Genomic DNA, 44,046 nt, shown 5'->3' with positions numbered 1-44,046 from the left:
AACCAGTTTTCATCAAAGTTCTTAGAATTACGATACGTCGTCATCGCATCAAACTCACCTGTATCAAATGTCTTATTAACCTCACGCAAGAAATTCTTATCGATGATATTATCCGCATCAAATACCATGAAAGCTTCATAGTAATCTTCGCCCTTGCGTTCAATCACATTGTGATAAAGAAAGTTTAGTGCATAACCCTTACCAACCTCTTCTTGATTGAAACGTTCAAATACGATGGCACCATGCTGACGAGCAACTTCAGCAGTTTCATCCGTACAGTTATCCGCCACAACATACATATCATACATTTCATCTGGATAGGTCTGATTGCGTAAACTATCTAACAATTCTCCAATGACACCTTTTTCATTTCTCGCAGAGATGAAAATTGCGTAACGATGATTCTTCTTTGCATCAGGTAACTTTGGAACCTTGCGCTTAAACATACTAACCGCAATATAAACAATCTGATATAGATATAACAAAATCATCAGCCCAAAGATAATATCTGTGATTAATGTAAACTGTTCAAGAAATTTCATTTGACCTCCGTCCACACAATAATCATTTTGACATACTTTCTATCATGTGTGTTAATATAATTTCTATGCATATTAAAATTCTACCCATGTTACCGGATTTCATCACTCTAGGATGTCTATATTATTTTGTCTTTTTACCAAGATGGAAACAGCTATCAAGAAAGAAATTCATTTGGTATACCGCACTATATCTGTATATTTGCGTCATGATGATGTTAACACTCATGCCCATCATCATCCATATACCAAATATATTCAATGGTTTCTCATCTGAGACAAACTTCTATCCGTTTATTGACTGGCAGTTACAACGTGGAGATTATTTAACTGAGTCATTATTAAATATATCATTGTTTATACCATTTGGCTTTTTAATTCGACAAAATACAAAATTCACACCATGGCAGGTCATTCTCATCGGACTTTTCTCAAGTATTAGTATTGAAGTCCTACAACCACTACTCTCGTTTGATCGCGTTAGCGACGTGAGTGATGTTATCACCAATACCATCGGTACTTGTCTTGGTGTATATCTCTATCAACTATATCTACGAAAAACAAGTTCTAAATAATAGCGAAGCGATTATCAATCACTCGCACATAAAAGGATGACTATTTCAGGCTGCCATCACAAGCAGTCGATAGTTATCCTCTTTTACTATTCAAAACCCATTACTGATTTTAGAGCGGTGTTTAACAATACCGCCGACCGATTCCACTTAAGCTAGTTTAAAGCAAGAGAAACACACCCCCTAATCATTTTGCATTATGGGCTTTCTTAATGCTATTCTTTAGCATCATTATCACAATTCTTTCCTCTTACAAAAGATTGCTACAACACGTTCTATTTCTAAAAGTTTATCGCACATAATATTTAACTTAGGCTGATTGTACTCTCTAACTACTAAATATTGATTTTCACGAATTCCTCCGGCAAGTTTTCCAGGATAAAGCTTATTGATTAACTCAATATCTGTTTTATTTACTACAGATGTAAGTTTCCTAATTGGATCTAATACCTTAATAGACATGTTAGGATATTGTTCTTTTACATAATTTTTCACATTTCTTATTCCTGTGTCTGCGGCATAGATTGAGAATATTTCAATTTTGCATCTATTTGAATTCAAAATTTCTGAAAGAGCAATAACATTTCCATTGCACACAAATACCATACTTGTATCAGATGTAGTACACTCTTTATCATTTATATATTTATCAATCGTTTCTTTTGTGCTTTTACCATTTTGAATATTATCAAAAAGTAATACGACTTTTTTAATTTCCTTTCCGCCAGTATAGTAATTATTTCCTATTTTTTCTATAGTCTGATCATATATATCAACAAGATTTCTTTCTATCGGATTATTAAAATATCGATTATTTATATGCTTCAGCGTACTTTGTGCACGTGAACGATCCTTTGGTACATATAAAACACCTGCTGTTTCTCCTATTGGACACCTTTTTTTCACAACAGAAAAGTCTTCAATCTCATGTTTTTTTATCAATGACAACCAATTTTTTATATCAGCTTTTGACGGCTTCAAGAACATCATATGATTGATAAGTCGATATCTCGCTACTGATTCAATAGGGATTCTAGGATGAATATTCTCAAAAGCATCTTTAAAGCATAACATTTGTTTTGAAATACTCTTGACATCAGATTCACTAATTATAGTTATATCAGCTTCACTCAGTGCCCCTTGTTTAATTTTTTTTATCTTTTCAATTACCAAATAAAAATAGTTTACCTGAGAACCAACATAAATTTTCTTTTCAGCATCATTTATCAACGCAAAGAAATTACCTTCAAAAATATTTACATCTTCACCGGATATATCCTCGATTATAAAATCATTCAGCTTTACATGTGATGAATCTGTAATTATGTTTTTCTCCTGAAGATAATCAATTTTCAGGTTACACTGATCAAGCTTATACATAAAAAGCTTTTCATCTAATTCAAGTTTTTTTAACAGTTCTTCAGAAAGTATCCCCGGAATTAAATATTCACCTTTATATTTTTTCTCATAAAGTGCATCTGAATCAAATATATAGCTTATTTGATCTCCGTAATCTTTGAAAAAAGCATCAAAACATTTTTGCTTGTCATCACAAAAATCTAACCAACAATCAATGATATTATTCAAATCTGATTTCTCACCTATTTTAAAATCTTTAAATTGAATAGCATTGATTTCATCCAATTTCACAACAGCCCCGAGATTAATATATTTCAAACCTGACCCTGATATTTTTAACAATCCATATTTAAATAATTTATCACTTATATAACTCTTACCATCCTTATGAGCCATGCCCTCATCAACGACATATGGATCATTCTCTCCAAATGGATTAGTAGGATAAATCTTACCTTGGCGGTCATGCAAAGCGGATTCAAATATAATATTATAGTTTCTATAATAATATATAATATCTAAAATCTGAGCTATACGATCTATATTGTTTTCAACAGAAAATTCCTTAGCCAAATCAACGAAACCATATTCATCGAACGAGTACTCTACAAAATAAGCTATTGCCTCACCGTTAGCGTTTGTTTCTGCGGTAACATTGCTTAACTTATAATTGCTTGTATCATATTTAGAACTAAAATATGAAGACTTATTATTTCTAATGAGCACCTTCTTCACTTTAGTATCATAAAGAACTAACAAACCATTTTTCTCGTAGTTTTTTTTCCAATCATCATCTCCCAGACGAATACATTTATGATATAAGTACTCAATAAATTTTAAGTTTTTTCCATCAATCATGTTTTCAATATCTTTTAATTCCTGTGGATATTGTGCTTTATCAAACACTTGAAGTGCAAGCATTAATGCTTGCACTGAACTAGCTTTTTCTATTTCAGCATACAAATTATCGCAATTAATTAACCTAAACAAGAATCTACCAATTGGGAAAACAAGATTGTTATTAACATCAGAAATTTTAAAAATGCAACGAATTTTCTCAAGGTTATCTAGTAAAAACACAAAATCATTTTGTGGAATTCCTTCCAAAACATCCTCTTTAGAATACAAAAGGTTCAATAAATAGATACACATCAATTCCCCATTATTATGTGTATTATTTTCTATAGTCCTGATATTCTCAAACGCATTTAAAATCGCTTTTTTAATATCATCTTCTGGCATTGTATTTTGATTCAAGGATTCAACTGCTCGGAAAAATAGCGTTGCTATTCTTTCTTCATTACCTGTCGCATTCTCTGTTTTTATTTCTTTTTCCAAAAAAAGGAAAATATCCTTAATCAGATCTTTTCTATTAGACAATGCCAAGTCTTTTAAATAGGTCTCAATTGCTAGTTTGATATTCATATTTCTAGTTTTGACAAAGATAGAATAATACTTTTGTCTTCTCCTTCCTTGATATCTTCTACAACAATAGTCTTCAAATATCTATCGATTATTTTGCGCTTAATAGAAGGATATAACGTATCCTCTTTAAGTGTATAAAACATAGTAGCCAAAAGGCATGAAAAATTAATGGTATTATATGGCACTAAATTAAATAATCCGCTTTCTAGGCATGCTTCTAAAATATCAGCATTCCCAAATATGAATCTATAGAATAACTGATATCCACTACCCCTTCCATAAATGCAACCAAAAATTTGTCGGGAAAACTGCGAAAAATAAATTTTTTTTGCACGCTCATCCGCATATCTTGAAAAGAAAAAGCTGATATCTCCCGCATTAAAACTTCCCTTTTTTCGAATTAAGAAATTCACTTTATCCCTTACATATTGATTTTCCGTCAAATAAGAATACTCCGAAATTCTCAATCCATACTGAAACTGATCACTTCTTAATAATTCCGCTTTTTGTTTTTCAGTCAACTTTCCTATTTCACCATAAATTTTGCTTTTATCTTTATTAATGCTTAACCCATGACGGCTAAATACACTTTCCAATTTTTCATTAATTTGAAGGCTATCTACCGAATCATCATGGAAAACAATGATATCATCCACATATCTATACAAAAATATATTATTTCTATCCGGTCCAAACTCAGATATTGCCTTATCTATTAATGTACCAAGAAAGATCTCAGCAATTAATCGTGCATATGCCGGTCCTTGAGGAACACCAATTCGCTTGTCGTTCATCTCTGACATTAATTGCTCATTATACTTTATAAGGGCCATAAAAAGGTTGTTTTCCTCTTCAGACAAATTATCCTTTAACAAATTATAAACACCTAAAAAGTCTATACTATCATAAAAGTGTTTTATATCTATTGTTAAAACATGCATGCATGAATATAAATCTACTTCAATATATTTTCTAATCTGCGATAAATAATTACTCCAAGAAGTATACCAATGATAAAACATTTCATCGCTGGATATATAGTTAGGATTATAACTATATGATTTTAATGACCGATTCATTCGATAAAATGCATTTAATGCAATATGTGAGGTCAAAACTCTATCATAGGCCGATAGCGAAACCATAGTTCTTTCCTTCTCTTCACTCTCAATACGTGCAAAGCGCATAAATCCTATTGGAATAATATCCAAATTCTTCCCACTTTTAATATTGTTAACAATATCATTTATCTTATTGGTATCGTACACTGTCATATGATTTAAATCATCCCAAATTGATACAACCGGTACTTCATCATTTGAGAACAAATATCGCTTTTCTTTTTCAACTGTGTACATACTATCGCTAAGAACTGACGTCTCATTCTGATTCCATTCCACGACGCTCAAATCCAGTTCAAGATCTCTTATTAAAAATTGTAGTCCTGTTTCCGTTGGATTAATCCAATCTTCCATATCTAAATCATACAGATTATAAAGATATGCAAAAGTCGCTGGAAAGTATTTTTTTCCATATTTTTCTATCTTATCATTTGTCTCTTCTTCTGAAAAAGTAGGACAATATTTAAAAATATCTTTAAGTAATCTATATCCATCCCCCAACTTGCCAAGAGTCCCGAGCATTACCAGCCAATCTTTAAGTAATGCTTCTCCATGCATAACCCTATCTAGTAAGGCTCTATATACCTCTGTTTTTGATAAACAATTGATTACCGCATCAGCATCACACTCAACTTCACCAATCGAATATGTTCTCACAAACTGAGATATACTGTTCTTAATATTCAAATCTAATTTTACAGAAATCTCTTCAAAATTATTCTGTTTTACAGAATAAAGAATATTTAACTGTTTTTCATAGAAAGAATCGTTAACTTTTTCAAGTCGATAATCTCCTTTAAATAAATATGAATTTCCACCTTTTTTATGCCTTGAAAGTGGAATCTTGACTTGCTTGCCAACTACGTTTCCCTTACTGCTAAACGTAGATGGAAATTCATCTAACCCAAATTCAGTATTATCATAATTCCAGCCTACACTTTTTTTTATTGACTGAATTAGATTATAAGCATCTTCTTTTTTCACATAGTTACTAAACAGAATCCAAGTATGAATACCCCTACGCCCTGAAAATTCATTAACATAAGATATACCATGTTCATCTAAGTACTCATTCAAGGGCTTAGTACAACTAGCGTATAGTTTACCAATATTTGGCTTATCTTTATCCTTACAATCAAAATCAAAGCATATCCATTTGAGATATGGACTTTTATACAATTGCTGATAGCTTCCAATGGCTTTACCCTCAACTAGCATGCACAAAATATCATTTTCCGTAATTTTTGTATACTTAGTTACATAGTTTCCATCCGCAAGTTGTATCGCCATTGCATTTCGATTTACAACAAATAACTCATATAGTTTTTTTGCTATTTTACGCTGTAATTCTTTCGATTTATTCATAAACGTCATCTCATCCTTTTATAATACAGCCACTAGACATTTCACCACTTTTTATAATACCTGAATTTTCAATTTAAATGCAATGTAGTTGAATAATAGATTTCATCCGGTATTTTATATTCTAATATTTTTTTATTTTATTCAGTTTATCGAATATCTAGATACATATTCTTGAGATATGTCGTTACTATTCCCCCCCTTAGAAAATATTTTCTAAGAATCCAAATAGCATTTTTATTGTACCCATAGTGCCACGGATGATGAGGCTTTTGAAAGTAGAATTGTAACTTAGCTAAAGATCCTGTCACTTCTCAATGTTTATAGAACTCATTTCCTATATATCTAGAAATATTAAAATACATAGTTAATCTTTAAATATATTTCTAATGACTTTATTTACTATAACTGTATTTCACCCCTAATCTACCAATCCATCTCTATTGTTGCCCCTAAGAGACCTTCATCGACATCATATCAACACTTGAAAATTAGTTTATTTCCGGCATGACGCTATTTAACCTGATTTTTTAGTATTTCGATAGCCACTTTGTTTCCTTCTAATAGATTTGCTTAGGCTAACAACCAACCTAGCATATCCACCACTATATTTTGATAGATAATAAATTGTAAATCTTAATCCCTCAATTTCTTCTGATGGTATTGTTGATTTAGGTTTTTTCCTCAAAAATTTGAATAAATCTAGTTTTCTAACATCTTATGCGTTTGGCATTTCGTACGCCTTAAAAGATATTTGTTATCAGTGCATTCTGGAAAGCAACCTTCCTTATCAGAATTATAAATGATTTCTCTAGGTATTGTAGTTTTGTATCTATGAATTACAATCACGATTTCTTAGAACAACTCGTTCAAAACAGAATATTTTCTAACAGAAAAAACACCCTGCAAATATATGCAAAGTGTTTCTTTGTTTGTTGTACTGTCCAATCCAGCAAATTAACGCTTGGAGAACTGTGGAGCGCGACGAGCACCCTTTAAACCGTACTTCTTTCTTTCCTTCTCACGGGAATCACGTGTTAGGAAACCAGCCTTCTTTAATACTGGTCTGTAATCAGCAGAAGCTTCTAGAAGAGCTCTAGCAATACCATGACGCATTGCACCAGCCTGGCCAGTATAACCGCCACCTGCTACGTTGATCTTGATATCGAACTGTTCCTTAGTTTCTGTGAGTACTAATGGTGAATTAACTACCATACGTAATGTTGCTTGTGGTAGGTATTCTTCTAAAGTACGACCATTAACTGTTACAACACCTGTACCCGGAGTCATAAAGACACGAGCAACGGACTGCTTACGGCGTCCTGTTCCAACATAAGTTACTTTTTTCTTAGTTGCCATCTTGTCTTATCCTCCTTACTTTACCTTCAGCTCAACAGGCTTCTGAGCTGCGTGTGGGTGTTCAGCACCAGTGTAAACAAATACATGCTTACGTTGTACATCACCCAATTTGTTATGTGGTAACATACCCTTGATGGCTTTTTCAACCCATTCAACAGTGTAGTTTTCACGCATAACCTTTGTACTTCTTGTACGAAGTCCTCCTGGATACATAGAATGACTATAGTAGAACTTCTTTGCATCCTGGTCACCACTGATCTTAATCTTGTCTGCATTGATTACGATTACATAATCTCCACAGTCAACGTGTGGTGTGTAGGCAGGCTTGTGCTTGCCTCTTAATAATGTTGCTACCTGAGTAGCTAGACGTCCTAATGTGCAGTCTGTTCCATCAACGATATACCACTGACGAACAACTTCACTTGGCTTTAACATAGTTGTTTGACGCATTTTTACTTTCCTCCATATGTAGTTTCCGGGGCTACATTGGCATGAAGTGCCATTTACCATTTTAGCCGTTGATACCCCACAAGTCAATTAGATTATTTCGATTCTTCGACTGAATTTGATACAATTCTTCCACTTTTTGTATAGACGAGAATTGGCGTGAAGTTTGCTTGCTTGTGTAAGCGTTCTTCAAGTTGTGGAAGAAGGATATTTGCTAGTGGGATGCCACGTTCTTCTTCAAGAATATGGATGCTAGCTTGCCCTTGGTTGATTTCATAATATCCCAACAATTCTTGACTATGCCTTGTAGTCATCGCATAGAATTGATGACTAGCATTCTCTTTGATTGCTTGCTCTAGAGCAGCTAGTTCTCGGTTTGTACAGGAGACATCATCCCCCTTTAAAAACTCACGAACCATACCTGTTTCATGTAGTGCTAATGTTTTAAAGTAATCAACATATTCCAATGTCAGTCCTTCAGCAGGGCTATTTTTGTGTGGGAAGCTTTTACGCTTCGCATCTAGAATCTCTTGGATATGTGATGGCTCGTACTTGTGCTTACCAACTTCAATTAACACAGAAGCCATCATACGAACCATGTAACGTAAGAATCCTTTCCCTACAAAGGCTAATGTAATCACACCATCCTCTTCCGTTAATGTAATGGAACTTACTGTTCTTACTTGATCTGGATATTCTTCTAGTGAACTGGAATTCAAGGATGTAAAATCATGTGTTCCAACAAGATAATGGATACCTTCTCTCATCTTTTCTACATCCAAATGAATTGGACATTGGAAAGCTGTATCCCTTGTAAATACATTGTATGGTCCATGATTGATACGATAGTTATACTGTTTGAATCGTACGTTATATCTTGCATGGAAACAAGCATCCTCTTCTTCTACCGACATGATATGAATATCATCTGGCAAGAAAGCATTGATTGCACCCATCCATTTACGTGTTGGCATCTCTCGTTTTGTATCAAACATGAATACCTGTGCTCTTGCGTTTACCCCTGCATCCGTTCTACCAGAACCAATCACATTGACCTTTTCCTGTGTAATTCGCTCAATCACTGCTTCTAGGATTTCCTGAATAGAATCCCCCTTACGCTGTGATTGCCATCCGGAGTAATTTCTTCCGACATAAGATACGACACATTTATAGCGCATCATAATAGAATCGCCAATCCAATCATCACGATTAGAGTTGTAAAGGCGCCGAGTAATAAGAAGTAATCACGCTTTGCCATCTTTAAGACTTTATAACGTGTACGCTTTTCTCCTGGTGCATAACCTCTAGCCTCCATAGCATTCGCAAGATCTTCTGCACGTTGTAAAGCAGATACAAATAGCGGGACAATCAGAGAAAGAATTGCCATGACTCTCTCCATCAGTTTCCCTTCCTTCATATCAACACCACGCGATTGTTGTGCTTTCATAATACGTTGTGTTTCTTCAATTAAGTCTGGAATAAAACGTAGCGCAATACTAATTAACATCGCAATCTCATGTGCAGGCACATGGAATCTCTTTAAAGGCATTAATAAATCTTCAATACCCAAAGTCATATCCAAAGGTTTGGTTGTGGCGGTTAGACAGGTTGTGATCATAATCATCAACATCAGTCGAATCGCGATATAGAGTGTTTGAAATACTGCATCACTATAGATAACAAAACTACCGAGTGCTACTAATGGTTTTCCTGTCTTCATCACAAATGCATTGATGATTAATAAGAAGAATAACATCATTAACATCGGCTTCATTGATTTCCAAATAAAGCCAAAACTCAACTTTGAAATCAGGATTGTACTAGCAGCTACAACAAAGATAACTCCATATCCAATCCAGCCTGCTGGAATAAACACCGCTATTAACATCACCAACATCGCTATGATTTTTGCGCGTGGATCCATCTTATGCACTGGTGAATCTAATGGCAGATAACGTCCAAGTGTAAAATTACCCATGTTTCTTCACCTGCCTTACTATTTCTTTTGCAAGCGAATGAATATCGTTGATTTCATCCGGAATTTCAAATCCACTCTTGCGTAAGCTATCTTTCATCTGAATGAATGCTGGCGGTAAGATATTCATACTGCGACAAAGTTCAGGGTTATCAAAAAACTTCTTCGTACTATCGTGGAAGCGAATCTTTCCATCTTCCACTACAACCACCTCATCACAATATTTATATACCTGTTCCATATCATGCGATACAATCAGCACCGTCTTGTTATATTTACGATTTAATGCATAGAACAACTCCATCATCTGTACTGTACCGATTGGATCAAGTCCTGCCGTTGGCTCATCCAAGACAATGACCTTTGGATCCATCGCTAAAATACCCGCAATCGCTGTTCTTCTCTTTTGTCCACCGGATAATTCTAATGGGCTCTTTTCATAGTTTTCTATCCCTAGCCCAACTAACTTAAGCGCATCTTTGGCCTTCTTAATGGCTACTTCTTCCGTACATCCAAAGTTCTTTGGACCAAACGCAACATCCTTGAGCACAGTTTCCTCAAATAACTGGTATTCAGGAAACTGGAAGACAAGACCTACATCCCCACGCAGAGATTTGAGTTTCTTTGGTGTCTCCTTTGCGCTAATCGTACGATCAAGAATATGAATTGTTCCTTCGGTTGGTAATAGTAACGCGTTTAAATGTTGAATCAATGTACTTTTACCAGACCCTGTCTGACCAATAATCGCTGTAATTTTATTTTCTGTAATATTGAGGTTGATATCCTGTAAAGCATCGTATTGGTAAGGTGTACCGGTGCTATAGACATGTTTTACATGCTCGAATGTAATTGGCATAATTCTTCCACCAGTCCTTCCTGTGTAATATGTGATGAAACATGCAGACCACATGCCTGCAATTCCTCACTCAACTTTAAGCTAAAAGGGATATCGAGCTTCATCTTCTTTAACTTCTCTGGGTCTTTAAAGACTTCTTTTGGTGTCCCTGTGATTGCCACATGACCACCATCCATCGCAATGACATAATCACTCTTAGCAACTTCATCAATGTCATGTGTGATGGAGAGAATCGTTAATTTACTTTCACCGTGTAGTTCAGTAATTACACGTTTAATTTCATCTTTCCCTTGTGGATCTAACATGGATGTTGCTTCATCAAAGATGAGAATCTTTGGTTTCATCGCAAGAACACCCGCAATCGCAACACGCTGTTTCTGACCACCACTTAATCGTGTAGGTTCTTGGTTCAGATACTTTGTCATGCCGACTAAAGCTGCGTTTTCTTCGATGATCTGGTCCATATCTTCTTGTGGAACACAATGGTTTTCAAGTCCAAAAGCGATATCATCTCTCACCGTGGAACCAATAAACTGGTTGTCTGGGTTCTGGAAAACAATACCGATATTAGAACGAATCTTGTTTAAGTTTTCTACATTTAATTCCATGCCATCCACCATGATAGAACCGGAAGCCTTTTCTAAAAGACCCGCAATCAACTTTGCGATTGTGGATTTCCCACTACCATTGTGTCCGATAATTGTTGTATAGGTTCCTTCCTCAATCGAGAAAGAAACTTCATCAATTGTCTTCGCACTTTCATCATATGCAAAACTGAGATTTTTTACTTCAATAATCCCCATGTGCTCTTATCTCCTGTACTTCTTACGCGGCTTTTGTATCCTTACAAAGCGTGCATATTATATCATTCTTTTTCACTTACACTCAAACTACAGACCTAAATCTCGTTGTTTTCTACGAATTTCTTACAATCGTATAAAAAGTTGAAGCTTTCACTCCAACTTTATACTTATGAAAACGTGTTAAAACTACTTTTGAATAGAGTAGTTTTGGTAACTGCCATTTAATACAGCCGCTTGATTTGCGACATTTAAGATATCGCTGATAATTGCACCATCCTCTACAAATAATTTCTTTGTGATACCCTCTTGAGAACACTCATAGCCTGCCGCTGTCATAATGTCTGCGAATGCTTCGAAGTTCTTTTCGCTATCGAATGATACGTAGTGATGAATCGTAACGAGTGTATCTGGTTCAAACATACCATTTAAAGAAGCTGCTTCTGTTAACAATTCTTCTACGAAGTCAGGATTGAGATATGGATATACACCACATACTTCCTGTACTTCAACAGAACGATCACTTGCGTCATAAGTAGGTTGTGCTACACCATCTCCATCTGAAAGAGTTATAAAACGCACTTCATTATCATCGTCTTCTTCTTTATTTTCTGTTTCTTTCTGATCCTTTAAAAGTTTTACTGCAACGACTGCACCAATTCCGACAGCCACCGCAAGAGCACCAAATAGTCTATTAAACATAGTTGTCTCCTCTCTGTCTCTCTATGCCATATTTTAGCACATCTCACTAAAATACCCTAACAGAAACCTCAGCGTTTTTGTTCTAAATAAGTCATGATACTAACCGCATTTGAGGCAGCACCTTTACGAATTTGATCTCCACAACACCAAAGACTAATACTATTTGCTCGACTTGTATCTTTACGGACACGACCCACGTAGACAACATCTTGATTAGATGTCTCAATCGGCGTAGGTACATGGTCTTCAATCAGTTGTACACCTGGGAAGTTTTTAATTGCTTGACGAATTGCATCTAATGAAACTTCTTGTTCTGTTTCCACTGTCAAAGAAATGGAATGAGAACGATACACCGGTACACGTACACAAGTGCAGTTTACCTGCATATCCTCCGCATGCATGATCTTACGACCCTCATTGTGCATCTTCGCTTCTTCTGTTGTATAACCATCCTCTAGGTATGATCCAATCTGGGCGATACAGTTATACGCAATCTGTGCTGGGAAGACATTTGGATGAACTTCTTCCCCTTTATCAAGTTCTATAATCTGCTGACGTAATTCACGCATCCCTTCAACACCTGCACCACTGACAGCTTGGAAAGTTGTCGCATTTACATGCTTGATTTTGGATAAGCGATGAATTGGTGCAATTGCCATCAACGCAATAATCGTAGAACAGTTTGGATTTGAAATAATGCCATGATGATGAAGCGCGTCATCCCCGTTAATCTCTGGAACCACTAATGGCACATCATCCTGTAAACGAAAAGCACTAGAATTATCAATCAGCACTGCATTTGCCTTTTGAATCAAAGGTAAATATTCCTTCGTTAATGCATTGGATACTGCGCCCAATACATAATCTAATCCTTCAAAAGAATTCTCATCTACAACCTGTACCGTGATTCCTTCGCCATGAAACGATAATACGCGTCCATCCGATCTTGGGCTGGAAAATAAACGCAATTCATCTACCGCAAGGTTTTGTTCTTCGATGCATTCTAGCATTTGTCTTCCAACTGCGCCTGTTGCACCTAAAATTCCAATTTTCATGCATGTTCCCTCTCTTCTTGAATAAAACGTTCATAGATACAGCGAATCGCATTGTGGAAGTCATGATTTGATACACCTACCACCACAGATAATTCATCTGCACTCTGATTGATTACTTTAATATTGATCTTATGATTACCAAATTCACTTAATAACTGCCCTGAAGCACCTGGCACTTGTTTCATACCTCTTCCAACGATGGCTACCATCGCTAAATCTTCTTCCAGCATCAGTTCATCCGGTTCTAATTCCTTCTTGATTTTCGCAAGAATCTCATACTTACATTGTTCGATTGCGCCCTTTTGTACAATGACCGTAAATGTATCAACCGTAATCGGTACACTCTCGATAGAAATATGGTACTCCTCAAAGATGAATAATAATCTTCGTAAAAAGCCAACCTCTGTAGAACTATGACTCTTTACAACGGTAAAGGAAGCGTAATCTCTTCGACCCGTAATGCCTGTAACCGTTGAAGTACCATTGGCTTTATCATACTCTTCACAATCATCTTGAATGAACGTTCCAGGATTCTCTGGATCATTTGTATTCAAGATATGAATTGGAATATTCTTTTCACGGACTGGGAAAATCGCATCATCATGAAGTACATTAGCACCCATATAGCTCATCCCACGTAGTTCACTATACGTAATTACTGGAATTTGTTGTGGGTTATCGATAATACGAGGATCAGCTACCAATATTCCAGACACATCAGTCCAGTTTTCATAAACTTCCGCATCAACGATATTTGCCAATATTGAACCAGTAATATCACTACCCCCACGACTCATCACTTTAATTTGTCCATTTGGCAAAGCCCCATAGAAACCAGGAATAACATACTTCTGATTCATATCCACTAGTTTATCTAGATTCTGTTTAATCTTCTCAAAGTCAAAATCTCCATTATACTTAAACGCAATTACATCTTTTGCATCTAAAAACTTTGCGCCTAAATATTCAGCCATGCATCTAGCAGTTAAATACTCCCCACGTGAAACAATGTAATCAACTGGCGCATGTGTATCCAACATCTCTTTGACACTTGCGAATTCTTTTTCTAAATCAATCTTTAACGCAAGTGAATCACAGATACGTTGATATTTCTCTTTTACAAGATTAAAAATTGTTTCGTAGGATACACCATAGTTAATATGTGCATGTAAAAGATAAAGTAAATCTGTCACTTTATAATCATCACGATTTTCTTTACCACACGCACTTACGACAATAAACTTACGATTTGTATTCGCATCCACAATGCGCTTCACTTTTTCAAATTGTTCTTTACTAGCTACTGAGGAGCCACCAAACTTACTTACAATCATGCATTACCTCCGCCACAAATACTGTACCATCTTCTAATTTTCCAATCAAAGAAGCCAGTTCTACAAATGATATCTTCTTTGTAATGCATGTATCTTCATCAATTCTTTCTTCAATCATATCTTGGATATCATCAAGATTGATTGAACGAACATAGAATGAGGATACACGACTCGTATTGTCAACATGAATACTCTCATCTCTTAAGACTGCTATATCTTGCTTATAGAGTAAATCAATCAAATCCTGTACAACCGCATGTGCTGTTGGATAAGAACCTGCGCCTTGACCAACATAAGTCATCTTTCCAAGTGTTCTTGAATCACTTTCGATTGCGTTGAAGTTTGCCGGTATTGTCGCAAAAAGGTTCTCTTTTGGAATAAAGGTTGGGATAACTGTAGCACTAACACTATCATTAGACTTTATACCAGTACCGATTAATTTGCACACATAACCATGCGTGCATGCATACGCAATATCTCTAGCACTAATATAACGAATCCCATAGATATCAATATCTTGAATGCTTGTAAGTACACCAAACCCCTTACAACTTGATAGTACGACTTTGTACGCTGTATCCATGCCATCAATATCATCTGATGGATCAAATTCCGCATATCCACAATCCTGTGCTTCCTTTAAGGCTACCGCAAACTCCGATCCCTCATCACTCATCTTACTTAAGATGTAGTTTGTGGTCCCATTAAAGATACCACGGAAGCTTTCAATATCATCGATACGTTTTGTCCGATCTAAATTACTCATCCATGGGATTCCACCACCACACGCAGCCTCATACTTTAAACTAACACCGCGTGTACGTGCGGTTTCTAATAGTTCTCCCAAATGATTCACCAACATCTTCTTATTGCTTGTCACAACATGCTTTCCATTGAATAACGCCGCTTGAACATAACTAAATGCCGGCTCATCACCACCGATACATTCCACTACTACATCAATATCAGGATCTTCCACAATGTCATGGATATCCACTGTCATACGTTCATCCGTAATATCCTTTTCATAGCGAACCAATATCTTAGAAATCTCCAGTTGCGAGACTTCTTTCGTATTCTTTTCATCAATAATCTTTCTAACACCAGAACCTACAGTTCCATGTCCCAATAATCCAATTTTCATATGAACCTCTGTTTCTAAAATAGATACACTTGTATTTAAAACACAAACAGTGTATCATTTTTCTATATTTGAAACAAGAAGGAAGCCCTATGAAATATATTAGTACACGAAATAAAGATAAAGTTGTATCATCCTCTGAAGCGATTATCCAAGGTCTCGCTGCTGATGGTGGTCTCTATACACCACAAACACTCAATCAAAAGGTAGATTTATCCTCTACACTAAAGATGAACTATCTAGAGTTAGCACAGTATATTCTATCTCTTTTTTTAAGTGACTTTAGCCAAGAACAGATCCAACAATGTGTTCAAAATGCCTATCAAAACTCATTTGAAAACAACGAAGTAGCACCACTATGCAAATATCACGATGGTTGGCTAATGGAACTATGGCACGGTCCAACCAGCGCCTTTAAAGATGTAGCTTTAACACTACTACCGCATCTATTAACAGCCGCATACAAAAACCAGAATGAAAATGACCTCATCTCCATTCTTACTGCCACAAGTGGCGATACCGGCAAAGCCGCAATCAATGGATTTGCGGATGTCAAAAACACTGCCATCACAGTACTCTATCCAGAAATCGGTGTATCTGATATCCAAAAGAGACAAATGCGAACATCACTAGGTAACAATGTCGAAGTCATCGCAGTCAAAGGAAACTTTGATGATTGCCAACAGATTGTAAAAGAAGCGATGAAAAATCCAGTTGTACTAAACGCGTGCAAGCACATGAAACTATCTTCTGCTAACTCCATTAATATCGGTCGTTTACTCCCACAAATCGTCTATTATTTCGACTCCTACACAAAACTTGTTAAGAGTGGTGATATTCAATTGGGTGACGCGGTAAACTTTATTGTCCCTAGTGGTAACTTTGGTAATATCCTTGCTGGATATCTGGCAAAAAAGTTAGGCTTACCAGTTAAAAAACTAGTATGCGCGTCCAATTCAAATAATGTACTAACAGAATTTATCCGTACAGGTTCCTACAACGCAAATAGAGCGTTTATTCCTACGATATCCCCATCGATGGATATCCTAGTATCCAGTAACCTAGAACGTTTATTATTCCTTCTTAGCGATCACAATGACGTATTGATCAATCAATATATGTCTTCGCTTAAAGAAGATGGGCATTATACAATCTCTGATGAATTACGTCATGCATTACAAGAAAGCTTTACAGCGTATGATTGTTCAGAGGAAGAATGCAAGAAAGTGATTTACGATACATTCCATAATGAACATATTCTCATCGATCCACATACAGCAGTCGCCGTACATGCATGTCATGCATATAAACAAGAATCAAATGATACTACACCATGTATTGTATTATCCACAGCGAGTGCATATAAATTTGCGAAAGATGTATATGCGGCCCTTACAGGAAAATCTTGCGACGATGAATTTGAAGCGATGTACGCTTTACATGACTACACATCCGTTGCAATTCCTAAAAATCTAGCCTGCTTAAAAGATATGCCGATACGGTTTACAAAAGTCATTGAAAAAGAAGATGCACTAGACACAATCGCAAAACGCTTGGAGGATTTACAACATGATCACAATTAAAACGCCTGCCACATCCGCAAATCTTGGCTCTGGCTTTGATTGCCTTGGCATTGCGCTAAAACTATATAACATTTTCCAAGTTGAAAGATATGATCATAACTTCCTAGAAAATATAGATGAAGAATACAACAATGATAACAATCTTTTTCTAAGGGCCTATCGCCTTGGCTGTGAGACGATTGGAAAATACAGCCCGATTCATGTTATCTTTGATTGCCATATTCCAATTAGTCGAGGACTAGGAAGTAGCGCTTCCTTTATCATTGGTGGACTTGTCGCTGCTAGTGTTTTACACAACAACATTCTCAGTGAAGCAGAAATCTATCGTTTAGCCTGCAGTATTGAAGGCCATCCCGATAATATTGCGCCATGCCTATATGGTGGACTTTGTGCAGGCATGAAAATCGATCAGAAACACTTCTTATCCCATAAACTTCCAATCCATAAAGATTGGAAATATACCGCTCTTGTGCCAAATGTCGAGGTAAGCACAGAAGAAGCACGTGCCGCATTACCAGAGCATTACCCACGCGCGAAAGTCGCTACAGCTATTAGTAATGCGATACTCACATCGCAAGCACTTCAGGAAGGAAATCTCTCTCTACTTTCAGCTTCAACGCACGATATCATTCATGAACCTTATCGCAAAAAATTAATTCCAAATTTTGAGATAGTCCAGCAAATTGTAAAGGAAGATACTGATGGAATCTTACTCATCAGCGGCTCAGGTTCAACCTGCTTAAGTATTGCAAAGAAAGAATTAAGTACAGCAGCACGTTTAAAGATTGCCTCACTTCCACATCATTGGCAGTGTCTACAGTTGGATGTTGCCTATCATGGTACAGAAATAGAAAGGTAAGCACATGCAAAACTCCGATTACCTAATCGTTCATAAAAAGATTTTGCCAGAATACTTCAACCAAGTCATTCAAGCAAGATCTCTACTTGAAAATCACGAAGTTGAAACGGTGACAGAAGCCGTTAAAAAAGTAGGTATTTCCAGAAACACCTACTATCGTTATAAAGACTATCTATTTGAGATTTCTGATAACGCCACTTCACGTACGATGACCATTTCTCTTCTTTTAAAAGATGAAAGTGGCGCATTAACAGCGGTACTACAAACATTGAGTAAAGCACAAGCAAGTGTTTTAACGATTTCTCAAGCAATTCCAGTTGGAGGATACGCAACGGTACTAATCAGTCTAGATATCTCCAAGATGGAAAATACGCCAGATAATTTATTAAAACAATTACTAAAACATTCTTGTGTACGTAAAGCACAGCTAGATGCAATCGCATAATAAAAGAGCCAAGCGGCTCTTTTTGTTTGTTTACTTTTGAACGCTTCCTTGCTTAGCAACTGCAGCCATCTTAGCTTCAATCGCAGCCTGGTCACCTAAGTATTCCTTAGAGATGAACTTTCCGTTGTCGTCAAATGTATAAACGAGTGGAACACCTGTAGGAATATTTACGCCGATGATTTCTTCATCTGTTAAGTTTTCAAAATACTTAACAAGAGCACGTAAACTGTTACCGTGAGCAGCGATGATGACACGCTTACCAGCCTTCATCTGTGGTAAGATTTCCTGCTCGTAGTAAGGAACTGCACGAGCGATTGTATCCTTTAAGGATTCAGCTAATGGAAGTTCATCCTTATTTTCATTACGGTAAGCTTCCTGTAATGCTGGGTTTCTATCATCTGTTGGATCCAAAGCAGGTGGCTGAACATCAAATGATCTTCTCCAGATCTTAACCTTCTCTTCACCATACTTCTCAGCTGTTTCAGCCTTATTTAAGCCCTGTAAAGCACCGTAGTGTCTTTCATTGAGCTTCCAAGTCTTTGTGACTGGTAACCATTCACGGTCCATTTCAGATAACACAAAGTTTAATGTGTGGATTGCACGCTTCAAATATGATGTATAGCAAAGATCAAAGTCGAATCCTGCTTCCTTTAAAGCACGTCCGCCAGCCTTAGCTTCTTCTACACCCTTCTCAGAAAGTTCAACGTCTGTCCAACCTGTGAAAAGGTTGAGCTTATTCCATTCACTTTCACCATGTCTAATTAAAACAAGTTTCATTTTAAGCCTCCTTCGCTTTTTAACAAATCAATCGTATCACATGACTTTATGATGTCAAACGAAAATATTCACATCTACTTACGCTTTTTGTGATACTAGTTAAAGAATTTATTATTTCCTGGAAATGTCAGGAAACGATATGCATTGCGATTTCTGTTACCGCATGAAATGCGGCAGAGATTTCTGCTAAACTCGCCGTACAACTTCCCTGCATCATTTCTTGATTTCCACCACCCTTAGCGTGAATGGCTGCGTTAAATTCAGAGCGAATCGATAGTAAGTCAATCATACGACTCATGATGACATAGCTATATCCCACTTCTGTCTTCGCAATCACCATTACCGTAGAAATACCTCTTTCAATACAACGATTACAGAATGCACGCATTCCTTCAGAATCCGCAAGGACAGAAGTATAGATAATCGCATCATGTGTAGGAATTTTATCTGCGTCCTTCATCATCATTTCTATTGAAATAGTACGATATGATTTCTGTACATCTAAATAGCGCTGTTGAAGATGACTTACAGCCGTCGATATCTCTAGTGGTTTAGCAGACAACAGTTTTGAAATCATACTGTTTTCTTGCTGGATACGACCAAGATAGGTAAACGCTCTTCTTCCACTCAACAAGAAGACTCTTGTTTTATTACGTAACTTTTCAAAGTTAATTACCTTACAGATTCCAATTTCACCCGTATTTTTTACATGCATACCACAACATGCACACATGTCATATCCAACAATGGAAATAATCCGTGTAGTACCTTCTATCGCAATCTTCGAACGATAATCATACTTTGTTGTTTCATGTGGAGAGCAGAAAATTTCTTGCACCGAAAGATTTGCCCAAATCGCTTGATTGACTCGTCTTTCCACTTCCTGAATATCCGCTTCTGTCAATTCTCCATTAAAATCAGCACAGATATATTCACCCATATGAAAACCAACATTTGAATATCCATATAACTGTTTAACAACACCAGAAAAGATATGTTCTCCAGTATGATTCTGCATTAAGTCAAAGCGATACTCCCAATCAATCTTACAGTGAACCTTCCCTCCTACCGGAAGAAAATCTTTTGTGATATGTACAATCCCTTCTTTTTCTCGTTGTACATCAATTACTTCAATACCTTGGATTGTACCTTTATCACAAGGTTGTCCACCACCTTCCGGATAAAAGATTGTATCTTTTAAAATAACTTTATAACCACCCTTGCATGCATGACAACCCAAAACAACTGTATCCAATTCATTTGCGTAAGGATGATGATAATAATATTCTTGAAATTCATCCATTTATTTCACCATCTCTTTATATAAAACATCTACAGTTTCCTGGTCCGCAATTCCATAGGAGAAAGCAGTCGCCGATCCCATTGCAACCGACTTTTCAAGTGCTGTTTGATCATCTTCTCCATTTAACTTACTGGTCAAAAACGCAGCCACCATAGAGTCTCCAGCACCTACAGAATTAATAACATTTCCATTTGGCGCATGGCAGTGATATACCTTGTGATTCACTAAGAGTGCACCCTGATTCCCTAATGAAACAAGTACATTTTGTGCACCCATTGAAACTAACTTGCATGCATATTCTTCTATTTGATTCTCTAAGACATTTGCGTCAAATATCTCTGATAATTCCTGTTGATTTGGTTTGATTAAATATGGATGATATGGAAGTACTGTCTTTAATACACTACCTCCAGCATCTACGATAATCCGTATCTTTCTTCCTTGTAGAAACTTCATTACATCCGCATAGAAATTCTCTTCAACACCAGATGCCATACTACCAGAAAGGATGAGTACATCACCATCTGTGAGATGTTCCAACTTTACATATAGCTTTTCAATATCTTCTTTTTCCACCGTTGGTCCACTAGCGTTAATTTCTGTTTCTGTTTCATGTTTCATCTTGATATTGATACGAGATTCTCCATGATCTAACTTAATGAACTCTGGAATAAGTCCATGACTACTCACACGGCGTTCAATCTCATCCCCAGTAAAACCAGCCACATATCCAAGTGGTGTACTAATTCTTCCTAGATGTTTCAAGGCGATGGATACATTAATTCCCTTTCCACCAACATCAATCTGCTCAAAGATAGAGCGATTTAGTTTTCCTTCCTCAAATGTTTCTAATTGCACTATATAATCCAGTGAAGGATTCATCGTTACTGTATAAATCATACAAACACCTCTTATCAGTATTATAAATGAAAAAAAGGTCCACATTGAAGTGAACCCGATCATTTGTTTAGATAATGAAGAACTTCAAGATGAATAATCCTGTAAGAATATACATCAAGAGTGAAATTTCCTTTGCCTTACCTGTAATCACATGAATGAATGTGTAAGAGATAAAGCCAAATGCAATACCTTCAGAAATTGAATATGCAAAGCCCATCATTGTAATGCATACAAAGCATGGGAATGCCTTTGTGATATCGTTCCATTCGATATTAACAACCTGCTGCATCATCAAGAAACCAACAACGATCAATGCAGGTGCTGTCGCAAAGGAAGGAATTGTTAAGAATAACGGAGATAAGAATAAAGCAGCTAAGAACAAGATACCTGTTGTAACACTTGTTAAACCTGTTCTACCACCTTCCGTAATACCAGAAGAAGATTCAACGAATGTTGTGATTGTGGATGTACCCAAGATAGCACCTACTGTTGTACCAACAGCGTCAGCTAATAGCACACCCTTAATTCTTGGTAGTTTTCCATCCTTGTCTAACATATTTGCCTTGGAAGCACATCCAATAACTGTTCCAAGTGTATCAAAGATATCTACGAATAAGAACGCAAATACAACTACCACAAAGTTCGCAAGGTGACTTGCCACAAACGCAAAGTCAAATTGGAAGAATGTAGGAGCGATAGAATTTGGCATTGAGAAGAACGCTGTTGGGATTAATGAATAGTAACCCAATTCTGGATTCGGTACATAGATACCTACTAATTGGCAGATAATGCCTAATACCCAAGTTAGTAAGATACCCCATAACATATATCCCTTAACACCCTTGATTAGCATTATCACAATCGAGATAACACCAATCATACACAAGATAACACCTACACCCTGTGATGAGAATGTTCCATTCGCAATACCACCTGTAAATGAATATAGACTAACGAGTGTAGCGCCATCAACGATGATATGTGCATTTTGTACACCAATAAATGCGATAAAGAAACCAATACCTACAGATACAGCAACCTTTAACTGTACTGGAATTGCGTTGAAGATTGCTTCACGAACACTTGTTAGTGACATAATGATAAAGATAATACCTTCCACAAGTACTGCTGTTAACGCAACCTGCCAAGGATAACCCATAACACCACACACTGTGTATGCGAAGTAAGCATTCAAACCTAAACCAGCAGATAATGCAAATGGTGTATTTGAGAATGCAGCCATGCAGAAACATGCAATTGCGGATGCGACTGCAGTCGCTGTCAAGATAGAACCTGCATCCATACCAGAAGCACTTAAGATGGATGGATTGAGCGCAAGGATATAAACCATTGTAATAAATGTTGTAACACCTGCGATCAATTCTGTTTTAACTGTTGTGCCGTTTTCCTTTAAATGAAATAACTTTTCTAACATAAATATCCCCCTTGTTTTTTCACACATCGCTGCCCTTAAAAATAAAAATCCTGCCAAGAATCATCTCAACAGGAAGTCACTAAAAAGAATAGAGACAACCGTAGTCCCGCTATTAAGGTAGCAGGGTAGAGACACTTCCGCCAATTCGAAAGCATATACGATATGTGGCACATAGGTATTATATGAAATAAACAAGACGATTACAAAGGGTATTTGTTAAAAAAACAATTTTTCCAACATTTTATACAAAATGTATATATTCGCTAGAATGAAAGCACTATCATCAAAAAACTTAAAAAAATAGGTATCCTTATCAATAAAATAATGGGATAATAACATGCGTTTGGAGGTTTTTCTATGAAGCACATGCGTCAGTTTTTAATTATCTTATTCTTTACATGTATTGGTGAAATCCTGCATGAATTTATACCATTACCAATCCCTTCTTCTATCTATGGTCTTGTTTTATTATTCATCGCACTCAACCATGGTATCTTTAAAATCAATGAAGTACATGATACAGCTGATTTCTTGATTGATATTATGCCTATTATGTTTATACCAGCAGCCGTTGGTTTAATCCAATCTACCACATCAATCAAACCAATTTTAATCCAATCCATCATTATCATGATGATTTCTACATTTGTTGTTATGGTTATCACTGGCAAAGTATCTATGTTATTACGCAAGGAGAATTCTGATCATGAATAATGTGATGTTAAATAGTGCAACGATGGGTGTTGTCATCTCATTGATGGGCTTCTTTGTTGGACTCTTATGCCGTGAAAAATTCAAGTTACCAATCTTTAATCCATTACTCATTGCGATTATTTTTACAATCGGTTTTGTCGAGATTTTCCATGTTGATTACGATTCCTACTACTCTTCCGCAAAATATCTCAGTTGGTTATTAACACCTGCGACAGTCGCGTTAGCTGTACCTCTTTACAAGGAAGTTGAAAGACTAAAATCCAATTGGAAAATGATTACAATCTCTATCGCATGCGGCTGTGCTAGTAGTGTCACAACCGTGTTGATCCTTGCCTTATTATTTCGTTTCAACCACGAACAATACGTTACCTTCTTACCAAAATCAATCACTACTGCAATCGGTATGGGTATTGCAGAAGAACTAGGTGGTATCGTACCAGTAACAGTTGCAGTTATCATCGTAACAGGTATCTTTGGTGCAATCATCGCAGATATTGTCTTCAAGGTTTTCCATATCACCGACCCAATTGCTCAAGGCTTAGCCCTTGGCGCTAGTGCTCACGCAATCGGCACATCCAAAGCAATCGAACTCGGTGACTTACAAGGGGCTATGGCAGGTCTTGCAATCTGTACATCTGGTATTATCACTGTTGTATTAGCAACCGTCTTTGCACACATCATGTAAACCTCAAAAAGAAGCGCAATGCTTCTTTTTTTTGCATAAAAAAAACGACTACCTACATTGATAGTCGTTTGTGTCATTAGTCTTCTACGTATGGTAATAAAGCCATTTGACGAGCACGCTTGATAGCGATTGCTAACATTCTCTGGTACTTCGCACGAGTTCCTGTAACGCGACGTGGAGTAATCTTTCCATTTGCGCTAACGAATTTCTTCAAGAGCTCTACATCCTTATAATCGATATAAGTGATGTTGTTTTTTGTAAAGTAGCAGACCTTTCTGCGGCCCATTCTTTGTTTTCTGAATGCCATTGTCTGTTCTCCTTTATTTAGAATGGCAGGTCATCGCTGGAAATATCCATTCCGATTCCTGCGCCGAAGTCATCACTCACAAAATCATCATTTGTAGATGGTTTTGGTTGTGAATACGGCTGTTGATAACTGTTGTCTTGATAACCACTGTTTTGTGCTCTGCTCTGTGATTGACTCTTAGATTCAAGTAAGTTTACAGTATCACAAACGATTTCTGTAACATAAACCTTCTGTCCATCACGATCATAGTTACGTGTTTGGATTCTTCCTTCAACACCCACTAACGCACCCTTACGTGCATATGAGCCTAAGAAATCGGCAGCCTGTCGCCAAGCGACACAACTGATGAAGTCTGCAGACTGTTGATTGTTTCCATCCTGTCCACGAGCCATACGACGATCACATGCGACTGTAAATGTCGCAACGGATAAGCCACTAGCTGTCTTACGAACTTCCACATCTCGTGTTAGTCTACCAACCAAAACAACGCGGTTAATCATTACTTAGCTCCCTTAGCCGGAGCTTCGTCACGGGTAATCATGAAACGAACAACATTTGCGTTGATTCCCATCAAACGATCGAATTCCTTAACGCAGGCATTATCTGCTTCAAATGCTGTTACTACATAGTAACCCTTCTTCATGTCATCAATGTGATATGCGAATTCACGCATGCCCCATTCATCTGTCTTCGCAATCTTACCACCGTTGTCAGTGATGATCTTGCTGAGAGTCTCGATTAATTCAGCTCTCTTCTCTGTTTCAACAGATTCATTGATGATGTACATGACTTCATACTTCTTCATTCCGTACACCTCCTTCTGGTCTAACGGCCATTTCTGGCAAGGAGCGGGAGTAACCCACTCGCCACAATATAGTACCAGTTCCCCTAACAAAAGTAAAGAAAAATCACCTCTATCTTTCTGATAAAAAAGTGATTCTACTCGCTATTTATGCGGATACTGGCATTCTCTCATCGCCTGCTTCACTGTGTAGGTCCATGGTTACACCATTTACCTTATACTTCTTTAACACAAACATTGTGACAGTAGCCGCAACACCTTCAATTGGTGCTAACTTTTCGCCGACGAAATCAGCGACCTCGCGCATTGTCTTTCCATTAACATTTACCAAGAACTCAGAATTACCACTCATGAGGAATAGACTGCTCACTTCTGGAAAGTGTGCAATTCTTTCCGCAATCTTATCGTAGCCACTACCACGTTCTGGTTTTGCGCTAACGCCAATCATCGCATCCACATGGTCGATATTTGCCTTGTCCCAATTCACCATTGTATGGTAACCACAGATAATCTTATTCTCTTCTAGTTCTTTCTTTGCGTTGTTAACAGATTCTTCTGTTTCACCAAGAATATCTGCTAAGTCTGTAATACTTGCACGTGGATTTTGTACAAGTAAGTCAATTAACTTTAGATTGTCCATCTTATTTTTCTCCTTTGTGATCCTTTATAAACTGTGCAATACGTCTCATCGCTTCTTGCAAGTGTTCAATACTATACGCATAACTAATTCTCGCAAAACCCTGTCCACTTTCCCCAAACGCAGTACCTGGAATAATTGCGACATGTTGTTCATTCAATAACTTCTCACAGAACTCATCACTCGTCATACCAAGACTAGAAATATTCGGGAAGACATAGAACGCACCCTTTGGTTCAAATGTTTCTAATCCCATTTCATTGAGCTTACGTACACAATACTGACGACGCATATCATATTGTTTACGCATCTCTTCAACATCCCTATCACAATCACGTAGGGCTGTAATTGCCGCGTATTGACTCACGGTAGGTGCTGCCATAACACAGTTTTGATGCACCTTTAACATCACATTGATTAGTTCTCTTGGCGCTAGTACATATCCCAAACGCCAACCTGTCATAGAGAAGGTCTTAGAGAAACCATTCAGTACAATTGTTCTTTCCTTCATTCCTGGAATCGATGCGAAAGAAGTAAACTTTTCATCACCATAAATGAGTTCAGAATAGATTTCATCAGAGATGACAAGAATATTAGTATCACGTAATACTTCTGCGATTTCTTCCATCTCTTTATAAGATAAAATCGCTCCTGTTGGATTATTTGGGTAAGATAATAAAATTGCCTTTGTCTTATCAGTAATGGCAGCCTTGATATCTGCTGCTTGAATTCTAAAACCATTTTCAACCTTAGCCTTTACATACTTTACTTTCGCACCCGCAAAAGTAGCTGTTGGTTGATACGTAACGTATCCAGGATCCGGCAAGATGATTTCATCTCCATCTTCCACAATGGTACGGAATACGAGGTCAATTCCTTCACTTGCGCCTACTGTCGCAATCATCTGATCAATATCGTAATCCAGATTATATTTACGAAGTAGATATTCACGAATCGCAAGACGTAACTCCTTTAATCCTGCATTCGTCGTATATTGTGTCTTACCTAGTTCAATTGTATGAATCGCCGCATCACGTATATCCCATGGTGTCTTGAAATCAGGCTCACCAACACTAAGTGATATACAATCCGGTATTTCCGCAACCAAATCGAAGAATTTACGAATTCCCGATGGTTTCATTTTTACTGCTCTTTGTGCTACTAACTTTGTATAATCCATAGTCTGTACCTCGTACGTCCCCTCTATTATACTCGAACTGTAAAAAAATGCTCCCTATGCAGGAACATTTTTTACCGTAATTTTCATAACATCTAAAACCTAGAGTTTATCTGAATGTCTATTCAAAAAATCTTGGATGAAAAAATCTACTTTCTCTCTTTCAGCGATGACGCTGACATTTATTTGCTTATCTATCTTCTTCTCATAAAATCCACAAAAGATAGGATTCTTGATTTTTATCGTTATCTTCGCACAACCAAACGGAAGTTTACTTCCTTTAATTTCTTGGATATTTTCCATTGCAAATCGAAATTGTAATACACTATGTCCTCTTCTTCCGTAAGTATAGTATTTTAAATAGTTGTTTTTATCAATTTCTAATTTCGCTGCATTCAGATAGAAATAACAAACTAATAAACAAAGAAGTAGTGGTATACAAACAAGCGCAATAACAATAATCATCCTGCCTGATTCATCCGTTCCTTCATGAATCAAATTTTTTAATATCCACGTCACAATCGAAGAGAACGATATAATCGTCACAAAGGCTATCCAATTTAGTATCGTCTTATGTGGATATGTCAAAATCAGTTTTGGTTCATCTTGTACAATATCTGTTTTCATAATTTACTCTGATTTTAATTCAAAGAGAATATCACGAAGTTCAGCTGCTCTTTCAAAGTTTAGACTTGCGGCTGCCTCACGCATTTCAACTTCCATATCTGCGATGAGTTTTGCCTTATCTTTCTGAGAGAGTTTTGCTTTCTTCTGCATGTATTTCGCAGCCATTTCTTTGGTCTCTTTACCACGAATAGCTTCTTCAACATTCTTCTTAACCGTTGTAGGTATGATGCCATGTTCTGCATTGTACGCTTCCTGAATCTTACGACGACGTTCTGTTTCATTGATTGCGTAACGCATGGAATCTGTCATGACATCTGCGTACATGTATACTTCACCATTCGCATTACGGGCAGCACGTCCAATTGTCTGAATTAAAGAACGATGACTACGTAAGAAGCCTTCCTTGTCCGCATCTAAGATACATACCAAGGATACTTCAGGAATATCCAAACCTTCACGCAACAAGTTAATGCCGACAATCGCATCAACCTTTCCTAAACGTAAATCACGAATGACTTCCGTACGCTCCAAGGTCTTTGTCTCATGGTGTAAATGTGCAATCTTATACCCACGTTCTTTCAGATACGCAGTAAGATCTTCTGCCATGCGTACAGTTAATGTTGTAATTAACACACGTTCATTGCGTTTAAGTCTTGCATCAAGCGCTTCACAGATATCATCAATCTGTCCCTTGGTTGGCTTGACTGTAATCTTTGGATCCAGTAATCCGGTCGGACGAATAATCTGTTCCGTTACATGATGATCCACAGCTTCTAATTCAAAGTCACCAGGTGTTGCGGAACAATATACAACCTGATTCATCATCGACTGGAATTCATCAAATTTCATTGGACGATTTTCTAGTGCAGATGGTAAACGGAAACCATATTCCACTAAGACTTCCTTACGTTGACGATCACCGTTATACATACCTCTTACCTGCGGTAAGGATACATGTGATTCATCCACAAACAACAAGAAATCCTTAGGGAAGTAATCAAAAAGATTCCATGGACGCTGACCTACTTTTCTACCATCGATATGCATTGAATAGTTTTCAATTCCAGAACAGTATCCATTTTCTCTTAATGCCTCTAAATCAAAGCGTGTACGCTGTTCTAAGCGCTCTGCTTCGAGTGGTTTTCCTTTCTTACGGAAATACTCTAAACGATCTTCAAGTTCTGCTTCAATCGCATCACACGCTCTTAACATCGTCTCCTTTGAGCGCGCATAACCACTCGCCGGGAAGATGTTATAAAACTGGTATGCATTCATGGTCTTTCCTGTTAAAGGGTCAATCTCTGTAATACGTTCTATCTCATCTCCAAACATCTCAATACGAATATTGAATTCATTTGTATAAGATGGTGTTAAATCAATAATGTCTCCACGTACACGTATCGTACCTCTTGTTTGATCAACGTCGTTACGTGAGTACTGTAGTTCAATCAAACGGCGCATCAAATCATTACGGTCAATACTTTCTCCTACACGTATCGTATAGAACATGTTCTTATACTCAATAGGATCGCTAGCCGCATAGATACATGCAACAGATGCGACAACGATTGTATCTCTTCTTTCCAGAAGAGAGTTCAAAGTAGACTCACGGAACATATCTAGTTCTTCATTGATTGCAGCTGTCTTTTCAATATACATATCACTCTTAGGCATATATGCCTCAGGTTGATAATAATCGAAGTTTGATACAAAGAACTCTACACGATTGTGTGGGAACAGTTCTTTAAACTCAGAATATAACTGACCAGCTAATGTCTTATTGTGTGAAAACACCAACGTTGGTCGATTCATCTGTGCAATGATATTCGCCATGGTAAATGTCTTACCAGTACCAGTAGCACCCTCTAGAACCTGTTCCTTCTTACCTGCATGCAAGCCTTCCACAAGCTCCGCTATCGCCTTCGGTTGATCTCCCGTAGGCTTAAATGGTGATACAAGTTCAAACTTACGATCATCCATTTAAAACTTCCTGTGCTTTCTGTAGTTGAACATCATGTGTCTTTGTTGTATTCCAATCTAGTACCACCGCACTATAGAGCGTACTAAACGTTTCTTTATCTAATACACCACCTGCTGTAATACCTTTGTCTGTCTCAAACTGACGTAATGCCTCTTCTGTTTGAGAAGAGAAATAGCCGTCGGTACGACCAACGTTATACCCTAGATAATCCAAACATAGTTGGGCGAATTTCACCGGTTCACCAACACTATCATAAGCGTAGCGATCCGTATCATTCATCTTTGGTAAAGCCGTATACATCACTTCATGTAACTTCACTTCATCGTCTGGCGTAATACCAACACCATTGACCCAAACATCGTTCGGGGAAGTCCATTTTGAAGTTGTATATTTAAGTGCAGAACCATCTTTGAATACACGTGATACCTGTACTGTACCCTTGCCATAGGTCGTTACACCAATTACTGTTACATCTTGATGTTGTTCCTTGAGTGCCATTGTGAGTACTTCCGATGCGCTTGCTGTATTCTTATTTACTAAGATGGCAATCTTCTTAATATTGTCATACATACCATCTGTTGTACGGATTTCTTCCGTCGTACCATCCGCATACACCTGTTTCATCGCAAGTGTATCCTTTGGCAAGAAATATGACGCAATCCCCTGTAGTGCGGTTAGATATCCACCACCGTTATCACGTAAGTCAATCACGATATTTGATACATTCGCATTCTTGAAATCATCTAGATATGTCTTAACTTCATTGGTTGTATTTTCACCAAACTGATAAATCTGTAAGTAACCTGTATTATCACTTAGAATCTCGCCAAATGCAGTTGCACTAACAGCCGCACGAGTAATTGTTATCTCAAGGGGTTGTTCCTGACGGATGAATTCAATCGTTACATCCGTACCACTATCACCCTGTACTAGATTCTTGATTTCCTCTGTCGTCTTACCAGTGAGTGATTCACCATTGACCTTATTCATGATATCTCCAGCTTTTACACCTGCTTTATCCGCTGGTGAATTACGGAAGACACGCTCGATAATGTTGATTCCATTAGCCTGTAAGAACTGTACACCAATCCCTACATAATTACGATTGATAGAATCTGTAAACTGCTTCATCTCATCAGCCGTCATATATTCTGTATGCTTATCAATATCATTGGTTGTAATACCCTTTAGAGCCTGGTCCGTTAATTTTGTATCAATATTTTCTACTTGATCTGCAAAAAACCAATCATTCTCCATCACCTGTAGAACACCATTGATTTTCTCATCAGAATTCAAAGGAAGATTATTCACCACATTCTTACGAGCAGGCGCAAGTGAAGATAATGGCAGTACTGAGCCAAGCAACCACCCACCTACTAAGGCAACTACCACAAACGCTACCATAAGAATACGTAGACGTTTTACTTTCTTTTGTTCTTGTTTTAAAGCCACTTCTTCTGGCCACAAATGACGACGGAAAGGAATACTATATACTTTTTCATCGTTCTGTAATTCTTCTTTGTTTTCGTCCATTTTACTGCCTCTATCTTTCTAAAAAGAGTCTCTATTTTAGAAGAGACTCTTAAATGCTATTTTAATAACCAAATACTTCTTCCGGTTGGATACGGCATGGAGCACCGACGCCATCACTACAACGTCTTCCATACAAGCCATATCTTCCACCAGTCCAACCTGCGCCAAAGCTAACGTCACCATTCCAGTTCGCAGCGTAGTACGCAAATCCAGACGCATCTCCTAAGTAGAAGATTTCCACGTGACAGTGTGGTCCAGTCGTATTACCAGATGAACCAACCTGTCCAATCACATCACCTGCATTTACAATCGTACCAGTCGCAACCGGTGTATTTAATGTCATGTGGAAGTAATCCACACCATACAAACTACCATTGACTGTTACAAGCAAGATAACTTGGTTACCAGAATAGGAAGCACCACCGAATTGATATCCACAACTATCGCCTAGATAACCAACTGTTGGACATCCATTAACACCTCTTAGTACAACACCATTGGCAACTGCACGAATTGTCGTACCATAACCAGCCGCAAAGTCATATCCCAAGTGAATACTACCATCTGGATAAGACCAAGTACCAGCACTACGCCAAGCGCCATCAACTGGATAAGTCCAACCATTTGTTGTAGGAATCGCTTCAATTTGAGCAGTGATTCCCGACATCAACGCATTGTTTTGTGCAATATCCGAGTTCTTTGTTTCAATTGAACCACGAAGTGCAGCCGCTGTCTTCTGCGCTGCCTCTTGGGCAATCTGCACATAAGTCTGTAAAGTAATAAGTTCTTTTTGTTGGTCCTGTTTTTCCTTCTTTTGAATCTCTAGTTCATTCTTCGCAACAACAAGCTCTTCTTTTTGTTTGTTTAACGTTGCGATAATCTGAACAAGTTCATTCAAAGTCTTCTTATCGTATTGAGAAATAGTACTTAAACCATTCGCAATACGAATAAAGTCTGTGAAGTTATTCGCACCCATCAAAATATCAATATATTGATTTGTACGCATGGTAGGTTGATTCAATACCATACGTGTCTTTACTTTATCTTGTAGTTTATCTGCAGTCTTTTGATTTTGATCAATCTCAGCCTGCTTGTTATCAATTTCTTTCTGCTTTGCGTCAATTTCAGCTTCTTTCTGTGTAATTTCAGCTTGCTTTGTATCAATCTGAGTCTGATACTCCGAAATCTTCGCTGCATATTTCGAGATGTTGGCTTCCATATCAGCCTTTTGAGCCTTCCAAGCCGCAATCTGTTGACTCATCTCTGCATTCTGAGACTCTAAGTAAGCCTTATACGCCTCACATGCACTAGCGTCATCCTTGCCGTAGTTTGTACAACGATTCAACCAATATTCCGAGTTGGAATAATCTTCATCCGCAATAACAGTACTCGATTGATTTCCAACCATAATTACTGCCATCAACAGGCATAAACATATCTTCGTTAATTTTTTCATCGTTTATCCCTCAAATACTTCGTTACAGAGAGCCAACTTCCGAAAAGACCAACCAAAATACCAACTAATAATAAGATACCTGAAACATAGTACAAGAATGGAAATGCCTTCTCTAAACGGAACATATTAGAGATCAACACACCAGAAGTCTTTTCGAAGATCACGATGTATCCCCAAATCGTTAGACCAATCGGAATGATTGCGCCGAGAATTCCCGTAATAATACCTTCCCAAAGGAAAGGAGCACGGATAAATCCATTTGTCGCACCTACATGTTTCATGATCGTAATTTCATCCTTACGAGCATAAATGGTAAGTTTGATTGTATTTTGAATTAAAAAGATTGCAAGTAGAGTTAAGGCAGCTACTAAGATGCCACCAAAACGACGAATGGATGACATCGCATCAACCATGTTCAAAGTACTTTGACCACCATAGTTGACACTATCAACACCGCTAATCTGGCCAATCTTCTTAGCGATATCCTCAAGATTTGCGCCATTCTTTGTTTCTACGTAGTAGGCGTCATGCATAGGGTTATCTGCCTTAAATGGTTCAAACACCGCTCTTGTACGCTCATCTTCAAAACTGTTGATGTAATATTTTAACTCATCATCTTTCGACGAATATGTTACCTTTTCTACTCCGTCGATTGCCGAGATTGCCTTCTCAATCTGTTTTAGACTTGATGAAGACTCCGCATCATACGAAACCATTACAGAAATTTCAACGGAAGACTCTACAGAACGAGTAAATTGTTCTAAGTGATAACTCAATACCAAGAACAAACTAATAATCATTAATGTTACTGTAACCGCAATTGCACTTGAAAGAGACATTGCCCAGTGTCTACCAACACCACGGATACCCTCACGAATTGGTCTAATCATGACGAACATAACCTCCTTCGGAACGGTCAGCCACAATGTGTCCTTGTTCCAAAACAATCGTACGCTTACGATACTTATTTACAAGCGTAATATCATGGGTAACCATCACAACGGTTGTACCATAACGCTGATTGATTTCCTGTAGTAAGTCCATAATCTCATCAGATTTTGCTGGGTCCAAGTTACCAGTAGGCTCATCCGCAATCAAAACCTTAGGACGGTTGGCAATCGCACGTGCAATCGCTACACGCTGCTGTTGTCCACCAGATAATTCCTTTGGAAAAGAATTGCCCTTTTCACTTAAGCCCACGACTTTCATCACTTCGATTGTACGCTTGCGAATCTGTGCCTTTTTCATACCGATTACTTCTAAGGCATACGCAATATTTTCAAATACGGTTAAATGTGGCAACAATTTATAATCCTGGAATACAACACCGATATTACGGCGATAGATAGGAATCTGACGCTTAGATAATTCGCCAACATCAATACCAACAACTTTTACGTTGCCTTTTGTACACATTTCCTCCGCATCCATCAACTTAATTAAAGTAGATTTACCAGAGCCAGTTGGACCAATAACGTAAACAAATTCGCCCTGATCAACTGATAAATTTATATCATACAGTGCATTCGTACCATTTTTATATCGTTTGTAAACATGGTTGCATTGAATCATAAGGGTACCTCCTTACTCGTGAAATCCTGCCCAATAATTTTATCACATTCTGTTAAATATTGGATGAAGCGTAGGTGAAACCTTCACCATGCATATCAGACGCATCATTTGTAATCACAAATGCTTTTGGATCAATTCGATTAATTAATGAAATTAAACTTGCATATTGACGTGTCGATACAACAACCAATACAACATTCTTAGCTTCACTATTGAATCCACCACGACCATCTAAAATCGTTACACCACGATTGAGTTCCTGATAAATTCCATCACGTAACTCTTCCCAATGATTGGAAATAATATGTACAGACTTGGCATTGGCACCTTGTCCAGCACTCAGCACCTTTCCAATCGCAAAGCCAGACGCAAACACGGACACTAGACCAAGCAGTGCAGAGTTAATGCCATACGCCGCAATACCTAATCCAACCGTTAAAGTATCAATAATAATAACCAAAACCGAAATTTGTACACCTGTAAACTTATGTAAAATCAAGGCCGGTATATCCATACCACCTGTACTCGACCCAGCTCTCATCACAATACCAATACCAGTACCACCAAGGAGTCCTGCATATAAAGCAGCCAAAATCGGATCAACAGTGATTGGATTTGGGACCTTAATCAACAAGTTGTTAAATACTGGATAGGCAAGTGAAGACAACATCGTTGTTAAAGCAAATTCCTTACCAAGGATAAATGCCCCTAAAATTAGGAAGCCAATCACTGCCGAGTTAGCAAACAAGGTCTTATCTATATGGAAGAATGGTTCAAAGGCAACCGCAAGACCAGCGACGCCACCGGAAAGAATCTTGTACGGTAAAATAAAAAATTCTACTGACATAGATAATAAAAACGTTCCAGCTAAAACCATCAAAAAATTGATTACACTTTTCTTATTCATGGAAGGTATTATATCATAGGTACTACGATATGGAGAATGGCTAATGAAAGATAACCGTATAAAAAACATCATCCTTTGGACTATCGTCATTGCATATACACTTTGGATATTTCATAACTCAGCACAAACTGGAAAAGTCTCCGCAAATCTGAGTCAAACTTTAAGCTATCGTATCTATGATTCTTTACAATTCCTACATTTCATACCATTCCAATTATTCCATACACTCATTCGTAAATTTGCCCACTTTAGCGAATACGCTCTACTTGGCATCTTGGTATCTACAATCAGTTCACATACCATTCAAGAGCGCAAACAAAAGATGATCATTATCCTATGGATGGTGTTAACACCGATAATCGATGAAGGCATTCAATACTTTACACCTGGAAGATCTACCGAATTACGTGACTGTTTCATCGACATGTGTGGATATAGCTTCGGATTTCTAATCACATATCTCATAAAAAAGTGGAAAACCAAATAAGTTCTCCGCTTTTCTTTATTGTGTTAAACCTGCAACTTTACCTTCTGTGATCTTGATAATATCATCAGGCGCAATTTCAATCTGTGTTCCCACTTTACCACCTGAGACAAGAATTGTATCAAACAATACGATTGTTTCATCATAAACTGTCACAAATAATTTCTTCATCCCTATTGGTGAACATCCACCATGGACATAACCTGTTGTCTTTAACAGTTCCTTCTGCGGTAACATCGCTACACTCTTTACACCAACTGCACGTGCACAAGCCTTTAAATCTAGTTTCTCTTTTACTGGAATTACAAATACATAATAATTTCCATCATCACCTTTTGTAACTAGTGTCTTAAAGACTTGTTCTGGATCTTCTCCGCACTTTTGTGCAACCGATACGCCATCTATCAAATCATCACTTACATCATAGGTATGTTCCTGATACGTAATTCCTTCTGTATCCAAAATACGCATCACATTTGTCTTTACTTCTTTTTTTGCCATATTTTTTACCTCGCCACTATTTTACACCAATTTATAAATCACTGCAGATACGTTCCATCCATATCAAATTTACGTTACAATAAACTGCGAGGTATAAACATGATCAATCGTTTCTCTAGAACACAACGCGTCATCGGAAGAGACGCACTACATAAGATCCAACAAGCACACGTCATCGTATTCGGTGTTGGTGGAGTTGGTGGATACGCTATCGAAGCTTTAGCACGCAGTGGGATTGGTAAAATCGATATTGTCGACCACGATACGGTTTCACTCACCAATATCAACCGACAACTCATCGCAACTGACGCAACCATTGGCCAATACAAAGTAGACGTAATGAAAGAGCGCATCCACACAATCAGTCCAGACACGGTTGTGAATTCTCTACCTATCTTCTATTTACCAGAAACGAAAGGCCAATTTGATTTTAGCCAATACGACTATATTATCGATGCTATTGACAACGTTACCGCTAAGATTGATTTAATCGTAACCGCCAAGAGTTTAGGTATCCCTATCATCTCTGCGATGGGTTGTGGCAATCGCTTCGATCCAACAAAAGTTCGCGTGATGGATATCTACGACACAAAAAATGATCCCCTCGCAAAAGTCATGCGACATGAGTTACGCGTACGTAACATCAAAGACTTACAGGTATGTTGTTCGATAGAGGCTCCAATCAAACCTATTGAATATCCCGATGAGGAACAAGAAAAAGCAGTGAAATGGAGTATTCCAGGTTCCACTGCCTTCGTGCCACCGGTTGCGGGTATTACATTAGCTGCCGAAGTTGTTCGACAGATTACAAATTTTGACCCAAACAATCGCAAGTAACGAAAGTTACTTGTTTTTTAATGCAAGATTGTACTAAGAATCCGGTTAACCGTCTTACCGTCTGTTTGGCCCTTATACTTATCAAGAATCTCTCTCATCACAGGACCCTGATTACGCTTAAGAGGTTCTAAGCCCTTTTCTTGTAAGATTCCTTCAATAATCTGATGAATCTCTTCTTCTGTTAACTGCTTTGGTAAATAGGAAGAAAGTAATACCAACTTCTTTTGTGCCTCTTCCTTTAAGTCTTCACGATTTTCAGGAATACTCTCAATCGTTTCATTTGTCTGCTTGATCTCACGTTGAATATACGCTAGCTCATCATTCTTCTCTAACGTATGACCAGCTTCTTTCTCCGCAAGTGCAATTGCGGAAATCACAAGACTCAATACACCCTTGGTTAGAGTATCATGTTCCTTCATTGCCTTCATATTATCTTTTCTTAATTGTAATAATAGTTCGCCCATTATAAATACCTCCTAGTTACTATTATAAACTTTCTAGTGAAAAAGTATGTGTCTTCTTCATCTGTATACTCTAAAATATGCTAAAATCACTACAAAGTAGGTGAATATTATGCAAAAAAACTTTATCTTTATCTCCCCTAATTTTCCTAAGACGTACTATCAATTCCCACTTGCTTGGAAACAATTAGGTGGTCGTTCTCTCGCAATCAGTGACGCAAATTATAACTCTTTAAGTGATGTACAAAAGTCAGCTTTTGATGATTACTATCAAGTAAGTTCTCTAGAAAACTATGATGAGGTATATCGTGCAGTCGCATGGTTTGCCCATCGTTATGGCAAAATTGATTGGCTAGAGTCCAATAATGAATATTGGTTATTTCAAGACGCAAAACTACGTCAGGATTTTAATATTACCACTGGTGATAAAGCAGATGATGTTGTGCATTATAAGCTAAAGTCTGAAATGAAAGCATACTATCACAAGGCAAATGTGCCAACCGCACGCTATCATATCGTATCCACTTTAGAAGCTGGTAAAGAGTTTATTTCTAAAGTGGGTTATCCAGTTGTCGTAAAGCCTAACAATGGTGTAGGTTCTAGCGCAACTTGGAAGATTCGCAATGACAGCGAACTTGAAGACTTCTATAAAATTCAACTACCACATGAATATATCATGGAAGAATATGTTCCAGGATATATCTTGTCATTTGATGGCATCGTAGATGAAAACAACAAAATTGTTTACCGTACATGTCACGTATTCCCAAACCCAGTTATGGAAATTGTAAATGGAAAGACAGACTGTATCTTCTGGAATGAAATCGAAATACCAAAAGACCTTAACCAGATGGGTGAACGACTCATCCATGCCTTCAACCTTCATTCACGTTTCTTCCATACAGAGTATTTCCGTATGACAGAAGATAAAGAAGGACTTGGTAAGAAAGGTGATTTAATCGGTCTCGAAGTGAACATGCGTCCACCAGGTGGATACATGACAGATATGATCAACTACTCGCAAGATATCAACATCTACATGATTTATGCAAAGATGTGCATGCATGTACAGAATATGGTATCGCCACATCCTATCTACCACTGTGTACACGTCGGCCTACGTGATGGTAGTCATTACGCACACTCTGGTCTTGAAGTCTTCCAGCGCTTTGGCGCAAGCATCGTCATGCACGAAAGAATGCCACAAGTACTAGATGCAGCGATGGGTAATGAATTCTACGTTGCCCGCTTTAAAACGATGAAGGAACTCCATGAGTTTGTTGATTTTGTGACGGAAAAGGAAGTGAAGCCACATGCAGATAAACTACCACAAGAGTTATAGTTATCATCTAAATCGAGATATGGAGTTCAAGGTTTTTGGTCATGCGGGCATTGTACTACTTGCCTTTCCATCTCAAGATGGAAGATTCTACGACTACGAAAACCGCAACCTAATCCAATCCATTTCCTATCAGATTGATCAAGGGAAAGTCATGGTACTATGTTGTGACTCCATCGATGGAGAATCCTGGTCTGCAGAATGGAAAAATATCAATGATCGCATCAGTGCTCATGAAGCGTATTTTAATTATATTTACCAAGAACTATTACCACTATTTCGTGATTTATACCATAACCAAAGAGAAAGCAAAATCTATACAACAGGATGCTCACTAGGTGCTTATCACGCATTAAATATCTTGTTCCGTATGCCAGACTTATTTGCGGGATGTATCTGTTTATCTGGTGTATATAGCACTTACCCATTCTTCGGTCCCTACAGCAACGAAATCATCTACCAAAATTCTCCAAATGACTTTATCAACGGAATGCACTATGATCATCCATATGTTGAAAAATACCGTCAGAAACAGATATATATCTGTTGTGGACAGGGTGCTTGGGAACACCCAATGTTAGAGGATACTCGTCGCTTAGAAGAACTACTCAAATATAAGAATATCCCTGCCCACGTCGAGTACTGGGGATTTGACGTTAGCCACGATTGGCCATGGTGGGAAAAGCAATTTCCATACTATGTGAACCAGTTAATTAACACACAATCAACGAATTAATCATTTTATGCTTTTCATCGTCTTACTATTCTGCTATTATTATTTAGCACGCGGATATGGCGGAACTGGCAGACGCGCTAGATTTAGGATCTAGTTCCTTCGGAGTGCAGGTTCGATTCCTGTTATCCGCACCATTGAAAAGGACTTCAATATCATATTGGAGTCCTTTTTATGTTTATTTGAATACTCTTTCTAATCCATCTACATACTTTTTAAAATTGATTCCATTGACTTCCTCAATGTGTTTGATATCTAAACTATTAAATTCTGGATGAAATGCGCCACAGATAGCAGTGGATATAGCACCAATCGTATCACTATCCCCAGCAATATTAGCTGATAATTGAGCAGACTTCATTGGATTCCCTTTACTTAGGATAATCATTGCAAATACAGCCGGAATTGTTTCAATAGTCTCAAAACCAACACCGTAGACTGTTTCAAGTTTTTCAAGGACCTCTTTCTCAGATAAGATCTTAATATCTTGTCGAATGAAATCAAGTCTCTTTGATAGCGATGGTGATGGAAGTTGGTTTCCATGTTTCATTCCCTCTTCAATTGCAAGTTTCGCTAGTGTCCAAATTTCTTCTTCATCATATTCATGTCGCAACGCATAACTAGATAGAGTTGCGATAACACTCGCCCCTGCAATCGCAATACTTGTATTGTGAGTTGGGAGGCTAAGTTTACAAACATCATCTACTAAACCTTGGATATCATAATAATTATGTAGAATTCCAAGTGGGCTAACTTTCATCGCCGAACCATTCGTGGTTCCATATTTTCCAGACTCTACATAACTTTTACCGGCACGTAACAAATCTAGAGCTTTTGAAGTAGATGGTCCGATTTGACTAGCATTCTTTTCTGGATTTTCATCTGCCCATCGCAATAATTTACGAAGGTATAATTCCGTATCAAATTTTCCATCTTCAATGATTGAATCACATACCAGTAAGGTATTCACAGTATCATCTGTCACCTCACCTGCTTTAAATTTCCGCTTGAAGAAATCATTCTTTGAAGATGGTAATAATGCATGAATGCCATCAGGAAATGTTTCATCCAATATTGTGCGACACATCATTTCAGATGGCATTCCCATTGCGTCACCATAAGCACAGCCGAAGAGCAACCCAAATATTTTATCTCTTTGGGAAAAACTCATTTATTTCACTTCCTTTGTATCTTGATATGTAACAAATGTAAGAGTAAATGTTACTAACATTGCGGCGATACATGCAATAATTGCCCAAACTAATCCACCAATGCCAGGAACGTTTGGATTAATAAATGACATGACACCAGTTACACCCATACTAATCGCATACATTGGAGAATTTGATAAAGCCAAGATTAAGCCACCTACTAATCCACCAATCATACAGAACCCAAAACGTTTCTTAACTGGTAATGTAACACCATAAATCGAAGGCTCAATAATGCAGAAACATGCACTTAAGAATGCAGGTAAGGCTATATTCTTTGTCTTAATATCTTTGCTCTTTAAGAATACTGCAAAGCAAGCTGCCATATGCGCGAAACTTGCAGGAAAGATTGAAGCTACAATGAGTGTATTTCCTAATGAACCATATTCCATAATTCCCAAAGTAATTAATGGCCAATGTAAACCAAAAATAACCAATGGTTGATAAATTAATGTAATTACTGCAAATGCCAAAATCTTAGATGTTGAAATCAAACTATTTAATCCAGCTTGTAATAAGTTTTGGATAATCATTGAGATTGGTCCAACTAATAATACGCCAACGATTCCTGCAAATAGAATTGTAAAGAAAGGAACCATAAACTGTCTTGTTACACGCGGTAGTACTTGTTTTAAAGTTATCTCAATCTTAGAAGCCAAGAAGTTTACCATCATAATAGGAATAACCGTTGATGTATACCCTGTTGCAGGGAAAATAATTGGAATTCCTAAGAATGTTTTAAATACAGGCATTTCTATAGGTGTACCTGCAAATAGTGTAAACAATGGATCACCTGCATTAATCGACTGAGCCATACCTGGGTAAATCATAAATGCACCCAGGATCATACCGATAAATGGATCCATACCAAATGCAGTCGCACTTGTATAACCTAAAATAACTGGGAAGAATGTTAAACATGCATTCCCTAAGTTAGATAATAGAATGTTTGTACCATCACCACTTGTGATTACCCCTGTTGATAATAGAATTGAATTAACACCTGCAATAATTCCACAAGCACACAAAACACCTAATGATGGAACAACAATTTTAGTAATCAATGCCGCAAAACGATTTAGAATATTTTTGTCTTTTGTCTCTTCTTGTGGAGTTTCCTCTACCACATGTACAAACTTAATAAACTCTTCGTAAACATCTCCTACTTGTGTGCCAATAATCACTTGTAATTTCCCCTCAGCAACCTGAGTAGAAATAATACCTGAATGATTATCTAGATTTGCGCGATTCGCTTTTGAATTATCTTTTAACTTTAAGCGTAATCGTGTCATGCAATGAGTAGCTGACTCAACATTCTCCTTTCCTCCTACATTTTCCAAAATAAATTGTGCTAACTTTTGATTCTCATTCATTTTGATCCCCCTTTCATGATATTGATCGTTGAATATGAATTATTAGATATGTTAATTCCTCATTGCCAATTTCCACTTCATATTTTGCATGAATAAATTGTTTGATGTTTATCGCACATAAGTATGCGTCTTTATATGCTTCCTTTAACATATTTAACAGTGCTTCATTCTTATCATCACTTCCAAATTCATGATGTGTAACAATGTTCCTTGCAAAGTATTTTAAGTGACTAATAAGTCTGAAATATACCAATGACTTTTCATCAATCTCCACGTTGAAGTAATTCGATATGATTTTTAATATTTCATCGATAATGATAGTAACCTTCCTAACATTTGCAGTACCAATACCATTTTCCGTTTCAGAATTGATGATATGCATCGCAATAAAACCAGCCTCATCAATCGGTAGTTCTACCCCTGTTTCTTCATTTATAATTTGAATACCTTGTACCCCAAGTTCATATTCATCAGGATAAAAATGCGATATTTCATTTAATAAATCATTACGCACAGAAATCCCATCCGCATAATTCTTTAAAGCATAATGCACATGATCACACAAAGAAACATATAACATATCACTGAATTTTTTCGTCAAAGATAAACGTATATTTTGGATAATTCTATCCACAATATTGATTTCACTTAACGGCAAAGATACTAACACCTTCTGTAAATTAAGATTTAACTCATTAGAAGATAAAAAGAATCGCTTCTCGACTAATGCACTATTAATGGAATCCCCAGCTTTACGCTGAAAACAAATTCCCTTTCCAATCACAATCACTTCATTACCGTTATCATCAATGACGGCAGTATTATTGTTCAGTATTTTCTTGATTTTCATAGTCCCTCTCAACGAAAAAACTCGTCTCAAAAAATATACAAACCGTATAATTTAATGAAAACGAGTTAAGCTCAATCATGATAACTTCCTCATTGATATTTCTACTAAAATATTACTCAAAGAATACTGTAAAGTCAATGAGCCTTACATCATGCATGCAAATTAAGTAAGTTTTAAAAGAGTAAGAGGTCTTCCTCTTACTCATAAAGATAATTTATACCATCTGTCTTGATAGTAATCTTATCACCAACATTTACAGTAATCATCTTAATTACATCAGCGTACTTTGCTTTATAAATATTTTGATTTGTATCAATGATATAAAGATATGTATTACCACCAATATCAATCTTTTCAAGTTTCGCTACTGTAATTTCCTTCTCTTTATAGGCAGAAGTATCTACAGCATCATTTATTTCTTGATTTGCTTGTTCCGTACTGATTTCACCCTTTAGTAAACGACGATACTGTTCGATTGCGTCCTTTTGGTTGTACGCTGTCACAACCATG

Annotated in this window: 45 protein-coding genes, 1 tRNA gene and 1 riboswitch (1 of these 47 running past the window's edge); of the genes, 11 read left to right on the top strand and 35 right to left on the bottom strand. The window is 37.3% G+C overall.

The window, feature by feature from the left end:
* Window positions 1-542, bottom strand: a 542-nt coding sequence (locus RWM19_RS03960) for a glycosyltransferase family 2 protein (protein WP_313983965.1), incomplete at its 3' end; no start/stop codon positions are given.
* 170 nt (window positions 543-712) lie between these two features.
* Between RWM19_RS03960 and RWM19_RS03955 the strand changes: the two genes are divergently transcribed.
* Entirely contained in the window at window positions 713-1,114 is a 402-nt protein-coding gene (locus RWM19_RS03955; protein WP_313983968.1) for a VanZ family protein, read from the top strand.
* 231 nt (window positions 1,115-1,345) lie between these two features.
* On the opposite strand, the gene RWM19_RS03950 is transcribed toward RWM19_RS03955, so the two are convergent.
* From RWM19_RS03950 to RWM19_RS03895, 12 genes are all read right to left on the bottom strand, one after another.
* Window positions 1,346-3,895 carry a hypothetical protein gene (locus tag RWM19_RS03950; RefSeq protein WP_313983961.1) on the bottom strand — a complete coding sequence of 850 codons (2,550 nt, stop codon included), beginning with the start codon at window positions 3,893-3,895 and terminating at the stop codon, window positions 1,346-1,348.
* Complete coding sequence (locus tag RWM19_RS03945; protein ID WP_313983957.1) at window positions 3,892-6,381, bottom strand: reverse transcriptase domain-containing protein; 2,490 nt, start codon at window positions 6,379-6,381, stop codon at window positions 3,892-3,894. Before RWM19_RS03945 ends, RWM19_RS03950 begins: the two co-directional genes overlap by 4 nt.
* A gap of 954 nt (window positions 6,382-7,335) precedes the next feature.
* Complete coding sequence (gene rpsI, locus RWM19_RS03940; protein WP_294019859.1) at window positions 7,336-7,737, bottom strand: 30S ribosomal protein S9; 402 nt, start codon at window positions 7,735-7,737, stop codon at window positions 7,336-7,338.
* Window positions 7,738-7,752: 15 nt separating this feature from the next.
* Window positions 7,753-8,187 (bottom strand): 50S ribosomal protein L13, encoded by a 435-nt coding sequence (gene rplM, locus RWM19_RS03935; protein WP_006526830.1) that lies wholly within the window; start codon window positions 8,185-8,187, stop codon window positions 7,753-7,755.
* Between the two features lie 92 nt (window positions 8,188-8,279).
* The gene (truA, locus tag RWM19_RS03930) at window positions 8,280-9,365 is read right to left on the bottom strand and encodes a tRNA pseudouridine(38-40) synthase TruA (protein WP_313983951.1); all 1,086 of its coding nucleotides are present in this window, start codon (window positions 9,363-9,365) and stop codon (window positions 8,280-8,282) included.
* Entirely contained in the window at window positions 9,362-10,162 is an 801-nt protein-coding gene (locus RWM19_RS03925; protein WP_313983948.1) for an energy-coupling factor transporter transmembrane component T, read from the bottom strand. The genes truA and RWM19_RS03925 overlap by 4 nt, the downstream gene beginning before the upstream one ends.
* Window positions 10,155-11,015 carry an energy-coupling factor transporter ATPase gene (locus tag RWM19_RS03920; RefSeq protein ID WP_313983945.1) on the bottom strand — a complete coding sequence of 287 codons (861 nt, stop codon included), beginning with the start codon at window positions 11,013-11,015 and terminating at the stop codon, window positions 10,155-10,157. The genes RWM19_RS03925 and RWM19_RS03920 overlap by 8 nt, the downstream gene beginning before the upstream one ends.
* A complete protein-coding gene (locus tag RWM19_RS03915; RefSeq protein WP_313983942.1) occupies window positions 10,991-11,818 on the bottom strand; it encodes an energy-coupling factor transporter ATPase in 828 nt (275 codons plus the stop codon). The genes RWM19_RS03920 and RWM19_RS03915 overlap by 25 nt, the downstream gene beginning before the upstream one ends.
* A 186-nt stretch (window positions 11,819-12,004) precedes the next feature.
* Window positions 12,005-12,517, bottom strand: a complete 513-nt coding sequence (locus RWM19_RS03910) for a hypothetical protein (RefSeq protein ID WP_313983939.1) — start codon at window positions 12,515-12,517, stop codon at window positions 12,005-12,007.
* 68 nt (window positions 12,518-12,585) lie between these two features.
* Window positions 12,586-13,572 carry an aspartate-semialdehyde dehydrogenase gene (locus RWM19_RS03905; RefSeq protein ID WP_313983935.1) on the bottom strand — a complete coding sequence of 329 codons (987 nt, stop codon included), beginning with the start codon at window positions 13,570-13,572 and terminating at the stop codon, window positions 12,586-12,588.
* The gene (locus RWM19_RS03900; protein ID WP_313983932.1) at window positions 13,569-14,906 is read right to left on the bottom strand and encodes an aspartate kinase; all 1,338 of its coding nucleotides are present in this window, start codon (window positions 14,904-14,906) and stop codon (window positions 13,569-13,571) included. The genes RWM19_RS03905 and RWM19_RS03900 overlap by 4 nt, the downstream gene beginning before the upstream one ends.
* Window positions 14,893-16,050, bottom strand: coding sequence for a homoserine dehydrogenase (locus tag RWM19_RS03895; RefSeq protein WP_313983929.1), 1,158 nt, complete (start codon window positions 16,048-16,050; stop codon window positions 14,893-14,895). The genes RWM19_RS03900 and RWM19_RS03895 overlap by 14 nt, the downstream gene beginning before the upstream one ends.
* 89 nt (window positions 16,051-16,139) lie before the next feature.
* Between RWM19_RS03895 and thrC the strand changes: the two genes are divergently transcribed.
* Genes thrC through RWM19_RS03880 form a run of 3 tightly spaced genes read left to right on the top strand, consistent with a single transcriptional unit; the run spans window position 16,140 to window position 18,934 of the window.
* Entirely contained in the window at window positions 16,140-17,630 is a 1,491-nt protein-coding gene (thrC, locus tag RWM19_RS03890) for a threonine synthase (protein ID WP_313983926.1), read from the top strand.
* Complete coding sequence (gene thrB, locus RWM19_RS03885; protein ID WP_313983922.1) at window positions 17,617-18,489, top strand: homoserine kinase; 873 nt, start codon at window positions 17,617-17,619, stop codon at window positions 18,487-18,489. Before thrC ends, thrB begins: the two co-directional genes overlap by 14 nt.
* Before the next feature lie 4 nt (window positions 18,490-18,493).
* Window positions 18,494-18,934 carry an ACT domain-containing protein gene (locus tag RWM19_RS03880; RefSeq protein WP_294022559.1) on the top strand — a complete coding sequence of 147 codons (441 nt, stop codon included), beginning with the start codon at window positions 18,494-18,496 and terminating at the stop codon, window positions 18,932-18,934.
* 30 nt (window positions 18,935-18,964) lie between these two features.
* Here RWM19_RS03880 and gpmA read toward each other — a convergent pair whose 3' ends face one another.
* From gpmA to RWM19_RS03860, 4 genes are all read right to left on the bottom strand, one after another.
* A complete protein-coding gene (gene gpmA / locus RWM19_RS03875; RefSeq protein ID WP_294019840.1) occupies window positions 18,965-19,711 on the bottom strand; it encodes a 2,3-diphosphoglycerate-dependent phosphoglycerate mutase in 747 nt (248 codons plus the stop codon).
* Window positions 19,712-19,838: 127 nt separating this feature from the next.
* Window positions 19,839-21,014 carry an alanyl-tRNA editing protein gene (locus RWM19_RS03870; protein ID WP_313983918.1) on the bottom strand — a complete coding sequence of 392 codons (1,176 nt, stop codon included), beginning with the start codon at window positions 21,012-21,014 and terminating at the stop codon, window positions 19,839-19,841.
* Window positions 21,015-21,914 (bottom strand): 1-phosphofructokinase, encoded by a 900-nt coding sequence (pfkB, locus tag RWM19_RS03865; RefSeq protein ID WP_313983915.1) that lies wholly within the window; start codon window positions 21,912-21,914, stop codon window positions 21,015-21,017.
* Between the two features lie 67 nt (window positions 21,915-21,981).
* Window positions 21,982-23,349 carry an NCS2 family permease gene (locus tag RWM19_RS03860; protein WP_313983912.1) on the bottom strand — a complete coding sequence of 456 codons (1,368 nt, stop codon included), beginning with the start codon at window positions 23,347-23,349 and terminating at the stop codon, window positions 21,982-21,984.
* An 81-nt stretch (window positions 23,350-23,430) separates the two neighbouring features.
* Window positions 23,431-23,530: riboswitch (purine riboswitch) on the bottom strand.
* Window positions 23,531-23,706: 176 nt separating this feature from the next.
* Between RWM19_RS03860 and RWM19_RS03855 the strand changes: the two genes are divergently transcribed.
* Window positions 23,707-24,063 (top strand): CidA/LrgA family protein, encoded by a 357-nt coding sequence (locus RWM19_RS03855; protein WP_294022564.1) that lies wholly within the window; start codon window positions 23,707-23,709, stop codon window positions 24,061-24,063.
* Window positions 24,056-24,748 (top strand): LrgB family protein, encoded by a 693-nt coding sequence (locus RWM19_RS03850; RefSeq protein WP_294019834.1) that lies wholly within the window; start codon window positions 24,056-24,058, stop codon window positions 24,746-24,748. Before RWM19_RS03855 ends, RWM19_RS03850 begins: the two co-directional genes overlap by 8 nt.
* A gap of 76 nt (window positions 24,749-24,824) precedes the next feature.
* Here the strand turns inward: RWM19_RS03850 and rpsR are convergent, their stop codons facing one another.
* From rpsR to RWM19_RS03790, 12 genes are all read right to left on the bottom strand, one after another.
* Window positions 24,825-25,055 (bottom strand): 30S ribosomal protein S18, encoded by a 231-nt coding sequence (gene rpsR, locus RWM19_RS03845; RefSeq protein WP_006526812.1) that lies wholly within the window; start codon window positions 25,053-25,055, stop codon window positions 24,825-24,827.
* Window positions 25,056-25,072: 17 nt separating this feature from the next.
* Window positions 25,073-25,555 carry a single-stranded DNA-binding protein gene (gene ssb / locus RWM19_RS03840; RefSeq protein WP_294022565.1) on the bottom strand — a complete coding sequence of 161 codons (483 nt, stop codon included), beginning with the start codon at window positions 25,553-25,555 and terminating at the stop codon, window positions 25,073-25,075.
* Window positions 25,555-25,860 carry a 30S ribosomal protein S6 gene (gene rpsF, locus RWM19_RS03835; RefSeq protein WP_028078264.1) on the bottom strand — a complete coding sequence of 102 codons (306 nt, stop codon included), beginning with the start codon at window positions 25,858-25,860 and terminating at the stop codon, window positions 25,555-25,557. The genes ssb and rpsF overlap by 1 nt, the downstream gene beginning before the upstream one ends.
* Before the next feature lie 145 nt (window positions 25,861-26,005).
* Complete coding sequence (locus RWM19_RS03830) at window positions 26,006-26,497, bottom strand: Lrp/AsnC family transcriptional regulator (protein WP_294022566.1); 492 nt, start codon at window positions 26,495-26,497, stop codon at window positions 26,006-26,008.
* A gap of 1 nt (window position 26,498) precedes the next feature.
* Window positions 26,499-27,674 (bottom strand): aminotransferase class I/II-fold pyridoxal phosphate-dependent enzyme, encoded by a 1,176-nt coding sequence (locus RWM19_RS03825; RefSeq protein WP_313983906.1) that lies wholly within the window; start codon window positions 27,672-27,674, stop codon window positions 26,499-26,501.
* Between the two features lie 99 nt (window positions 27,675-27,773).
* Entirely contained in the window at window positions 27,774-28,298 is a 525-nt protein-coding gene (locus RWM19_RS03820; protein ID WP_313983903.1) for a hypothetical protein, read from the bottom strand.
* 3 nt (window positions 28,299-28,301) lie between these two features.
* Window positions 28,302-30,278 (bottom strand): excinuclease ABC subunit UvrB, encoded by a 1,977-nt coding sequence (gene uvrB / locus RWM19_RS03815; protein ID WP_294019828.1) that lies wholly within the window; start codon window positions 30,276-30,278, stop codon window positions 28,302-28,304.
* A complete protein-coding gene (locus RWM19_RS03810; protein WP_313983899.1) occupies window positions 30,271-31,812 on the bottom strand; it encodes a S41 family peptidase in 1,542 nt (513 codons plus the stop codon). Before RWM19_RS03810 ends, uvrB begins: the two co-directional genes overlap by 8 nt.
* Before the next feature lie 61 nt (window positions 31,813-31,873).
* The gene (locus tag RWM19_RS03805) at window positions 31,874-33,268 is read right to left on the bottom strand and encodes a peptidoglycan DD-metalloendopeptidase family protein (RefSeq protein WP_313983896.1); all 1,395 of its coding nucleotides are present in this window, start codon (window positions 33,266-33,268) and stop codon (window positions 31,874-31,876) included.
* The gene (gene ftsX / locus RWM19_RS03800; protein ID WP_294025800.1) at window positions 33,265-34,158 is read right to left on the bottom strand and encodes a permease-like cell division protein FtsX; all 894 of its coding nucleotides are present in this window, start codon (window positions 34,156-34,158) and stop codon (window positions 33,265-33,267) included. Before ftsX ends, RWM19_RS03805 begins: the two co-directional genes overlap by 4 nt.
* Window positions 34,151-34,840, bottom strand: coding sequence for a cell division ATP-binding protein FtsE (gene ftsE / locus RWM19_RS03795; protein WP_294019822.1), 690 nt, complete (start codon window positions 34,838-34,840; stop codon window positions 34,151-34,153). The genes ftsX and ftsE overlap by 8 nt, the downstream gene beginning before the upstream one ends.
* A 52-nt stretch (window positions 34,841-34,892) precedes the next feature.
* Window positions 34,893-35,747: a YitT family protein gene (locus tag RWM19_RS03790; protein ID WP_313983891.1), complete on the bottom strand. Its 855-nt coding sequence runs from the start codon at window positions 35,745-35,747 to the stop codon at window positions 34,893-34,895.
* Between the two features lie 43 nt (window positions 35,748-35,790).
* Here RWM19_RS03790 and RWM19_RS03785 point away from each other — a divergent pair, with 43 nt between their 5' ends.
* Window positions 35,791-36,234, top strand: a complete 444-nt coding sequence (locus RWM19_RS03785; RefSeq protein WP_313983888.1) for a VanZ family protein — start codon at window positions 35,791-35,793, stop codon at window positions 36,232-36,234.
* A gap of 15 nt (window positions 36,235-36,249) precedes the next feature.
* Here RWM19_RS03785 and ybaK read toward each other — a convergent pair whose 3' ends face one another.
* Complete coding sequence (gene ybaK / locus RWM19_RS03780; protein WP_313983883.1) at window positions 36,250-36,732, bottom strand: Cys-tRNA(Pro) deacylase; 483 nt, start codon at window positions 36,730-36,732, stop codon at window positions 36,250-36,252.
* A 99-nt stretch (window positions 36,733-36,831) separates the two neighbouring features.
* Here ybaK and RWM19_RS03775 point away from each other — a divergent pair, with 99 nt between their 5' ends.
* Window positions 36,832-37,569, top strand: a complete 738-nt coding sequence (locus RWM19_RS03775) for a tRNA threonylcarbamoyladenosine dehydratase (RefSeq protein ID WP_313983880.1) — start codon at window positions 36,832-36,834, stop codon at window positions 37,567-37,569.
* 17 nt (window positions 37,570-37,586) lie between these two features.
* Here the strand turns inward: RWM19_RS03775 and RWM19_RS03770 are convergent, their stop codons facing one another.
* Entirely contained in the window at window positions 37,587-38,033 is a 447-nt protein-coding gene (locus RWM19_RS03770; RefSeq protein WP_313983877.1) for a GatB/YqeY domain-containing protein, read from the bottom strand.
* A 109-nt stretch (window positions 38,034-38,142) separates the two neighbouring features.
* Here RWM19_RS03770 and RWM19_RS03765 point away from each other — a divergent pair, with 109 nt between their 5' ends.
* The 3 genes from RWM19_RS03765 (at window position 38,143) to RWM19_RS03755 (ending at window position 40,239) form a co-directional block, all read left to right on the top strand.
* Window positions 38,143-39,372, top strand: a complete 1,230-nt coding sequence (locus RWM19_RS03765; protein WP_313983874.1) for an ATP-grasp domain-containing protein — start codon at window positions 38,143-38,145, stop codon at window positions 39,370-39,372.
* A complete protein-coding gene (locus RWM19_RS03760) occupies window positions 39,344-40,105 on the top strand; it encodes an alpha/beta hydrolase-fold protein (RefSeq protein WP_313983871.1) in 762 nt (253 codons plus the stop codon). Before RWM19_RS03765 ends, RWM19_RS03760 begins: the two co-directional genes overlap by 29 nt.
* Window positions 40,106-40,155: 50 nt before the next feature.
* Window positions 40,156-40,239, top strand: a tRNA-Leu gene (locus RWM19_RS03755).
* A 41-nt stretch (window positions 40,240-40,280) separates the two neighbouring features.
* On the opposite strand, the gene RWM19_RS03750 is transcribed toward RWM19_RS03755, so the two are convergent.
* The 4 genes from RWM19_RS03750 to RWM19_RS03735 form a co-directional block, all read right to left on the bottom strand.
* Window positions 40,281-41,273 (bottom strand): ADP-ribosylglycohydrolase family protein, encoded by a 993-nt coding sequence (locus tag RWM19_RS03750; protein WP_313983868.1) that lies wholly within the window; start codon window positions 41,271-41,273, stop codon window positions 40,281-40,283.
* A complete protein-coding gene (locus RWM19_RS03745) occupies window positions 41,274-42,686 on the bottom strand; it encodes a PTS transporter subunit EIIC (protein WP_313983865.1) in 1,413 nt (470 codons plus the stop codon). It abuts the gene before it with no gap.
* 13 nt (window positions 42,687-42,699) lie between these two features.
* Window positions 42,700-43,536, bottom strand: coding sequence for a BglG family transcription antiterminator LicT (licT, locus tag RWM19_RS03740; RefSeq protein WP_313983862.1), 837 nt, complete (start codon window positions 43,534-43,536; stop codon window positions 42,700-42,702).
* Between the two features lie 197 nt (window positions 43,537-43,733).
* A protein-coding gene (locus tag RWM19_RS03735; protein ID WP_313983859.1) for a hypothetical protein crosses the window boundary here: on the bottom strand, window positions 43,734-44,046 show its 3' end. 1,385 nt of this gene lie beyond the right edge of the window; the window shows 313 of its 1,698 coding nt (coding positions 1,386-1,698); its start codon lies beyond the right edge, outside the window; the stop codon is at window positions 43,734-43,736.

The sequence above is a fragment of the uncultured Solobacterium sp. genome (assembly GCF_963517755.1).
Classification (GTDB): domain Bacteria; phylum Bacillota_I; class Bacilli_A; order Erysipelotrichales; family Erysipelotrichaceae; genus Bulleidia.
The sequence above is the reverse complement of the archived record's forward strand: the minus strand, read 5'-3'. Positions and strand labels throughout refer to the sequence as shown.

Excerpts from the sequence above, each read along its gene's own strand:
- rplM (WP_006526830.1), bottom strand. The coding sequence starts at position 8,187 with ATGCGTCAAACAACTATGTTAAAGCCAAGTGAAGTTGTTCGTCAGTGG.
- RWM19_RS03895 (WP_313983929.1), bottom strand. The coding sequence starts at position 16,050 with ATGAAAATTGGATTATTGGGACATGGAACTGTAGGTTCTGGTGTTAGA.
- RWM19_RS03900 (WP_313983932.1), bottom strand. The coding sequence starts at position 14,906 with ATGATTGTAAGTAAGTTTGGTGGCTCCTCAGTAGCTAGTAAAGAACAA.
- rpsF (WP_028078264.1), bottom strand. The coding sequence starts at position 25,860 with ATGAAGAAGTATGAAGTCATGTACATCATCAATGAATCTGTTGAAACA.
- thrC (WP_313983926.1), top strand. The coding sequence starts at position 16,140 with ATGAAATATATTAGTACACGAAATAAAGATAAAGTTGTATCATCCTCT.
- RWM19_RS03860 (WP_313983912.1), bottom strand. The coding sequence starts at position 23,349 with ATGTTAGAAAAGTTATTTCATTTAAAGGAAAACGGCACAACAGTTAAA.
- RWM19_RS03770 (WP_313983877.1), bottom strand. The coding sequence starts at position 38,033 with ATGGGCGAACTATTATTACAATTAAGAAAAGATAATATGAAGGCAATG.
- RWM19_RS03760 (WP_313983871.1), top strand. The coding sequence starts at position 39,344 with ATGCAGATAAACTACCACAAGAGTTATAGTTATCATCTAAATCGAGAT.
- RWM19_RS03910 (WP_313983939.1), bottom strand. The coding sequence starts at position 12,517 with ATGTTTAATAGACTATTTGGTGCTCTTGCGGTGGCTGTCGGAATTGGT.
- RWM19_RS03920 (WP_313983945.1), bottom strand. The coding sequence starts at position 11,015 with ATGCCAATTACATTCGAGCATGTAAAACATGTCTATAGCACCGGTACA.
- RWM19_RS03785 (WP_313983888.1), top strand. The coding sequence starts at position 35,791 with ATGAAAGATAACCGTATAAAAAACATCATCCTTTGGACTATCGTCATT.
- RWM19_RS03915 (WP_313983942.1), bottom strand. The coding sequence starts at position 11,818 with ATGGGGATTATTGAAGTAAAAAATCTCAGTTTTGCATATGATGAAAGT.
- RWM19_RS03745 (WP_313983865.1), bottom strand. The coding sequence starts at position 42,686 with ATGAATGAGAATCAAAAGTTAGCACAATTTATTTTGGAAAATGTAGGA.
- RWM19_RS03805 (WP_313983896.1), bottom strand. The coding sequence starts at position 33,268 with ATGAAAAAATTAACGAAGATATGTTTATGCCTGTTGATGGCAGTAATT.
- RWM19_RS03775 (WP_313983880.1), top strand. The coding sequence starts at position 36,832 with ATGATCAATCGTTTCTCTAGAACACAACGCGTCATCGGAAGAGACGCA.
- rpsI (WP_294019859.1), bottom strand. The coding sequence starts at position 7,737 with ATGGCAACTAAGAAAAAAGTAACTTATGTTGGAACAGGACGCCGTAAG.
- gpmA (WP_294019840.1), bottom strand. The coding sequence starts at position 19,711 with ATGAAACTTGTTTTAATTAGACATGGTGAAAGTGAATGGAATAAGCTC.
- truA (WP_313983951.1), bottom strand. The coding sequence starts at position 9,365 with ATGATGCGCTATAAATGTGTCGTATCTTATGTCGGAAGAAATTACTCC.
- ybaK (WP_313983883.1), bottom strand. The coding sequence starts at position 36,732 with ATGGCAAAAAAAGAAGTAAAGACAAATGTGATGCGTATTTTGGATACA.
- pfkB (WP_313983915.1), bottom strand. The coding sequence starts at position 21,914 with ATGATTTATACAGTAACGATGAATCCTTCACTGGATTATATAGTGCAA.
- RWM19_RS03925 (WP_313983948.1), bottom strand. The coding sequence starts at position 10,162 with ATGGGTAATTTTACACTTGGACGTTATCTGCCATTAGATTCACCAGTG.
- RWM19_RS03810 (WP_313983899.1), bottom strand. The coding sequence starts at position 31,812 with ATGGACGAAAACAAAGAAGAATTACAGAACGATGAAAAAGTATATAGT.
- RWM19_RS03820 (WP_313983903.1), bottom strand. The coding sequence starts at position 28,298 with ATGAAAACAGATATTGTACAAGATGAACCAAAACTGATTTTGACATAT.
- RWM19_RS03830 (WP_294022566.1), bottom strand. The coding sequence starts at position 26,497 with ATGGACAATCTAAAGTTAATTGACTTACTTGTACAAAATCCACGTGCA.
- RWM19_RS03870 (WP_313983918.1), bottom strand. The coding sequence starts at position 21,014 with ATGGATGAATTTCAAGAATATTATTATCATCATCCTTACGCAAATGAA.
- ftsE (WP_294019822.1), bottom strand. The coding sequence starts at position 34,840 with ATGATTCAATGCAACCATGTTTACAAACGATATAAAAATGGTACGAAT.
- RWM19_RS03950 (WP_313983961.1), bottom strand. The coding sequence starts at position 3,895 with ATGAATATCAAACTAGCAATTGAGACCTATTTAAAAGACTTGGCATTG.
- RWM19_RS03905 (WP_313983935.1), bottom strand. The coding sequence starts at position 13,572 with ATGAAAATTGGAATTTTAGGTGCAACAGGCGCAGTTGGAAGACAAATG.
- thrB (WP_313983922.1), top strand. The coding sequence starts at position 17,617 with ATGATCACAATTAAAACGCCTGCCACATCCGCAAATCTTGGCTCTGGC.
- RWM19_RS03825 (WP_313983906.1), bottom strand. The coding sequence starts at position 27,674 with ATGGATTATACAAAGTTAGTAGCACAAAGAGCAGTAAAAATGAAACCA.
- RWM19_RS03750 (WP_313983868.1), bottom strand. The coding sequence starts at position 41,273 with ATGAGTTTTTCCCAAAGAGATAAAATATTTGGGTTGCTCTTCGGCTGT.
- uvrB (WP_294019828.1), bottom strand. The coding sequence starts at position 30,278 with ATGGATGATCGTAAGTTTGAACTTGTATCACCATTTAAGCCTACGGGA.
- RWM19_RS03765 (WP_313983874.1), top strand. The coding sequence starts at position 38,143 with ATGCAAAAAAACTTTATCTTTATCTCCCCTAATTTTCCTAAGACGTAC.
- licT (WP_313983862.1), bottom strand. The coding sequence starts at position 43,536 with ATGAAAATCAAGAAAATACTGAACAATAATACTGCCGTCATTGATGAT.
- RWM19_RS03790 (WP_313983891.1), bottom strand. The coding sequence starts at position 35,747 with ATGAATAAGAAAAGTGTAATCAATTTTTTGATGGTTTTAGCTGGAACG.
- RWM19_RS03945 (WP_313983957.1), bottom strand. The coding sequence starts at position 6,381 with ATGAATAAATCGAAAGAATTACAGCGTAAAATAGCAAAAAAACTATAT.
- RWM19_RS03850 (WP_294019834.1), top strand. The coding sequence starts at position 24,056 with ATGAATAATGTGATGTTAAATAGTGCAACGATGGGTGTTGTCATCTCA.
- rpsR (WP_006526812.1), bottom strand. The coding sequence starts at position 25,055 with ATGGCATTCAGAAAACAAAGAATGGGCCGCAGAAAGGTCTGCTACTTT.
- RWM19_RS03880 (WP_294022559.1), top strand. The coding sequence starts at position 18,494 with ATGCAAAACTCCGATTACCTAATCGTTCATAAAAAGATTTTGCCAGAA.
- ftsX (WP_294025800.1), bottom strand. The coding sequence starts at position 34,158 with ATGATTAGACCAATTCGTGAGGGTATCCGTGGTGTTGGTAGACACTGG.
- RWM19_RS03855 (WP_294022564.1), top strand. The coding sequence starts at position 23,707 with ATGAAGCACATGCGTCAGTTTTTAATTATCTTATTCTTTACATGTATT.
- ssb (WP_294022565.1), bottom strand. The coding sequence starts at position 25,555 with ATGATTAACCGCGTTGTTTTGGTTGGTAGACTAACACGAGATGTGGAA.